Source organism: Streptomyces sp., from assembly GCF_031181705.1.
Classification (GTDB): Bacteria; Actinomycetota; Actinomycetes; order Streptomycetales; family Streptomycetaceae; genus Streptomyces.
The window spans coordinates 1-51,943 of sequence record NZ_JAPSKN010000013.1; the positions used below are offsets into that span (position 1 = coordinate 1).

General features: G+C 71.4%; 44 protein-coding genes. 24 read left to right on the plus strand and 20 right to left on the minus strand.

The genetic code is table 11. From position 1 onward, the window contains the following. Positions 1-32: 32 nt before the first annotated feature. Entirely contained in the window at positions 33-1,706 is a 1,674-nt protein-coding gene (locus RIN80_RS04830) for an MFS transporter (RefSeq protein WP_309094223.1), read from the minus strand. Positions 1,707-1,815: 109 nt separating this feature from the next. Between RIN80_RS04830 and RIN80_RS04835 the strand changes: the two genes are divergently transcribed. Next, on the plus strand, positions 1,816-2,433 hold the full coding sequence (locus RIN80_RS04835; RefSeq protein WP_309094224.1) for a TetR/AcrR family transcriptional regulator: 618 nt from the start codon (positions 1,816-1,818) through the stop codon (positions 2,431-2,433). A gap of 87 nt (positions 2,434-2,520) precedes the next feature. Here the strand turns inward: RIN80_RS04835 and RIN80_RS04840 are convergent, their stop codons facing one another. Beyond that, a complete protein-coding gene (locus tag RIN80_RS04840; protein WP_309094225.1) occupies positions 2,521-3,915 on the minus strand; it encodes a cation:dicarboxylate symporter family transporter in 1,395 nt (464 codons plus the stop codon). 209 nt (positions 3,916-4,124) lie between these two features. On the opposite strand from RIN80_RS04840, the gene RIN80_RS04845 reads away from it, so the two are divergent. The 6 genes from RIN80_RS04845 to RIN80_RS04870 all read left to right on the plus strand — a co-directional run bounded on the left by RIN80_RS04845 (position 4,125) and on the right by RIN80_RS04870 (position 10,765). Continuing rightward, positions 4,125-5,795, plus strand: a complete 1,671-nt coding sequence (locus tag RIN80_RS04845) for a sensor histidine kinase (protein WP_309094226.1) — start codon at positions 4,125-4,127, stop codon at positions 5,793-5,795. Then, positions 5,792-6,493 (plus strand): response regulator, encoded by a 702-nt coding sequence (locus tag RIN80_RS04850; RefSeq protein WP_309094227.1) that lies wholly within the window; start codon positions 5,792-5,794, stop codon positions 6,491-6,493. Before RIN80_RS04845 ends, RIN80_RS04850 begins: the two co-directional genes overlap by 4 nt. A gap of 119 nt (positions 6,494-6,612) precedes the next feature. Beyond that, a complete protein-coding gene (locus RIN80_RS04855) occupies positions 6,613-7,980 on the plus strand; it encodes an extracellular solute-binding protein (RefSeq protein WP_309094228.1) in 1,368 nt (455 codons plus the stop codon). Positions 7,981-7,996: 16 nt separating this feature from the next. Next, positions 7,997-8,920, plus strand: a complete 924-nt coding sequence (locus RIN80_RS04860; RefSeq protein WP_309094229.1) for a sugar ABC transporter permease — start codon at positions 7,997-7,999, stop codon at positions 8,918-8,920. Positions 8,921-8,925: 5 nt separating this feature from the next. Further along, positions 8,926-9,762 carry a carbohydrate ABC transporter permease gene (locus RIN80_RS04865; RefSeq protein ID WP_309094230.1) on the plus strand — a complete coding sequence of 279 codons (837 nt, stop codon included), beginning with the start codon at positions 8,926-8,928 and terminating at the stop codon, positions 9,760-9,762. Positions 9,763-9,850: 88 nt separating this feature from the next. Further along, the gene (locus RIN80_RS04870; protein WP_309094278.1) at positions 9,851-10,765 is read left to right on the plus strand and encodes a zinc-binding dehydrogenase; all 915 of its coding nucleotides are present in this window, start codon (positions 9,851-9,853) and stop codon (positions 10,763-10,765) included. A 49-nt stretch (positions 10,766-10,814) separates the two neighbouring features. Here the strand turns inward: RIN80_RS04870 and RIN80_RS04875 are convergent, their stop codons facing one another. Both RIN80_RS04875 and RIN80_RS04880 read right to left on the minus strand, forming a co-directional pair. Then, the gene (locus RIN80_RS04875; protein WP_309094231.1) at positions 10,815-12,152 is read right to left on the minus strand and encodes an enolase C-terminal domain-like protein; all 1,338 of its coding nucleotides are present in this window, start codon (positions 12,150-12,152) and stop codon (positions 10,815-10,817) included. A gap of 31 nt (positions 12,153-12,183) precedes the next feature. Beyond that, entirely contained in the window at positions 12,184-13,521 is a 1,338-nt protein-coding gene (locus RIN80_RS04880; RefSeq protein WP_309094232.1) for a gluconate:H+ symporter, read from the minus strand. Positions 13,522-14,024: 503 nt separating this feature from the next. Here RIN80_RS04880 and RIN80_RS04885 point away from each other — a divergent pair. Further along, complete coding sequence (locus RIN80_RS04885) at positions 14,025-14,753, plus strand: helix-turn-helix transcriptional regulator (RefSeq protein WP_309094233.1); 729 nt, start codon at positions 14,025-14,027, stop codon at positions 14,751-14,753. Here RIN80_RS04885 and RIN80_RS04890 read toward each other — a convergent pair. After that, entirely contained in the window at positions 14,750-15,775 is a 1,026-nt protein-coding gene (locus RIN80_RS04890) for an ATP-dependent 6-phosphofructokinase (protein ID WP_309094234.1), read from the minus strand. The genes RIN80_RS04885 and RIN80_RS04890 overlap by 4 nt on opposite strands. Positions 15,776-15,990: 215 nt before the next feature. Between RIN80_RS04890 and pta the strand changes: the two genes are divergently transcribed. The 3 genes from pta to pyk all read left to right on the plus strand — a co-directional run bounded on the left by pta (position 15,991) and on the right by pyk (position 20,791). Then, positions 15,991-18,081 (plus strand): phosphate acetyltransferase, encoded by a 2,091-nt coding sequence (gene pta / locus RIN80_RS04895; RefSeq protein WP_309094235.1) that lies wholly within the window; start codon positions 15,991-15,993, stop codon positions 18,079-18,081. Beyond that, positions 18,078-19,292: an acetate kinase gene (locus RIN80_RS04900; RefSeq protein WP_309094236.1), complete on the plus strand. Its 1,215-nt coding sequence runs from the start codon at positions 18,078-18,080 to the stop codon at positions 19,290-19,292. The genes pta and RIN80_RS04900 overlap by 4 nt, the downstream gene beginning before the upstream one ends. Positions 19,293-19,366: 74 nt before the next feature. After that, on the plus strand, positions 19,367-20,791 hold the full coding sequence (gene pyk, locus RIN80_RS04905; protein WP_309094237.1) for a pyruvate kinase: 1,425 nt from the start codon (positions 19,367-19,369) through the stop codon (positions 20,789-20,791). Between the two features lie 108 nt (positions 20,792-20,899). Here pyk and RIN80_RS04910 read toward each other — a convergent pair whose 3' ends face one another. From RIN80_RS04910 to RIN80_RS04925, 4 genes are all read right to left on the minus strand, one after another. Next, positions 20,900-22,264, minus strand: a complete 1,365-nt coding sequence (locus RIN80_RS04910) for a hypothetical protein (protein ID WP_309094238.1) — start codon at positions 22,262-22,264, stop codon at positions 20,900-20,902. Then, positions 22,254-22,817, minus strand: a complete 564-nt coding sequence (locus tag RIN80_RS04915) for a DUF6114 domain-containing protein (RefSeq protein WP_309094239.1) — start codon at positions 22,815-22,817, stop codon at positions 22,254-22,256. The genes RIN80_RS04910 and RIN80_RS04915 overlap by 11 nt, the downstream gene beginning before the upstream one ends. A 118-nt stretch (positions 22,818-22,935) precedes the next feature. Beyond that, positions 22,936-23,568 carry a DUF6230 family protein gene (locus RIN80_RS04920; RefSeq protein ID WP_094055872.1) on the minus strand — a complete coding sequence of 211 codons (633 nt, stop codon included), beginning with the start codon at positions 23,566-23,568 and terminating at the stop codon, positions 22,936-22,938. Positions 23,569-24,189: 621 nt separating this feature from the next. Next, entirely contained in the window at positions 24,190-25,161 is a 972-nt protein-coding gene (locus RIN80_RS04925; protein WP_309094240.1) for a tetratricopeptide repeat protein, read from the minus strand. A gap of 236 nt (positions 25,162-25,397) precedes the next feature. On the opposite strand from RIN80_RS04925, the gene RIN80_RS04930 reads away from it, so the two are divergent. Continuing rightward, on the plus strand, positions 25,398-26,027 hold the full coding sequence (locus RIN80_RS04930; protein ID WP_309094241.1) for a TetR/AcrR family transcriptional regulator: 630 nt from the start codon (positions 25,398-25,400) through the stop codon (positions 26,025-26,027). Here RIN80_RS04930 and RIN80_RS04935 read toward each other — a convergent pair. From RIN80_RS04935 to RIN80_RS04945, 3 genes are all read right to left on the minus strand, one after another. After that, on the minus strand, positions 26,003-27,703 hold the full coding sequence (locus RIN80_RS04935; protein ID WP_309094242.1) for a methylmalonyl-CoA mutase family protein: 1,701 nt from the start codon (positions 27,701-27,703) through the stop codon (positions 26,003-26,005). The genes RIN80_RS04930 and RIN80_RS04935 overlap by 25 nt on opposite strands. Before the next feature lie 75 nt (positions 27,704-27,778). Further along, entirely contained in the window at positions 27,779-28,117 is a 339-nt protein-coding gene (locus RIN80_RS04940) for a DUF3817 domain-containing protein (protein WP_309094243.1), read from the minus strand. A 43-nt stretch (positions 28,118-28,160) separates the two neighbouring features. Next, positions 28,161-28,670 (minus strand): MarR family transcriptional regulator, encoded by a 510-nt coding sequence (locus RIN80_RS04945; RefSeq protein ID WP_309094244.1) that lies wholly within the window; start codon positions 28,668-28,670, stop codon positions 28,161-28,163. A gap of 166 nt (positions 28,671-28,836) precedes the next feature. On the opposite strand from RIN80_RS04945, the gene RIN80_RS04950 reads away from it, so the two are divergent. Then, the gene (locus RIN80_RS04950) at positions 28,837-29,826 is read left to right on the plus strand and encodes a glycoside hydrolase family 6 protein (RefSeq protein ID WP_309094245.1); all 990 of its coding nucleotides are present in this window, start codon (positions 28,837-28,839) and stop codon (positions 29,824-29,826) included. Positions 29,827-29,839: 13 nt separating this feature from the next. Here the strand turns inward: RIN80_RS04950 and RIN80_RS04955 are convergent, their stop codons facing one another. From RIN80_RS04955 to RIN80_RS04970, 4 genes are all read right to left on the minus strand, one after another. Next, entirely contained in the window at positions 29,840-31,795 is a 1,956-nt protein-coding gene (locus tag RIN80_RS04955; RefSeq protein WP_309094246.1) for a kelch motif-containing protein, read from the minus strand. Between the two features lie 3 nt (positions 31,796-31,798). Further along, positions 31,799-33,634 carry a cellulose synthase catalytic subunit gene (locus RIN80_RS04960; RefSeq protein WP_309094247.1) on the minus strand — a complete coding sequence of 612 codons (1,836 nt, stop codon included), beginning with the start codon at positions 33,632-33,634 and terminating at the stop codon, positions 31,799-31,801. A gap of 443 nt (positions 33,635-34,077) precedes the next feature. Beyond that, the gene (locus tag RIN80_RS04965) at positions 34,078-34,371 is read right to left on the minus strand and encodes an MTH1187 family thiamine-binding protein (protein ID WP_030854324.1); all 294 of its coding nucleotides are present in this window, start codon (positions 34,369-34,371) and stop codon (positions 34,078-34,080) included. Further along, complete coding sequence (locus tag RIN80_RS04970) at positions 34,368-34,712, minus strand: DUF3817 domain-containing protein (RefSeq protein WP_309094248.1); 345 nt, start codon at positions 34,710-34,712, stop codon at positions 34,368-34,370. Before RIN80_RS04970 ends, RIN80_RS04965 begins: the two co-directional genes overlap by 4 nt. 168 nt (positions 34,713-34,880) lie before the next feature. Here RIN80_RS04970 and RIN80_RS04975 point away from each other — a divergent pair, with 168 nt between their 5' ends. From RIN80_RS04975 to RIN80_RS04990, 4 genes are all read left to right on the plus strand, one after another. Further along, positions 34,881-35,513 (plus strand): AIM24 family protein, encoded by a 633-nt coding sequence (locus RIN80_RS04975; RefSeq protein ID WP_309094279.1) that lies wholly within the window; start codon positions 34,881-34,883, stop codon positions 35,511-35,513. 1 nt (position 35,514) lies between these two features. Continuing rightward, positions 35,515-36,165, plus strand: a complete 651-nt coding sequence (locus RIN80_RS04980; RefSeq protein WP_309094249.1) for an AIM24 family protein — start codon at positions 35,515-35,517, stop codon at positions 36,163-36,165. Next, on the plus strand, positions 36,162-36,962 hold the full coding sequence (locus RIN80_RS04985) for an AIM24 family protein (RefSeq protein WP_309094250.1): 801 nt from the start codon (positions 36,162-36,164) through the stop codon (positions 36,960-36,962). Before RIN80_RS04980 ends, RIN80_RS04985 begins: the two co-directional genes overlap by 4 nt. 116 nt (positions 36,963-37,078) lie before the next feature. Further along, on the plus strand, positions 37,079-37,555 hold the full coding sequence (locus tag RIN80_RS04990; RefSeq protein ID WP_309094251.1) for a MarR family transcriptional regulator: 477 nt from the start codon (positions 37,079-37,081) through the stop codon (positions 37,553-37,555). A 10-nt stretch (positions 37,556-37,565) separates the two neighbouring features. Here RIN80_RS04990 and RIN80_RS04995 read toward each other — a convergent pair whose 3' ends face one another. Further along, positions 37,566-38,975, minus strand: a complete 1,410-nt coding sequence (locus RIN80_RS04995) for an ATP-binding protein (protein WP_309094252.1) — start codon at positions 38,973-38,975, stop codon at positions 37,566-37,568. Continuing rightward, positions 38,972-39,640, minus strand: coding sequence for a response regulator transcription factor (locus tag RIN80_RS05000; RefSeq protein WP_309094253.1), 669 nt, complete (start codon positions 39,638-39,640; stop codon positions 38,972-38,974). The genes RIN80_RS04995 and RIN80_RS05000 overlap by 4 nt, the downstream gene beginning before the upstream one ends. Positions 39,641-39,756: 116 nt before the next feature. Between RIN80_RS05000 and RIN80_RS05005 the strand changes: the two genes are divergently transcribed. After that, positions 39,757-40,395 carry a PepSY domain-containing protein gene (locus RIN80_RS05005; RefSeq protein WP_309094254.1) on the plus strand — a complete coding sequence of 213 codons (639 nt, stop codon included), beginning with the start codon at positions 39,757-39,759 and terminating at the stop codon, positions 40,393-40,395. 340 nt (positions 40,396-40,735) lie between these two features. On the opposite strand, the gene meaB is transcribed toward RIN80_RS05005, so the two are convergent. Next, positions 40,736-41,692 (minus strand): methylmalonyl Co-A mutase-associated GTPase MeaB, encoded by a 957-nt coding sequence (gene meaB / locus RIN80_RS05010; protein WP_309094280.1) that lies wholly within the window; start codon positions 41,690-41,692, stop codon positions 40,736-40,738. Positions 41,693-41,732: 40 nt separating this feature from the next. Then, a complete protein-coding gene (locus RIN80_RS05015; protein WP_309094255.1) occupies positions 41,733-42,932 on the minus strand; it encodes an acetyl-CoA C-acetyltransferase in 1,200 nt (399 codons plus the stop codon). 148 nt (positions 42,933-43,080) lie between these two features. Between RIN80_RS05015 and mce the strand changes: the two genes are divergently transcribed. The 6 genes from mce to RIN80_RS05045 all read left to right on the plus strand — a co-directional run. Then, complete coding sequence (gene mce, locus RIN80_RS05020; protein ID WP_309094256.1) at positions 43,081-43,521, plus strand: methylmalonyl-CoA epimerase; 441 nt, start codon at positions 43,081-43,083, stop codon at positions 43,519-43,521. A gap of 232 nt (positions 43,522-43,753) precedes the next feature. After that, positions 43,754-47,701, plus strand: coding sequence for a polarized growth protein Scy (scy, locus tag RIN80_RS05025; protein ID WP_309094257.1), 3,948 nt, complete (start codon positions 43,754-43,756; stop codon positions 47,699-47,701). Positions 47,702-47,885: 184 nt separating this feature from the next. Continuing rightward, a complete protein-coding gene (locus RIN80_RS05030; protein ID WP_309094258.1) occupies positions 47,886-48,821 on the plus strand; it encodes a cellulose-binding protein in 936 nt (311 codons plus the stop codon). Between the two features lie 86 nt (positions 48,822-48,907). After that, positions 48,908-49,873 (plus strand): ABC transporter ATP-binding protein, encoded by a 966-nt coding sequence (locus RIN80_RS05035; RefSeq protein ID WP_309094259.1) that lies wholly within the window; start codon positions 48,908-48,910, stop codon positions 49,871-49,873. 2 nt (positions 49,874-49,875) lie between these two features. Further along, entirely contained in the window at positions 49,876-50,646 is a 771-nt protein-coding gene (locus RIN80_RS05040; RefSeq protein ID WP_309094260.1) for an ABC transporter permease, read from the plus strand. A gap of 121 nt (positions 50,647-50,767) precedes the next feature. Further along, positions 50,768-51,943: ABC transporter ATP-binding protein (locus tag RIN80_RS05045; protein ID WP_309094261.1), on the plus strand; the 1,176-nt coding region annotated here is incomplete at its 3' end.

Here is a 51,943-nt window from a genome sequence, read left to right on the forward strand (position 1 = left end):
GACAGCGGGCGCGGCCGCCAGGCCGGTCCCGGCTAGCGCGTGACGTTCGCCGGCTGCGGCTTACCGGACTCGGCGGGCTCGGGGGCCGGCTTCCGCCTCCCGGGCAGCAGCAGCGCCACCGCGACCGTGCCGATGCCCAGGACCACGGCTCCGACCAGACTGGTGTGTGCCACCGCGTCGGCGAAGGAGGAGCCCACCGCGTCGGCCATCTGCCGTGCTCCACCGGCCAGTTGCTCGGCCTGGGCCTTGAGCTGCCCGGCCTGCCGCGGGTCGCCGGTGTGCGCGGCCTGCTCGGCGAGCTGCCGCGCCTTGTCACCCATGCCCCGCGCCACGGCGTATCCGGCGCCGACGGAGTCCTGGGCGGTCTCCAGGGAGGGCGCGGGCAGCCGGCTGCCGGCCGTGGCGTCGGAGAGGTGGCCGGAGTACGACGTGGCCAGCAGCGAGCCGAGGATGGCGATGCCGAGCGAGCCGCCCAGCTCCAGCGACGTGTCGTTGACCGCCCCGCCGACGCCGAGTTCCGACTCGGGAAACGCCCCCATGATCGCGTCCGTGCAGGGCGAGAGCGCGAGACCGATCGCGAGGCCGAGGACGACCAGGGGCGCGACGAAGTCGCCGTACGCCGAACCGGAGTCGACCCGGGTGAGCAGGGCCAGCGCCGCCGTGCCGCCGACCATCCCGGCCGTGACGGTCCACTTCATGCCGACCCGGGGGGTGAGGTACCCGGTCAGGGCCGCGCCGACGAACACCGCGCCGGCCAGCGGCAGCATCCGCACGCCCGTGTCCAGGGCGTCGTAGCCGAGGACGAACTGCAGGTGCTGCGTCAGGTAGTAGAAGGCCCCGAAGACGGCCAGGAAGAACAGCGCGACGGCGAGGTTGGAGCCCGCGAAGCGCCGGTCGGTGAAGCGGCGCACATCGAGCAGCGGGCGCGGATGGCGCAGTTCCCACACCACGAAGGCGACGAGCCCGGCACCCGCCACGGCCGCGGCCGTGATCGCCTTGGCGCCCCAGCCGAAGTGCGGCCCCTCGATGATCATGTAGACCAGCGCGGCGATCCACACCACGGACAGCAGCCCGCCGCCGTAGTCGATGCGCCCGCGGTCGGCGGCCTTGGACGGCGGGACAAGGACGAACGCGCCGATGAGGGCCAGCGCGGCGACGGGGACGTTGATCAGGAACGTCGACGACCAGCCGTGGTCCTCCAGCAGCGCCCCGGCGACCAGCGGCCCGGCCGCGATGGCGAGTCCGGCCGTGGCGGTCCACAGGGTGATGGCCCGGGCCCGCTCGGCCCGCGGGAAGGTCGCGGCGAGCAGGGACAGCGTGGCGGGCATGATCATGGCGGCGCCCGCGCCCATCACGGCCCGGGCCGCGATGACGGCCGTGGCGCTGTCGGCGAGGTAGCCGGAGACGGCCCCGCCGCCGAACACGAGGAGCCCGAGCACGAGCGCGCCCCGGCGGCTGTACTTGTCGCCGATCGCGCCGAGCAGCAGCATCAGCGCCGCGTACGGGACGGTGTAGCCGTCGATGACCCACTGCAGGTCGGCGCTGGACAGGCCGAGGTCCTCGGTCATGGCGGGCGCGGCCACGGTGAGGGCGGTGTTCGCCATCACGATGATCAGCAGGCTCAGGCAGAGCACGAGCAGCGCCCACCAGCGGCGCGGGTAGGGGCGGTCCATCCTCTCGGCCGGTTCGGTCATGACGAGTCGCATGGCAGGGGGGTGCCTTCCTGACTGATTTGCACATGGGTGTGCATTTACACAACGCTGTGCAATCTACGCCGTTGCACAGCACTGTGCAACTTGCTGTCGGAGGGGCACAATGACGTCCATGACCACGGGCACCACCAGCCGCGCCGACGCCAACCGCCGTCGCATCCTCGATGTCGCCCTCGCCGAGCTGTTGCGGGACCCCGACGCGTCCATGGACCAGATCGCCCGCGCGGCGGGTGTCGTCCGGCGCACGGTCTACGGGCACTTCCCGAACCGCGAGGCGCTCATCAGCACCCTCGTCGACGAGGCCGTGGAGGCCCTCGCGGCCGCGCACGCGGCGGGCCGCGAGGGCGTGGGGGAACCGGCCGAGGCCGTGGCCCGCTCGGTGCTGGCCGTGTGGGAGATCGCCGACCGGTACCGGCTGCTGATCGCGCTCGCCCAGCGCACGGTGACCATGCAGGGCATCAGGGAGCGGCTCGCCCCCGTCCGCCAGACCGCCACCGGCATGCTGCGGCGCGGCCTCGACCAGGGCGTCTTCAGCTCACCCCTGCCGGCCGCGGCCCTGGCGTACGTGCACGAGCAGATGCTGGTGGCGCTGATGGAGGCGGTGAACGACGGGCTCGTGGCAGCAGAAGAGGCGGGCCGCTGCGCCGCGGTCACCATCCTGACCGCGGCGGGCGTGCCCGCCTCGACCGCCACCGAGCTGGTGGCGGAGCTGAACGACTGATCCTTCTTCCGGGGCTGCGACGGTCCGGGCGGCTGAGCGACGGGGGGACACCCAGCCGCCCGGAGTCCTGGGGAGGCGGCGCGGCCGTCAGGCCTTGGCCAGCTCCTTCTCGCCGCCCGGCTCGGGCACCTCGACGTGGTCGTCGCCGGCCGGGCCGCCGTGGCCGTCGTCCAGCAGCGTCTTCTCGTCGAAGGGCAGGTGACCGGCGAGTACCTGGTCGACCCGCTCCCGGTCGATCTCCTTGGTCCAGGTGCCGATCAGCACGGTGGCCACGGCGTTGCCGGCGAAGTTGGTCAGGGCGCGGGCCTCGCTCATGAAGCGGTCGATGCCGACGATGAGGCCGATGCCGTCCACCAGGGCCGGCTTGTGCGACTGCAGACCGCCGGCCAGGGTCGCGAGACCGGCGCCGGTGACACCGGCGGCGCCCTTGGAGGCGACGAGCAGGAAGAGCAGCAGCGGGATCTGCTCGGCGAGGGACATCGGGGTGCCCATGGCGTCGGCGATGAACAGCGAGGCCATGGTCATGTAGATCATGGTGCCGTCGAGGTTGAAGGAGTAGCCGGTCGGGACGGTGATGCCGACCACCGGCTTGCTGACGCCCAGGTGCTCCATCTTCGCGATGAGTCGCGGCAGGGCGGACTCGGAGGAGGAGGTGGACAGGATCAGCAAAAACTCCCGGCCGAGGTACTTGAACAGCGTGAGGATGTTCAGGCCGGAGATCACCCGCAGCAGGACGCCGAGCACGAGGAAGACGAAGAGGAAGCAGGTCACGTAGAAGCCGAGCATCAGCACGGCGAGGCTCTTGAGCGCGTCCAGGCCGGCGGAGCCGGTGACGGCGGCGATGGCGCCGAAGGCACCGATCGGGGCGGCCCACATCACCATGGCGAGGATGCGGAAGACGAGCCGCTGGATGTGCTCGATGCCGCGCAGGATGGGCTGCCCTGCCGAGCCCATGCCCTGCAGCGCGAAGCCGGCGAGCAGCGCGATCAGCAGGGTCTGCAGCACCGACTCGTTGGTGAAGGCGGAGACGATCGTGGTCGGGATGATGCCGAGCAGGAACTCGGTGGTGTCCTTGGCCTCGGCGTCGACCTGCGCGTGCCCGGCGTCCTTGACCGCGTCGGTGACCGCCAGGCCCGTGCCCGGCTCCAGGATGTTGCCGACGACCAGGCCGATGCTCAGGGCGACCAGCGACATCACCATGAAGTAGCCGAGGGCGATACCGCCGACGGCACCGACCTTGGCGGCCTTGCGCACCGAGCCGATGCCCAGCACGATCGTGCAGAAGATGATCGGCGAGATCATCATCTTGATCAGGTTCACGAAGCCCGTGCCGATCGGCTTCAGCTCGACCGCGAAGTCCGGTGCGGCCAGACCCACCGCGATACCGGCGGCGACGGCGATGATCACCGCGATGTAGAGATAGTGCGTGCGGTCCCGCTTGGCCTTGGGTGCGGCAGGTGCCGTATCGGCTGCGCTGGTCACGGCGGCCCTCCTTGACGACGTCGTCGGCATCACCGGCGTGCGGCTCACGTCCGGGAAAAACTCCGGGAAACTCCGGGGAACTGCGAGAAACAGGGAGCGGGGCTCCCGGAGCTGCGTTATGGGGAATGCCGTGACTATGTCGTCCCCTGTGAGCGCGGTCACCCTTCCGTTCATTTAGTTCACAATCGGCCACGGTGCAGACTGACGGGATGCGCCTCACCGTCCCCCGTCCCCGCAGCCTGGCGGGCCAGCTCTTCGCCATGCAGGCCGTGCTGATAGCGGTCGTCGTGGCCGGATACGCGCTGTTCACCTACGTCAGTGACCGCAGCCAGGCCGAGGAGGCCGCGGCGCGCCAGGCCAGGGCGGTGGCGCGGTCGGTCGCCGACTCCCCGTCCGTGCTGGCGGCGACCCGCGCCCCCGACCCGACGGCCGAGCTGCAGCCGTACGCGCTTCGGGTGATGCGGGACACCGAGGTCGACTTCATCACGATCATGGATCCGCGGGGCATCCGCTGGACGCACCCCGACCCGAGACAGATCGGCCAGACCTTCCAGGGCCACACCGACAAGGCGCTGCGCGGCCAGACCTTCACCGAGACCTACACCGGCACGCTCGGCCCGTCGGTCCGGGCGGTCACCCCGATCCAGGACGGCCCAAGGGTGGTCGGCCTGGTCAGCGCGGGCATCCGGGTGGAGGAGATCACCCAGCGCGTCCAGGAGCAGCTGACGGCCCTGCTCGGCGTGGCGGCCGGAGCGCTGGCGCTGGGCGCGGTCGGCACGTACGTCATCAACGCCCGGCTGCGCCGCCACACCCACGGGATGAACGCGGCCGAGCTGAGCCGGATGCACGACTACCACCAGGCCGCCCTGCACGCGGTGCGCGAAGGGCTGCTGATGCTGGACGGGCAGTACCGTGTGGCGTTGATCAACGACGGTGGGCGGGAGCTGCTCGGCGTGGCCGGGGACGTGGTGGGCAGGTCGGTGGCGCAGCTGGGGTTGCCCGCCCCGCTGACGGGCGCGCTGCTGGCCTCGGAGCCGCGGGTGGACGAGGTGCACCTCACCGCCTCCCGGGTCCTGGTGATCAACACCTCGCCGGTGTCGGGCGGCGAGCGGCGCGGTACCGTCGTGACCCTGCGCGATGTCACCGAACTCCAGTCGCTCATGGGCGAGTTGGACTCCGAGCGGGGCTTCACCCAGGCGCTGCGCTCACAGGCCCACGAGGCGGCGAACCGGCTGCACACGGTCGTCTCGCTGATCGAGCTGGGCCGGGCCGAGGAGGCGGTGGAGTTCGCCACGGCCGAGCTGGAGCTGGCCCAGGCGCTCACCGACCAGGTCGTGGCGGCGGTGAGCGAGCCGGTGCTGGCGGCGCTGCTGCTGGGCAAGACCGCCCAGGCGAACGAACGGGGCGTGGAGCTGGTGGTGTCGGAGGACAGCAGCCTCGACGACGGACTGCTGCCGGAGTCCTTGCCGGCGCGGGACCTGGTGACGATCCTGGGCAACCTCATCGACAACGCCGTGGACGCGGCGCAGGGCAGCGTACGGGCCCGGGTGACGGTGGCCGCGTACACCGAGGCAGCGGGCGGCTGCCCGGAGCTGGTGATGCGGGTGTCGGACACGGGGCCGGGCGTGGATCCCGAGCACGCCGAGGCCGTCTTCCAGCGGGGCTTCACGACGAAACCGGCGGGCCCGGGCGGCCGGGGGCTGGGTCTGGCGCTGGTCCGGCAGGCGGCGCACCGGCACGGCGGGACCCTGTCGGTGACGGGTGCCGCCGGCGGCGGGGCACAGTTCGAGGTACGGCTGCCGCTGCGGGAGCCGGGGGCGGTGACCGAGGGCACGGGAGCCGGGACCTCGGTGTCCACGGGCGCTGGAGGCGACGCATGACGAGCGGACCGACGAACGGCCCGAAGGCCATCCGTGTCCTGGTCGTGGAGGACGACCCGGTGGCCGCCGACGCGCACGTCCTCTACGTCGGCCGGGTGCCCGGCTTCGTGGCCGTGGGCAAGGCGCACTCGGGCGCGGAGGCCCGCCGGGTCCTGGAGCGTACCCCCGTCGACCTGCTCCTGCTCGACCTGCACCTGCCCGATGTGCACGGGCTGCAGCTGGCCCGCTCCCTGCGCGCGGCCGGCCACCACGCCGACGTGATAGCGGTGACGTCGGCCCGCGACCTGGCCGTCGTGCGTGAGGGCGTCTCGCTCGGCGTGGTGCAGTACGTACTGAAGCCGTTCACCTTCGCCACCCTGCGCGACCGGCTGGTGCGGTACGCGGAGTTCCACGCGGCGGTCGGGGAGGCCAGCGGCCAGGACGAGGTGGACCGGGCGCTCGCCGCCCTGCGCGCGCCGGGCCCGGCCGCACTGCCCAAGGGTCTGAGCGCGCCGACCCTGGAGCGCGTGACGCTCGCCCTGCGCGACAGCGCGGAGGGCCTCACGGCCGCGGGCGTGGCCGAGACGGTGGGCATCTCCCGCATCACGGCCCGCCGTTACCTGGAGCACCTCGTCGACGCGGGCCGCGCGGCCCGCCGCCCCCAGTACGGCACGGTCGGGCGGCCGGAGTTGCAGTACCGCTGGGTCACCGGCCAGTGACGGTCCATCAGCCGGCGATCGAACCTCCGCACACGCATTGACCTGACTAGACCATTCCTCTTAGGTTCACGACGCAGCCACCCGGCCACAACGAAGTGCGCCCGTAGGAGGTCGTGCCCGTGCGCCCCACCGCCGCCCTCGCTCCCCTCGCCGCCCTGGTCCTCGCCGCCACGACCCTCACCGCGTGCGGTGGGGGCTCCGGCAGCGACCCGGACACCGTGAAGGTCTCCTTCAAGCAGTCCACGGACAACTCCGTGAAGGTGATGGACACCTATCTCGCGGACATCAAGAAGCAGTTCGAGAAGGCCCACCCGGGCAAGAAGGTCGAGCTGGTCCCGATCAAGGCCCCGGACTCGGAGTACTACACCAAGCTCCAGCAGATGCTCCGCTCCCCCAAGACGGCCCCCGACCTGGTCTACGAGGACACGTTCCTCATCAACTCGGACATCACCAGCGGATACCTGAAGCCCCTCGACGCCTACCTCTCCAAGTGGCCGGACTGGAACCGGTTCATCGACACGGCGAAGGCGGCGGCCAAGGGCGAGGACGGCAAGACGTACGGCGTCCCCGACGGCACCGACACCCGCGGCCTCTGGTTCGACAAGGACATCTTCGCCAGGGCCGGCCTGCCCGCCGACTGGCAGCCGAAGACCTGGAACGACGTCCTCACCGCCGCACGCACCATCAAGAAGAAGGTCCCCGGCGTCATCCCGTTCAACGTCTACACGGGCAAGCCGGTCGGCGAGGCCGCCACCATGCAGACCTTCGAGATGCTCCTGTACGGCACCAACGACGGCCGCACGGACCCCCTCTACGACAAGTCCGGCAAGAAGTGGATCGCCGGCGGCCAGGGCTTCAAGGACGCGCTCGCCTTCGTCGAGACGGTCTACGCGGAGAAGCTCGGCCCGGACGTCTCCGACGCGCTCGACCCCAACGTCATGACCCGCGTGCGCGGCGAGTGGCTGCCGCAGGGCAAGCTCGGCATCGCCCTCGACGGCTCCTGGCTCCCGCAGGACTGGCTGCCCGGCAGCGGCCACGAGTGGCCCGAGTGGTCGAGGGAACTGGGCCTGGCCGCCATGCCGACCCAGCACGGCCAGGCGCCCGGCAAGGTGAGCATGTCCGGCGGCTGGACCTGGTCCATTCCCGCCAAGGCCGGCAACCCGGACCTGGCGTTCGAGTTCGTCAAGACGATGCAGACCAAGGCCAACGCGCAGAAGTGGTACATCGCCAACTCCGGCATCGCCGTCCGCGAGGACGTCGCCGAGGACCCGGCCTACGTCGACGCGCAGCCCGGCATCGAGTTCTTCACCGACCTGGTGGCCTCGACGCACTACCGCCCCGCCTACCCGGCCTACCCGAAGGTCTCCACGGCCATCCAGGAGGCGATGGAGAGCGTCACCACGGGTGACGCGTCGGTCGACGAGGCCACGAGCGCCTACACGGACGCCCTGAAGGACGCCACGGACAACCAGGTGGTCGAGCGGTGAGCGAGAGCCGGACCGCATGACTGCCACCGCACCCCGCCCGCCGCTCGCCAAGGCAGCACCCGGGGCCACCCGCCCGGCACGCGGCCCCCGCCTGCCGGTGCGGGCCCTGCCCCTGACCCCCGCGATCGTCCTCCTGCTCCTCTTCCTGGCCGGCCCGATCGCGTACTGCGTCTGGATCGCCTTCACCGACCTCCAGCTCACCGGCCAGGCCGAGGAGTCGTTCGTCGGCTTCGCCAACTTCACCCGGGCCTTCGGGGACGAGGCGTTCCTCAACGCCGTCTGGCTGACGCTGGTGTTCACGGTCCTGTCGTCGCTGATCGGGCAGAACACCCTCGGCCTGGCGCTCGCCGCGCTGATGCGGCGCGCGTCGAAACCGGTGCGCACCCTGACCGGCGGCATCGTGGTCACGGCGTGGGTCCTGCCGGAGGTCGTGGCGGGCTTCCTCCTCTACGCCTTCTTCCGCCGCGAGGGAACTTTGAACGCCGTCCTGGACTGGCTGCACCTGCCCGCCCAGAACTGGCTGTACACCCTGCCCATCCTGGCGGTGTCCTTCGCCAACGTCTGGCGGGGCACGGCCTTCTCGATGCTGGTCTACTCGGCCGCGCTGAACGAGATCCCGCAGGAGATCACCGAGGCGGCCGAGGTCGACGGGGCGGGCGGCTGGCGCCGCATGTGGCACATCACGCTCCCCATGATCCGCCGCTCCATCGGCACGAACCTGATGCTCAACACCCTGCAGACCCTCTCGGTCTTCGGTCTGATCTGGGTGATGACCCGGGGCGGCCCGGGCGGCAGGAGCCAGACGCTGCCGCTGTTCATGTACGAACAGGCCTTCCAGAACAGCCTGATCGGCTACGGCACGGCGGTCGCCCTGCTCCTCCTCCTGGTCGGCTCCCTGTTCTCCCTCGTCTACCTGCGCCTGCTGCGGACGGAGGTCTGACCCGCATGGCCACGCTCGCCTCCCGCCGCACGACCCGCCGCCTCGCCGCGGACGCCGGCCTGCTGGTCGTCGCCGCCGCGTTCGTCCTGCCCCTGGCCTGGGTGGTCCTCTCGGCCCTCGACCCCCACGCGAACCTCCGGGTGAAGGCGCCCGACGGCCTGACCCTGGCCAACTTCGACGCCGTCCTGACCCCCGAGATCACCTTCACCCCCCTGCTCAACAGCCTGATCCTGTGCGGCGGCGCGACGCTGCTGGCGGTGGTCTGCGCGGTCCTGGCCGCCTATCCCCTGTCCCGCTTCCGCTCCCGCTTCAACCGGCCGTTCCTGCTGACGATCCTCTTCGCCACCAGCCTGCCCATCACGGCGATCATGGTCCCGGTCTACGCGCTCTTCGTGCGGGTCGACCTGATCGACACCATGCGGGGCACGATCCTCTTCTTCGCCGCGTCCCAACTGCCGTTCGCCATCTGGCTGATGAAGAACTTCATGGACGGCGTCCCGAAGGAGCTGGAGGAGGCGGCCTGGACGGACGGCGCCTCCTCCTTGCAGTCCCTCGTCCGCATCGTGCTGCCCCTGATGGGCCCGGGCGTGGCCGTGGTGACGGTCTTCTCCTTCGTCATGATGTGGGGCAACTTCTTCGTCCCCTTCATGCTCCTGCTCACCCCCGACCAGATGCCGGCGTCGGTCAGCATCAACGACTTCTTCGGCAACCGGGGCATGGTGGCGTACGGCCAGCTGGCCGCGTTCTCCCTCGTCTACTCCACGCCGGTGATCCTCCTGTACGTCCTGATCGCGAGACGCCTGGGAGGGGGCTTCGCGCTGGGCGGGGCGGTGAAGGGCTGAACAGGACCGGGAAGCAACCGGGAGCGCCGGCTGTTGCTCCTCATGGTCGCGGTGATCACCGCGTTCCACACGAGGGGGAGACATGTCCGTGCGTGCTCTGGTGGTCGATCCGGCCGCGTCCGAAACGGTCCGTCTGGGCGAGGTCGCCGAGCCGGTGCCCGGGCCGGGTCAGGTCCTGGTGGAGGTGTCGCACGCCTCGCTGAACCACGGTGACCTCAACGACGCCCGCTCCGGGCGGGTGCCGGTGGGAGCGGTGCTCGGGTCGGACGCCGCCGGCGTGGTCGTCCGGGCCGCGGCCGACGGGACCGGGCCGGCGGTGGGCACGCGGGTGGTGGCCCTCACCTCGGGGGCGTTCGCCGAGCGCGTCGCGATCGACGTGGGTGCCCTCGCCGAGGTGCCCGGGGGTCTGGACCCGGCCAGGGCGGTGGCCCTGCCGGTCGCCGGGGTGGCGGCTCTGCGCTCGCTGCGGGCCGCCGGACTCGGGCCCGGCAAGCGGGTGCTGGTCACCGGGGCGTCCGGTGGAGTCGGCCGGTTCGCCGTCCAGCTGGCCGCCCGTGCCGGTGCCCGTGTGATCGCGTCCGTCGGCTCGGCCGCCCGCGCGGAGGGCCTGGCCGAGTCCGGCGCCGACGAGGTGCTGGTCGGGCTGGAAGGGCTGCGGGAGCCGGTGGACATCGTCATCGACAGCGTCGGCGGTCCTCAACTGGTCGCCGCCTGGAGCCTGCTCGCGCCCGGCGGCAGTGTCCAGAGCGTCGGCTGGACCTCGGGGGAACCGGCGGTCTTCCCGCCGTACGCGACCGTCGGCCCGGCCAAGTCCCTGTCCTCCTTCGTCATCGACTCGGACGCGGGCGCGGACCTGGCCGTCCTCACCGCGCTGGCCGCCGAGGGGGCCCTGACCGTCGAGACCGGCTGGCAGGGCCCGTGGGACCGGTTCGACGAGGCGGCCGAGGCGCTGCGGGCGCGCCGGATCCGCGGGAAGGCCGTGCTGGAGGTGACGTCCCGCTGAGCGGCGGGGCGGGGGACGGCCCGGCCCTCCCCCGCCCCGGGCCGACCGGCTAGCGCACCAGACACGGCCGCTTCGCGTCGAACGACCACCCCGGCACGAGATACCGCATCGCCACCGCGTCGTCCCGCGCCCCCAGCGCCTTCTTCCGGTACAGCTCGTGTGCGGCCAGCAGCCGGTCCATGTCGAGCGCGACGCCCAGCCCCGGCGCGTCCGGCACCGCGATCTCCCCGTCGACGATCCGCGGCGGGTCCACCGTCAGCCGCTCCAGCCCCTCCTGCCAGATCCAGTGCGTGTCCAGCGCGTTGTACTCCCCCGGCGCCGCCGCCCCGCAGTGCGTCACCATCGCCAGCGAGATGTCGAAGTGGTTGTTGGAGTGACACCCCCACGTCAGCCCCGTCGCCTGGCACAGCTGCGCCACCCGCACCGAGCCCTGCATCGTCCAGAAGTGCGGATCGGCCAGCGGGATGGACACCGACTGCAGGGCGAGCGCGTGCGCCAGCTGCCGCCAGTCCGTCGCGATCATGTTGGTCGCCGTCGGCAGCCCGGTCGCGCGGCGGAACTCCGCGAGGATCTCCCGCCCCGAGTAGCCCTCTTCCGCCCCGCACGGGTCCTCGGCGTACGCCAGCGTCCCGACCAGCGGCCGGCACAGCTCGACCGCCTCCCGCAGCGACCAGGCCCCGTTGGGATCGAGCGTGATCCGGGCGTCCGGGAACCGCCGCTTCAGCGCCCGCACCGCCGCGACCTCCTCGGCCCCCTCCAGCACACCGCCCTTGAGCTTGAAGTCCCGGAACCCGTACCGCGCGTACGCCGCCTCGGCCTGCCGCACGATCGCCTCCGGCGACAGCGCCTCCTCGTGCCGCACCCGGTACCACTCGACCGGGGAGCCGGGCTCGCGCACGTACTCCAGGTCGGTCCGGTCGGCATCGCCCACGTAGAACAGATAGCCCAGCACCCGCACGGACTCCCGCTGCTGCCCGTCCCCCAGCAGCGCCGCGACCGGCACGCCGAGGTGCTGCCCGAGCAGGTCCAGCAGGGCCGACTCGACCGCCGTGACGGTGTGGACGGTGGTCCGCTGGTCGAAGGTCTGCGCACCGCGCCCGCCCGCGTCCCGGCCGGCGAACCGCTCCCCGATCTCCCGCAGCACGCGCTTGTAGTCCCCGACCTTCGCCCCGACGACCAGCGGCTCGGCGTCCCGCAGGGTCTGGGTGATCTGCTCCCCGCCGGGCACCTCCCCGAGTCCGGTCCGCCCCTCGGAGTCGGTGAGGACGACGACGTTGCGGGTGAAGTACGGCCCGTGCGCACCGGAGAGGTTCAGCTCCATGCTGTCCCGTCCGGCGACGGGGTAGACGGCGAACGCCGTGACGGTCGGCTGCTGCCCGATGCTCATCAGGTGCCCTTTCTGCGGCGACGGAAATGATTCACAGACCGAGGACGTCGAGGACCGACTCGGCCACCAGCACCCCGCCGAGCCCGAGCACGGCCAGCACCGTCGTGTAGGACGTGCGCACCTTGATCGCCTCGATGACGGAGAGGTTGAAGTACTCCTTGAACAACCAGAAACCCGGGTCGTTCACGTGGGAGAAGGCGATGGAGCCGCAGGCCACGGCCAGCACCATCACCTCCGGGTGGACCCCGCCGCCCGCGAGCAGGGGCAGCGCCACCCCGGACGCGGTCACGACGGCGACCGTGGCCGAGCCGAGCGCGATGCGCAGGATGACCGCGACGAGCCAGGCGAGGACGATCGGCGAGACGGACCAGCCGTCGGTGACGTCCTTGATGTAGTCGGAGATCCCGCCCTCGACCAGGACGTTCTTGAAGGCCCCGCCCGCGCCGATCACCAGCAGGATCATCGCCATGGCCTGGGCCGCCGACGTGCAGGACGCTCCGACTTCGCTCAGGCTGCGCCCGATCCGCGGCCCGAACGCCCAGACCGCCAGGCACAGCGTCAGCAACAGCGCGATCGGCGCCGAACCGGCGAAGGCGACGGTGTGCAGCAGCGGGCTCTCGCCGGAGGTGGCCATGTCGGTCACGGCGGCGGCCACGATCAGCACCACGGGGAACAGCGCCACGCACAGCGACCAGCCGAGCCCGGGCATCTCCTCCTCGGCGAACTCCCGCTCGCTGACCAGGCCCTTGGGGATCGACGGCGTCAGCCGCGCGACGAACGGCAGACGGGGCCAGGTCAGGGCGATGAGCGCCCCGGCGGGGACCGCGACGAACAGGCCGTAGAACAGGGTGAGTCCGACGGAGGCGTGGAAGGTCGCGGCGACTGCGGTGGGCCCGGGGTGCGGCGGCAGGAAGCTGTGCATGGTGGACAGGGCGATGGACATGGGCAGCCCGACCCACAGCAGCTTGGCCCCGGTGACCCGGACCAGCGTGAACGCGATCGGCACGATGATGATGAACGCGACCTCGTAGAACATGGTGACGCCGATCAGCATGGCCGTGACGACCATGGCCACCTGGACCCAGCGCGGCCCGAAGGCGTCCAGGAGTGTGCCGGCTATCCGCTGCGCGGCACCGGAGTCCCCCATCACGCGGCCGACCATGGCACCGAGCCCGATCGTCAGCATGGTGTCGCCGATCTGGTCCCCGATGCCCTCGGAGAGGACGTCCGGGACGGTCGCCACGGGGATGCCCTGCACGAGCGCGACCCCGACCGCCACCAGGAGCAGCGCCGCGAAGCCGTTCAGCTTCAGCCTGGTCATGAGGAGCAAAAGGATCAGGACGCTGATCCCGACGACGAGCAGAGGCAAGGCAGTTCCCCTTTGAACCGACGACCCATCTCTGTATGCAGACGGCGTCTACGTATGCAGATGGAGGCTAAGTGGGTGAACGGCATGGGTCAATGGTTCGACGATCACGAATCACCTGAGGGGGTACACCCGCCGCGGACCGCGCGAATCGCGCCGCGCCTCCTCCCGCGCGCCCACCCCGCCGGGGAGGTGACGGGGACGCACACGGTTTCGACGCCCGCCCGTGCGCACGGCTTCCGGGACGGCCCCGGCCACGCCCACGACACCGGGGCCCGGGCCGACCAGGGACGCGAATATGCCCGCTGAGCTTGCCGTTCGCCGGAGGCGCGGTCGCTGCGCGAGCCGGTCGCCGCAGCGGACCCGGTCCGCGCCCGTACAACCGTCCATCGGACGGGCCGTCCTCGGTCCCGGCGAACCCGCCGGTAGCCGTAGCTTCCTACAATGCGTGATCCTGGCCGAACCGACCGTAGTCGCCGCAGTCCGGCGCCCTTAGCTTGAGGCCCGTGCGCCGACCTTCACCCCGCCCGAGCGAGCCCTCCCCCACGACTCCGCCCTTCAACGCCCCCGCCGCGCGCCGGCTGCGCGCGGCCCTCGGCATGGCCCCCGAGCACGTCGCCCACGGCATGCGCGTCTCGTACGGGCACCCGCACGTCTCCCCGGACCACGTCATCGCCTGGGAGCGCGGGATCACGGCCCCGTCCGACTCCGAACTCACCGCCCTCGCGGGCGTGCTGTGGTGCTCGCCCGCCGAGCTCATCGGCCGGCCGCGCACCCTGCGCGAACACCGCATCGCCCGCTGCCTCGCCCCCGAGGACGTGGCCCGGGCGGTCGGGCACGACGTCCACGCGTATCTGCGCATGGAGGAGACCGACAGCTGGCGCGGCACCGAGCGCCAGTCCGCCGCGCTGGCCGAGCTGCTCGGCCTCGGCCTGCCCGACTTCGTCACCGTCACCGGCCGCGACGCCCGCCTCGGCGGCCTGCTGCGCAGCGCGGTCACCACCCGCTGGCAGGCCTACGGACGCCCGGTGGCCCGGCTCGTCCCCCTGGACCGGCGGTTCCTGGAGGCGGCCCTGCGGAGCCTGCACGAGGACTACCAGGGGCACATGGCGGCCACCCTGAGCTGGGGCGGCGGCAGCGGTGACGCGGGCGGCGCCGGCCAGGACTTCCTCGACCGGATCGTCGAGCACTTCTGGGCGAAGCTGCGGGACGACGACGGCCGCAAGGGTGGTTAGAAGACCGACTCGGCCTCGTCCATGCGGTCCTTGGGCACGGTCTTCAGCTCGGTCACGGCCTCGGCGAGCGGCACCATCACGATGTCCGTCCCGCGCAGCGCGGTCATGTGGCCGAACCGGCCCTGGTGCGCGGCCTCCACCGCGTGCCAGCCGAACCGCGTGGCCAGCACCCGGTCGTAGGCGGTCGGCACACCACCGCGCTGGATGTGGCCGAGGATGACCGGCTTGGCCTCCTTGCCCAGACGCCGCTCCAGCTCGTGCGCGAGGGCCGCGCCGATGCCCTGGAAGCGCTCGTGGCCGAACTTGTCTATGGCGCCCTTGCCGTAGTCCATGGTGCCCTCGGCGGGGTGGGCGCCCTCGGCGACGCAGACCACCGCGAACTTCTTGCCGCGGGCGAAGCGCTCCTCGACCATCTTCACCAGGTCGGCCGGGTCGAACGGGCGCTCCGGCAGGCAGATGCCGTGCGCGCCGGCGGCCATGCCGGACTCCAGCGCGATCCAGCCCGCGTGCCGGCCCATGACCTCCACGACCATCACGCGCTGGTGGGACTCGGCGGTGGTCTTCAGGCGGTCCATCGCCTCGGTGGCGACGCCGACCGCGGTGTCGAAGCCGAAGGTGCGGTCCGTGGAGGAGATGTCGTTGTCGATCGTCTTCGGCACGCCCACCACGGGCAGCCCCGCGTCGGACAGCATGCGGGCCGCCGTCAGCGTGCCCTCGCCGCCGATCGGGATGAGCGCGTCGATGCCGAACTCGTGGATCATGTCGGAGGCGTTCTCGCAGGCCTCGCGCAGCCGGTCGCGCTCCAGGCGGGACGAACCGAGGATCGTGCCGCCTCGGGCGAGGATGCCGCTGACCGCGTTCAGGTCGAGGGTGCGGTAGCGCCCGTCCAGCAGCCCCGCGTAGCCGTCTTCGAACCCGATGACCTCGTCGCCGTAGTTGTCGACCGCCCGGTGCACGACCGACCGGATCACGGCGTTCAGGCCGGGGCAGTCGCCGCCTGCGGTGAGAACTCCGATACGCATCGTGCTGTGTCTCCTGCTCGCTGTTGACACCGGTGAGCCACTGCCGATTGTTTCACGCTCCGCAGCCCGCTGTGGCACCCCGCTCTGACGGGCGCCTTATCTAGCGAAAGAGGTATTGTCAAGAGGGTTCTGCTCACCTCGGTGGGCGATTTTTGTGCCCCCGGCTGGACAGTCGTCCTGATGTGTACCCCCTCGCGATGAAACGGAGAGCCCGCGTGACCCGCAGCGTGTACGTGACCGGCATCGACCGCGGTGACGGCCGCCAGGTCGTCGAACTGGGGGTCATGGAACTCCTCACCCGCCAGGTCGACCGCGTGGGCGTCTTCCGCCCCCTGGTCCACGACGGGCCGGACCGGCTCTTCGAGCTGCTGCGCGCCCGCTACCGGCTCGCCCAGGACCCCGCGACCGTGTACGGGATGGACTACCACGAGGCGTCCGCCCTCCAGGCCGAGGCCGGCACCGACGAGCTGGTCTCCACGCTCGTCGACCGCTTCCACCGGGTCGCCCGCGACTTCGACGTCGTCCTGGTCCTCGGCACCGACTACGCCGGCACCCAGCTCCCGGACGAGCTGTCGCTGAACGCCCGGCTGGCGAACGAGTTCGGCGCGTCCGTGCTGCCGGTCGTCGGCGGCCGCAAGCAGTCCGTGGAGGCCGTGCTCGCCGAGACGCGCAACGCCTACCGCGCCTACGACACCCTCGGCTGCGACGTCCTGGCGATGGTCGCCAACCGGGTCGCGCGCGAGGACCGCGACGAGATCGCCCGCCAGCTGGACTCCCGGCTCCCGGTGCCCTGTTACGTGCTGCCCGACGAGCCGGCCCTGTCCGCCCCGACCGTCTCGCAGATCAGCCACGCCCTGGGCGCCGAGGTGGTGCTCGGCGACGACTCCGGGCTCGCCCGGGACGTGCTCGGCTTCGTCTTCGGGGGCGCGATGCTGCCGAACTTCCTCGGTGCCCTGACCCCGGGCTGCCTCGTCGTCACCCCGGGCGACCGGGCGGACCTGGTGGTGGGCGCGCTCGCCGCGCACAGCGCCGGCACCCCGCCGATAGCGGGGATCCTGCTCACCCTGAACGAGGTGCCCGGCCAGGACATCCTCACCCTCGCCGACCGTCTCGCGCCCGGCACCCCGGTGCTGTCGGTGACCGGCAACAGCTTCCCCACCGCCGAGCAGCTGTTCTCCCTGGAGGGCAAGCTCAACGCGGCCACCCCGCGCAAGGCGGAGCGGGCCCTCGGCCTGTTCGAGCGCTTCGCCGACACCGCCGACCTCGCGCGCCGCGTCTCCGCGCCCAGCAGCGACCGCGTCACGCCGATGATGTTCGAGCACAAGCTGCTGGAGCAGGCCCGATCCGACCTGCGCCGGGTCGTGCTGCCCGAGGGCACCGAGGAGCGCGTGCTGCACGCCGCCGAGGTGCTGCTGCGCCGGGGCGTGTGCGAGCTGACCCTGCTCGGTCCGGTCGACCAGATCCGCAAGAAGGCCGCCGACCTCGGCGTGGACCTGGGCGAGACGCAGCTGATCGACCCCGCCACCTCCGACCTGCGGGACGGCTTCGCCGAGAAGTACGCGGCCCTGCGCGCCCACCGGGGCGTCACGGTGGAGCTGGCCTACGACGTCGTCTCGGACGTGAACTACTTCGGCACGCTGATGGTCCAGGAGGGCCTCGCCGACGGCATGGTGTCGGGCTCGGTGCACTCCACGGCCGCGACCATCCGCCCGGCCTTCGAGATCATCAAGACCAGGCCGGACGCGGACATCGTCTCGTCGGTGTTCTTCATGTGCCTGGCCGACAAGGTCCTCGTCTACGGCGACTGCGCGGTCAACCCGGACCCGAACGCCGAGCAGCTGGCCGACATCGCCGTCCAGTCGGCGACCACGGCCGCGCAGTTCGGGGTGGAGCCGCGGATCGCGATGCTGTCGTACTCGACCGGCACCTCCGGCTCGGGCGCCGACGTCGACAAGGTGCGCGAGGCCACCGAGCTGGTCCGCTCGCGCCGGCCCGACCTGAAGATCGAGGGCCCGATCCAGTACGACGCCGCCGTGGAGCCGTCGGTCGCGGCGACCAAGCTGCCCGGCTCCGAGGTCGCCGGCCAGGCGAGCGTGCTGATCTTCCCCGACCTGAACACCGGCAACAACACCTACAAGGCCGTGCAGCGCTCGGCCGGCGCGATCGCCGTCGGGCCGGTGCTGCAGGGCCTGCGCAAGCCGGTCAACGACCTGTCCCGGGGCGCCCTGGTCCAGGACATCGTCAACACCGTCGCCATCACGGCGATCCAGGCCCAGACCCCGAGCGAGAAGGCAGCAGCCCAGTGAGTCCGACCCGTGTCCTCGTCCTCAACTCCGGTTCCTCGTCGGTCAAGTACCAGCTGCTGGACATGCGGGACAGCAGCCGGCTCGCGGTGGGCCTGGTCGAGCGGATCGGCGAGCGGACCTCCCGGCTGAAGCACACCCCGGCCGGCGGCGAGAGCCGGGAGCGCGGCGGGGCGATCGCCGATCACGACGCCGCCCTGAAGGCCGTGGCCGAGGAGCTCGCCAAGGACGGCCTCGGCCTGGACTCCCCGGAGCTGGCCGCGATCGGCCACCGCGTGGTGCACGGCGGCAAGTCCTTCACCGAGCCGACCGTGATCGACGACCGGGTGCTCGCCGAGATCGAGCGGCTCATCCCGGTGGCCCCGCTGCACAACCCGGCCAACCTCACCGGCATCCGCACGGCGCAGGCGCTGCGGCCCGACCTGCCGCAGGTCGCCGTCTTCGACACCGCCTTCCACACGACGATGCCGGAGTCGGCCGCGCGCTACGCGATCGACGTCGAGACGGCCGACGCGCACCGCATCCGCCGCTACGGCTTCCACGGCACCTCCCACGCCTACGTCTCCCGGGCCACGGCGAAGCTGCTGGGCAAGGACCCGTCCGAGGTGAACGTGATCGTGCTGCACCTGGGCAACGGGGCGTCGGCCTCGGCCGTGCGGGGCGGTCGCTGCGTGGACACCTCCATGGGCCTGACGCCTTTGGAGGGGCTCGTGATGGGTACGCGCTCCGGAGACATGGACCCGGCCGTCATCTTCCATTTGATGCGTGTTGGGGGAATGTCCGCCGACGAGATCGACACTCTTCTCAACAAGAAGAGCGGTCTGATCGGTCTGTGCGGCGACAACGACATGAGGGAGATCCGCCGCCGCGTCGACGCGGGTGACGAGCGGGCGGAGCTGGCGTTCGACATCTACATTCACCGGCTGAAGAAGTACATCGGCGCCTATTACGCCGTACTCGGGCGGGTGGACGCGATCGCCTTCACCGCGGGTGTGGGCGAGAACGCGGCACCGGTGCGCGAGGCCGCCCTGGCGGGCCTGGAGGAGCTGGGCATCGCGGTGGACGGCGAGCGCAACGCCGCGCGCGGCGACGAGGCCCGGCTGATCTCGCCCGAGGGCGCCCGGGTGGCGGTGGCGGTGGTCCCCACCGACGAGGAATTGGAGATCGCGACACAGACCTACGCGCTGGTAAATGGTTCGGGGAATCACACCTGAGCGGCATCCCGCCCTTTTGTATTTTCCGCCAGACGGAATATTCCGCTGGGAAACAAACCGATAGGATCGCCCCCATGCGCCGTTCGAAAATCGTCTGTACTCTCGGCCCCGCGGTCGACTCCCACGATCAGCTTGTCGCGTTGATCGAAGCCGGCATGAACGTGGCCCGCTTCAACTTCAGCCACGGCACCCACGCCGAGCACCAGGGCCGGTACGACCGGGTCCGGGCCGCCGCCAAGGAGACCGGCCGGGCCATCGGTGTCCTCGCCGACCTCCAGGGCCCGAAGATCCGGCTGGAGACCTTCGCCGAGGGCCCCGTGGAGCTGGTGCGCGGTGACGAGTTCACCATCACCACCGAGGACGTCCCCGGCGACAAGACGATCTGCGGGACGACCTACAAGGGTCTGCCCGGCGACGTCAACAAGGGCGACCAGGTGCTCATCAACGACGGCAACGTCGAGCTGAAGGTCACCGAGGTCGAGGGCCCCCGGGTGAAGACGATCGTCATCGAGGGCGGCGTCATCTCCGACCACAAGGGCATCAACCTGCCCGGCGCGGCCGTCAACGTGCCCGCCCTGTCGGAGAAGGACATCGAGGACCTCCGCTTCGCCCTCCGGATGGGCTGCGACCTGGTCGCGCTGTCCTTCGTCCGCGACGCCAAGGACGTCCAGGACGTGCACCGCGTCATGGACGAGGAGGGCCGGCGCGTCCCGGTCATCGCCAAGGTGGAGAAGCCGCAGGCGGTGCAGAACATGGAGGACGTCGTGATGGCGTTCGACGGCGTGATGGTCGCCCGCGGTGACCTCGCCGTCGAGTACCCGCTCGAGAAGGTCCCCATGGTGCAGAAGCGCCTGATCGAGCTGTGCCGGCGCAACGCCAAGCCGGTGATCGTGGCGACCCAGATGATGGAGTCGATGATCACCAACTCCCGTCCGACCCGCGCCGAGGCCTCCGACGTGGCCAACGCGATCCTGGACGGGGCCGACGCGGTCATGCTGTCCGCCGAGTCGAGCGTGGGCGCGTACCCGATCGAGACCGTCAAGACGATGTCGAAGATCGTCACCGCGGCCGAGCAGGAGCTGATGTCCAAGGGCCTGCAGCCGCTCGTCCCGGGCAAGAAGCCGCGCACGCAGGGCGGTTCGGTGGCCCGTGCCGCCTGCGAGATCGCCGACTTCCTCGGCGGCCGCGGCCTGGTGGCCTTCACCCAGTCCGGCGACACCGCCCGCCGGCTGTCCCGCTACCGCGCGCAGCAGCCGATCATCGCCTTCACCACCGACGAGGGCACCCGCAACCAGATGGCGCTGAGCTGGGGCGTGGAGCCGTACGTGGTGCCGTTCGTGAACAGCACCGACGAGATGGTCGACCTGGTGGACCAGGAGCTGATCAAGCTCAACCGCTTCAACGCGGGTGACATCGTGGTGATCACGGCCGGTTCGCCCCCCGGTGTCCCCGGCACCACCAACATGGTGCGGGTCCACCACCTGGGCTCCGAGAGCTGATCCGCCCCAGGTTTTCGCGGGGCCGTGTACGACACCGAGGGGCGCCCCCCTGGATCCAGGGGGGCGCCCCTCGGTGTGTGCGGCTCCCGAACGGGCTCTGTGCGGCGCTCAGTCGATGTAGTTGTGCAGCCCCGGCACGTGCAGGGTCCCGCCGAACTGGCCCGCCTGCGTGACCTTCACGTTGGTGAAGTAGATCAGCGGGATGTTCAGCGGCGGCGGGTGCTCCGGGTCGAACGTGATCGGGATCAGCCCGAGCAGGTTGCCCGAGATGCTCTCGGTGTACATCACGGTGTCGCCGTCGCGGATCGTGGACGTCGAGCCCTTGGCCGCCTGCACGTGGTAGGTCTTGCCGGACTGCTTGTCCCTGACCGTCTGGTGGAGGTCACCGATGTCGGTGCCGCCGGAGATGACGTACTTCAGGACCTTCTTGACCGAGCCGCCCGCGGTGCGCACCTCGACGACGCCCTTGTAGTCGGCGCCCTTGAGCGTCAGCGAGCTGGCGTTGAGGTACCAGGGGTCGTCGGGCAGCGGCACCGTGTTGTCGACGCCGCCCTCGGCGTCGGTGGCGGCCGGGCAGTCGTCGGGGTCCGTGGTGGCGCTCGCGCTGGGGGCCGGGCTGGGCGAGGCGGTGGCCTCGGCCGCCTTCTCCTCGCCCGCCTTCCCGACGGCCTCGGTGGTGCCCTCGGCCGGCTCGGCGGGCTCCTCGGTCTTGGCCGCGGTGTCCTTGACGGTGTCCTCGGCGGCGCCGGTGGCCTTCTCGGTCGTGTCCCGGGCGGTACCACCCGTGTCCTCGGCCGGCTCCTCGGCGGTCTCGGACGCCGTGGCGGACGGGGTCGGGGTCGGGCTCGCGCTCGCCTCCGCCTTGTCGCCGCCCAGGATGCCGCCGATCGCGTCGCCGATGCCCTCCAGCAGGCCGCCGCCCTTCCCGGACGGCGAGGGGGACGGCGTGGCCGTCGCGTCGCCGCCGCCCGTGGCCGGCTCGCTGGTGGCCGGGGCGGGCGCGGGCTCGTCCTTGTCGTCGGAACCTGAATCCGGCGAAGAGGAACCGCCCTCGCTGTCGTCCGTGCCGCCCGTGCCCGTGGAGGGCGACGGCTTCGGGGCCGTGCCGCTCTGGTCGTCCTTGTCGTCACTCGCGCCGTCACTGGCCGAGGGGGACGGCGTGGGCGAGGCCGAGGCGTCGCCCTCGGGGCTCTTCCCCTCGTCCTCCAGGGCCGCCACGCAGTCCTTGTACTCGTCCACCGTCAGGCTCTTGGCCGTCGGCGTCGCCGGGTTGTTGCCGTCGGCGATGGCGAGCGTCGACGTGAAGCCCATCCCCATGAGCACCGCCGTCGGCATCGCCGCCATGGCTATCGCCTTGCCGGCCGGCCTGTTGAACCTGGTGAACAGCGGCTTCTTGGGTGCCGCGTGGCGCGGCCCGGTTCTCACACGGGACGCCTCCGCATCAGCCCCGTGGCTCACCTCGTCAGCCGGCACTGTGCCTCCCGTTCGCCCCGTTGGCCGGGTTCGTTCCTGACAGATCGTTCGGCGCGTCCAGCCCGTCCACGGGCCTGATCACCGTGGTGTCGTGGTCCGTCGCCTCGGGAGCCCCGCCCGTGCCTTCGGCGGCGTGGGTGGCGAGCTGCCCGGCGGGCGGTGCGCCCGGCGCCCAGGCGACGGCCATCGCGCCGCCCACGATGGCGAGCAGGAAGCCGATGAGGAAGCCGCCGAGGTTGGACACCGGGATGGACACCAGCGCCAGCAGGATGGCCGCGACTCCCGCGAAGACGCGGACGTGCTTCTGGAACCAGAGGCTGACGCCCAGTACGACGAGCAGCACGCCGATGATCAGGGACCCGGCGCCCGCGGTGGTCGCCATCGCCAGCGTCAGGTGACCGATCTGGAGGTTGGCGTACGGGAAGTAGGCGATGGGCAGTCCGCTGAGCAGGACGAACAGCCCGGCCCAGAACGGCCGCGTACCCCGCCAGGCGCGGAACTGCTGCCTCCGCAGAGTGAACTGGCCGCCTGCGGCAGGAGTCTCGGCGCTCATGGAAAAACAGCTCCCTGGTACGGCGTTGCTGTGGTGGTGATGTGGGCCGCGCGTGAAGACACGGCCGGAAGGTGGACGGGCGGGGGCGCCACCGGCTCCCCCGCCCGTCATCGAGTGCTTAGTAGCACTCCTTGACACCCGTCGACAGCGACATCTTCAGGCCGCTGAGCTTGAAGGTTCCGGCGGTGGTCGCCCACGCCGTCTGCTTCACGTCGGTCAGGGTCGCCCGGTCCGCCTGCTGGGCGAAGCCGTACGGGTTCGCCGTCTCGCCCTTCCTCATGGCCGGACCCTTGGTGGCGTCCTTGGCGGCCACACCGATGTCGATGTTCTCGAACGTCGCGTCCGCGCTGAGGTCGGCGACGTCGATGTAGAGGTTCTGCGCCTCGACCGGCTTGGCACCCTGACCCGCACGCAGGATCAGGCTGACGTTCCCGAGCACCGGAATGTTCGGGGTGACGACCGACTGGCAGAGGTTCTTGATCGTCGCCGACTTGAACGACGAGACCGCGACCGGGTGAACCGACTTCTTGCCGTCGAGCGTGTACCCCTCGTCGAGGGCGCCGTACTGCGAGAAGCCCTCACCGACGAGCTGGTCGGTCGTGACCTTGAACGACTGACCGGAGACGCTGAACGACGCGGCGAGAGCGCCCTGCGCGAGGGCGACACCTATCGCAGCCGTGGCGGCGACGCTGGGCACCATGACCACAGCGAACCGCTTCCATCTGGTCCCGCCACGCACCTGGGACTCCATATTTCCTCCTTCTCGGACGTACATCTCCTGTCCTGGCTCGCCCCGAGTCGCGGCTCAGCCGGGCAGGGATGGGAGAAGTGCTACGTCCTCGGGAAGGAGAGCGCCTGCACTCGGCGGCGCAACTGCGCCCGAATCACCGGCGATCACCCCCGAGCGACAACCACTGGTCGCGCCTGACACGCATCACGCACAACCCTGCTGGACAGGCTTCGCCGGACGGGCGAAGACCCCCCTGTCCAAGAGCCGGCGCCACTGCCGCCGGCTCTGCTCGGTGGGGACCCAGGACGTCCCGCGACCCAACCGGCTGCCGGGGTACGGGATTGGACCGAGCGTGGCCGATCGTGGTGCATTCTCGCCGCCCGCACAAGGGGGTTCGTTACTCGCTAGTAACGGCGGGATAACCGAACAACGACCCCTCGGTCTCGGTCGGCGACACAGGGTGGCCCGGAGGGGCGGTACAAAGCTGTTGATCGCTGGACAGAATCCGACAGATCAACGCCTGCGACTTACTCGCAGTAACAGCGGCCGCGATTGCCAAGTTTTGGCAAAGCGCGGCCGCGGTGACCCGTTGAGGGCGAACTCTTCACGCGGGCATCACCGGCCCGCGCGTTTAACGACTGGTCAGAACAGGGCGCGCGCCAGGGCCCGGCGCGCCGCGATCACCCGCGGATCCTCGGGTCCGACCACCTCGAACAGCTCCAGCAGCCGCATCCGGACCGTGTCCCGGTCGTCACCCACCGTGCGCTGCACGGTCTCGATCAGCCGGCCGAAGGCGTCCTCGACATGGCCGCCCACCAGGTCCAGGTCGGCCGCGGCGATCTGCGCCTGCACGTCGGCCGGCTTCTCGGCCGCCTCCCGGCGCACCGTCTGCGGGTCGACGCCCTGCACGCGCTGGAGCAACTCGGCTTGGGCGAGGCCCAGTTTGGCCTCCTCGTTGCCCGGGTCCTCGGCCAGCACGTTCTTGTACGCCTGGACGGCACCGCCCAGGTCCCCCGAGTCCAGCGCCTGCACGGCGGCTTCGAGGAGCCCGTCGTGCGGGCCGGCCGGCCGCTCCGGGGCCGGCCGGGCGCCGGGCTGGGCGTCGGGGTCGACGGTGAGGCCGGTCAGGCCGAAGCGCTGCTCGGCGACCTGCACCAGCTGGTCCAGGGTCTGCCGGATCTGCTCCTCGCCCGCCGCGCCCTGGAAGAGCGGCAGCGCCTGCCCGGCGACGACCGCGAAGACCGCGGGGATTCCCTGGATGCCGAACTGCTGCATCAGCATCTGGTTGGCGTCGACGTCGATCTTGGCGAGCAGGATGCGGCCGTTGTACTCGACGGCCAGCCGCTCCAGGACCGGGCTCAGCTGCTTGCAGGGCTGACACCACTCGGCCCAGAAGTCGATGACGACCGGTACTTCGGCGGACCGCTGCAGGACGTCCCGCTCGAACCCCGCCTCGTCGACGTCGATGACGAGATCGGCCGGGGAGATCGCCCCCGCCCCGCCCTCACGGGCTGCTTGGGCGCGCGCCTGCTCCGCCTTCGCCTTGGCCTCCTGGGCCGCCTTCACCGCGGCGAGGTCGACGACTCCGCTCATGGACATGTTCCGTGGCTGCATGCGTCTATCCTCCCCCGTACTGCGCGCGCGTGTGAAAAACGGTGTGAAAGCAAGGCCGGTCGGGTGCCGTTCGGCGCCGGGTCCCCACCCCGCGCCGGGTGCGCGAGGCCCGTGTACGTCCCTCACAGGCTTTCGCTACGAGTCGTAGCGTAACGCCATGCCGCACCCCCGGGACACCGCGCCCCGGTGATCTCCCTCACGGCGCCGCACGGGAACCGCCGGTTTATGGTCGGGACATGCACAGCCGCAGCCCAGCCAGCCGCACCGGGCGCCCGCGCAGCGCCGCGGCGGACGCCGCGATCCTGGCCGCCACGCGGGAGGCGCTCGTGGACCTGGGCTGGTCCAAGCTCACGCTGGGAGACGTCGCGACCCGCGCCGGGGTCGCGAAGACGACGCTCTACCGCCGCTGGGCGGGCAAGAACGAACTGGTCGTCGACGCGGTCGCCGAACTCTTCGACGCACTGGAACTGCCCGACCGCGGCTCCCTGGCGGCGGACATCGAGGGCGTGGTCTCGCAGTTCGCCACCATCCTGACCCTGCCCGAGGCGAAGAGCGGCCTGATGGCGGTGGTGGCGGAGGCCACCCGCGACGAGGCCCTGCGCGAACGCGTCCGCGCCTCGGTCGTCGACCGGCAGAAGCGCCTGGTCCTCCAGGGCCGCGCCCGGGCCCAGGCGAGAGGCGAACTCCCGCCGGAACCGGACCCCGGCGCGGCCGCCCGGACGGTGGACCTGATCTTCGACATGGTGGCGGGTGCGGTGGTCCACCGCACCCTGGTGAGCGGGGAGCCGGTGGACGAGGAGTGGGTCCACGGCTTCACGAGGGTGCTGCTGAACGGCCTCGCTCAGAAGCCGGCCGGCTCCGTGTAGACCCCCCACTCGTCCCGCAGCACCCCGCAGATCTCGCCGAGCGTGGCCTCGGCGCGCACCGCGTCGAGCATCGGCTCGATCATGTTGGAGCCGTCGCGGGCGGCGGCGAGCATCGCGTCCAGCGCGGCCCGCACCGCCGCGTCGTCGCGGGCCGACTTCCGCTCGGCAAGGACGCGCACCTGCTCGCGCTCCACCTCGTGGCTGACCCGCAGGATCTCCAGGTCGCCGGTCACCGAGCCGGTGTGGACGTTCACACCGACGACCTTCTTGTCGCCCTTCTCCAGGGCCTGCTGGTACCGGAACGCCGACTCGGCGATCTCCCCGGTGAACCAGCCGTCCTCGATGCCGCGCAGGATGCCGGAGGTGATCGGGCCGATGGGGTGCCGCCCGTCGGGGTGCGCCCGCAGGCCCCGCTCCCTGATCTGCTCGAAGATCTTCTCCGCGTCGGCCTCGATGCGGTCGGTCAGCTGCTCGACGTACCAGGAACCGCCCAGCGGGTCGGCGACGTTGGCGACGCCGGTCTCCTCCATCAGCACCTGCTGCGTGCGCAGCGCGATCTCGGCGGCCTGCTCGCTCGGCAGGGCGAGGGTCTCGTCGAGGGCGTTGGTGTGCAGTGAGTTCGTCCCGCCGAGCACGGCGGCCAGGGCCTCCACGGCCGTCCGTACGACGTTGTTGTACGGCTGCTGCGCGGTGAGGGAGACGCCGGCGGTCTGCGTGTGGAAGCGCAGCCACTGGGCCTTCTCGGACTTCGCGCCGTAGACGTCCCGCATCCAGCGGGCCCAGATCCGGCGGGCCGCGCGGAACTTGGCGATCTCCTCGAAGAAGTCGACGTGCGCGTCGAAGAAGAAGGACAGGCCGGGGGCGAAGACGTCGACGTCCAGGCCGCGCGAGAGGCCCAGCTCCACGTACCCGAAGCCGTCCGCCAGGGTGTAGGCCAGTTCCTGCGCGGCCGTCGCCCCGGCCTCGCGGATGTGGTAGCCGGAGACCGACAGCGGCTTGTACGCGGGGATGCCGGCCGCGCAGTGCTCCATCAGGTCGCCGATGAGCCGCAGGTGCGGCTCGGGCTGGAACAGCCACTCCTTCTGGGCGATGTACTCCTTGAAGATGTCCGTCTGGAGCGTGCCGTTCAGCACGGACGGGTCGACGCCCTGCCGCTCGGCGGCGACCAGGTACATGCAGAAGACCGGGACGGCCGGGCCGCTGATGGTCATGGACGTCGTGACGTCGCCGAGCGGGATGTCCTTGAACAGGACCTCCATGTCGGCGGCCGAGTCGATGGCCACGCCGCAGTGCCCGACCTCGCCCAGCGAGCGCGGGTCGTCGGAGTCGCGGCCCATCAGGGTCGGCATGTCGAAGGCGACCGAGAGCCCGCCGCCGCCGTTGCGGAGGATCATCTTGTAGCGCTCGTTGGTCTGCTCGGCGTTGCCGAACCCGGCGAACTGCCGGATCGTCCACGTCCGCCCTCGGTAGCCGGTGGCGTACAGGCCGCGGGTGAAGGGGTACTCCCCCGGCCAGCCGATCCGTTCGAAGCCCTCGTAGGTGTCCCCGGGCCGGGGCCCGTACACGGGCTCCACGGCATCGCCGGAGAGCGTCGTGAAGTCGGCCTCGCGCTTGCGCGCGGCGTCGTAGCGGGCCTGCCAGCGACGGCGGCCTTCTTCTATGGCGTGAGCGTCCATACCCTCGAATTTACTAGGACGTCCTAGTAAATGTCGATGGCAGACCGCCGTACGTTGCTCCGTACGGCGGTGCGGTTACGCCTTGACGGGCGCGGGCGCGTCCTCCGCGACCCGTCCCCGCAGCTCGTGGCTGATCCTGCGCTCCACGAAGAAGGCGGCCGTGGGGATGGTGCCGGCGAGCAGCACCCACAGCTGCTTGGCGACCGGCCACTTCGCCTTGGAGCCCAGGTCGAAGGCGAAGACCAGGTACACGACGTAGAGCCAGCCGTGCGCGATGCTGACGACGCGCGTGAAGTCGGCCGCGCCGTCCAGGTCGAGCACATACTTGCCGATCATGCCCAGGGTCAGCAGGACCAGCAGCACGCCGGTGACGTAGGCCATCACGCGGTAGCGGGTCAGCACGCTCTTTTTCATGCCGTCGAGCGTAACCACCCGTTCCGGGGGATCTCGCCCCGGGTCACTGCTCCTCGAAGTCCCCCGCGGCGACCCGCAGCGGACGCAGCATCGCGAAGATCTCCGCGCACTCCTCGGCGTCGTACACCCCGAGCCCGAAGTCCATCGCCATCAGGTCGCGGGTGGCCGACTCGACGACCTCGCGGCCCTTGTCGGTGATGCTGGCGAGGGTGCCCCGGCCGTCGTTCGGGTTGGGCCGCTTGGCGACCAGACCGGACCTCACGAGGCGGTCCACGGTGTTCGTCACGGAGGTGGGGTGCACCATGAGCCGCTCGCCGATCTTGGACATCGGCAGCTCACCCGACTTGGAGAAGGTGAGCAGCACCAGCGCCTCGTAGCGCGCGAACGTCAGCCCGTACGGCTTGACCACCGCGTCGACCTCGGCCAGGAGGATCTGCTGGGCGCGCATGATCGAGGTGATCGCGGCCATGGACGGCACGTTTCCCCAGCGCTGCTTCCAGCGTTCGTCGGCGCGCGCGATCGGGTCGAAGGAGAGACTGAGCGGCTTCGGCACGGTCCAGACCTTACCGGCCGGTCACATGGTGGTCAGCTCCGTCTCGCCCTTCGGTCGGGCCGCCTGCAGGTGCGGTCGGGTCATGTCCTTTCCGCTGGGATTCCTGCCGGTGTGTCACGATTGCCTTCGGTTCGTCACCCACCGTCACCACCCTCCAGGGAGCGGCATGACTCGGCTGATCCACGCCCTCGCGGCCCTCGCGGTGCTCGGTCTCGCCGCGGGCTGCACGTCCGCGCACCGCGACGAAGCCGCCACCGACGTCGACACCACGCAGGCCGGCTACGCGGCCTCCCCGTTCTGGGTGGACCCCGACAGCCCCGCCGCCCGCCAGGCACGGCTCTGGCAGCAGCAGGGCCGGGAGGGGGACGCCGCGCTGATCAAGCGGATCGCCGACCAGCCGGTCGCGCTGTGGCCGGCCGGTGAGATCGACCCGGCCCCGATGGTCCGGGCGGCCGCCTCCGCCGCGAGCCGGGAGGGCAAGACGGCGGTCTTCGTCGCCTACAACATCCCGCACCGGGACTGCGGCCAGCACTCGGCGGGCGGGGCGGCGGACGCGAACGCCTACCGGGCCTGGATCGGGAAGTTCGCGGACGCCCTCGGCGAGGCCGACGCCCTGGTCGTCCTGGAACCGGACGCGGTCGCGCACGTCGTGGACGGATGCACTCCCGGCGAGTACCACGCCGAGCGCGAGCAGCTGCTGGGCGAGGCCATCACCCGGCTGAAGCAGCAGCCGAACACCAAGGTCTACCTGGACGCGGGCAACGCGGACTGGATCCGGGAGACGCAGAAGCTGGTCGAGCCGCTGAAGCGGGCCGGGATCGCCAAGGCCGACGGCTTCGCCCTCAACGTCTCCAACTTCCAGACCAACGAGGTCACCACCGACTACGGCGGCCGGCTCGCCGAGGCCCTCGGCGGCAAGCACTTCGTCGTCGACACCAGCCGCAACGGCAACGGCCCCCTGCCCGGCGCCTGGTGCAACCCGCCGGGCCGGGCGCTCGGCACCCCGCCCACCACCGCCACCGGCCGGCCCGTCGTCGACGCCTACCTGTGGATCAAGCGGCCCGGCGAGTCGGACGGGACCTGCGAGGGCGGGCCGGCCGCCGGGCGCTGGTGGCCGGAGTACGCCCTGGAGCTGGCGCGCAACACCAAGGGCTGACCGGGCCGCCCGCTCACTCCACGTGGACCCACTTGGCCTTGGAGGGCGTGCCCTCGGCGTCCGTCACGAACAGCATGTACCAGCCGGGCGGCACGAGGGCGGGGTCGCGCGGCACGTCGAACGTCACCGTGCCGCCCTTCCTGGTGACCTCCAGCTCGATGGAGCGCTGTTCGACGTCCGTGGTGTGCGTGACCGCGCTGGGCCGCATCAGCCGGGCCGCGGCCACGCGCTCCGGGTGGTCCGTGCGGAACGTGATGCGGTGGTCCTCGTCCAGTGTCCGCGGCCCGTCCTTCAGCACGGGGCGCTTCAGGGCGTTCTTGTGCAGCGCGGGCGGGGTGAAGACCTCCATGCGCTGCTCGAAGTGGCCCAGCTTGGTGTTCTGCTGGTCGTCGAAGAGGGGGTCGGAGCCGAAGGTGGCGATCCGCCCGTCGGGCAGCAGCAGCGCCTCGGAGTGGTAGTTGCGGCCCACCTTGGGCGCGGCGGCCTCCCGGAAGGCGTTGGCCTTCGGGTCGTAGAACTGCGCCCGGAGGATGTTGCTGGCGCTGCGGCCTCGGTAGTCCTTGGACCCGTTGGACGTGAACACGGTGTCGTCCGGCATGATCACGCTGTTCAGGTAGCGGGTGCCCTGCGGCAGGTCGGGGCCGGTCTCGAAGGCCGGGTTGTCCTTCTTCAGATCGACCACGGCCGTGCGCGGCGTGGACTTCCTGGACTCTCCGACGCCGCCCCCGCCGAGGATCATCACCTTCTGGTCCTGTGCGGGGGGCAGCAGGACGGAGGCCGAGGTCTCGGTCTGGTCGATGTCCTTCAGGCCCGGAACCTTCCGGAACGTGTTGGTCTCCAGGTCCCACAGGCCCGGCTCGCGCCCCTGGTCGGCGGGCCCGTACCCGGCGTTGGAGGCCGAGTAGAACAGCTTGCCGCCCTTGGTGAGGAACAGGGCGGGGTACGTCGGGAAGTAGCGCTTGGGGCCGGGTGACCACTTCTTGGTCTCCGGGTCGTAGATCTCGTTGTCGCCCGGGTCGATCATGCCGACGTCGTCGAGGCCGGACACCGCGAGGACCCGGCCGTCGTCCAGGCCGACGAGCGTCGGGTACCAGCGGGCCTTGTCCATCGGGTCGACCGGCACGTACTTCTCGGCCTTCGGGTCGAACTCGTAGGCGGCGCGGATGCCCTGGAAGTCCTGCTTGTCGAGGGTGATCTTCTCCGACAGGCCGTAGACGTTGTCGGCGGCCCGGCCCTTGAGGCCGACGACCGAGTACTGCGCCTGCTTCCGGGCGACCGACCGCTTGCCCTTCTTGACGGCCTCCACGAAGACGCGGGCCTCGCTGGCGGTGACCTTGGTCTTCCAGGGCTGCATCACCCCGCGGCTGTTGTACGTGACCTTGAAGGTGCGCTTGGCCTTGGGGACGGTGACGTCGAACCGGGTGACGTACTCGACGCCCGAGGGGGAGCGGAAGCGGGTGCCCTTCTTCAGGTGCACCGCCTTGTCGGGGCTCTCGTTCTTCACGCGCATGCCGCCGCCGGCCCGGGTCACCTCGCCGTCCAGCAGTTCGTAGCGCGCGGTGCCGCCGGCCACCAGCAGGCGTCCGTCGGGCAGTTGGGCGTGACCGGCGCAGAAGAAGTCCTCCGGGGTGGGGACCTTCTTGAAGGTGTTCTTCTCCGGGTCCCACAGGACCGTGTCGAACTCGCCCTTGTCGAACTTGCGCTGCTCGTTGCCCGACCCGGCGACGATCAGCACCTTGCCGGTGTGCAGCAGGGCGGCGTGGATGGCGTTGGTGCGGTACTCCTCGGGGATGTCGACCTGGTCCCAGGAGCCGTACTTCGCCTTGTAGCCGGGCTGGGCGATCTTGTACTCGTGGTACTGCGTGGAGGCGAAGTCCAGCGCGGCCGGGGCGTTCAGGCCCGCCAGGACCGCGATGCCGCCGATGCCCAGGACGGTCTTCTTGGTCTTCTGTGAGGGCTGGTACGCCATGGGCTAGTTGCCTCCTGTCGTGGTGCCGGTCGCGGGGGCCGCCGCCGGGGACACGGTGGCGAGCGCCGGGGCGGGCTCCTTGGATTCGGGCACGCGCGCGTGCGTGGGGGTGACGGCGGGCGCCTGCGCGGACTGCGGGGCCCGCTGGGGCCGCGGCCGGCGCTCCCGGTACTCCTTGAGGAGGGTCACGGCCCACACCCCGGCCGGGGCCAGGGAGATGGCCATGGCGAGGACGGCCCAGGTGCGCATCGCGGCGTGGGTGTGGTCCAGGACGATCGAGACGGCCAGGGACGTGGCCAGCAGGGCGGCCCAGAAGAGGTGGATGCGGAAGGTGGCCGGCCGGTCGGGGCTGGCGTCGCCGCCCTTGGGCGTGACGACGAAGCGGCTGGGGCGGCGCAGCAGGGCCTCGCCGAGGGACTTGAGGTAGATCGGCGCGGACAGGGCCGACATCGCCATGCCGGCCAGGCCGCCGGAGCCCTCGGGTTCGTGCGGGGAGACGTTGTGCCGGCGGTTCCACAGGTACAGGCCGACCTGGAGGGCGGCGGCGTCGCTGTACAGCATCATCCACACCGAGGCGGAGACCTGGGTGCCGGAGGCGCCGAACCAGAGGAACAGGACGCAGCTGAGGATGCCGAGCAGCCAGTTGACGGCCGTCATCGGGTAGTAGACGAGCATCAGCGTGTAGGACAGCAGGCGGCCCGGGGGCATGCTGAAGGGCGCCTTCCAGTACTGCTTCAGGAGCGTCTCGTAGGTGCCGCGCGACCAGCGCATCTGCTGGGTGAAGAAGTCGGTCCAGGAGGCGGGGCCCTCACCGACGGCGAGCACGTCCGGGGTGTAGACGGAGCGCCAGTGGTGGCCGGTGGCCGGGTTGCGGTGGCGGTGGATCTCGAAGCCGGTGGCCATGTCCTCGGTGATGGAGTCGTACAGGCCGCCGATCTGCTTGAGGGTGGAGATCCGTACGACGTTGTTGGTGCCGACGAACATGGGGGCGCGGTAGCGGTTGCCGGCGCGCTGGATCAGGGCGTGGAAGAGGAACTGCTGGGACTCGGCGGCCTTGGTGACGGGGTTGTGGTAGTTGCCGTACACCTGCGGGCCGACGACGAAGGCGACGTCCGGGTCGCGGAAGTAGCCCATCATCCGTTCCAGGAAGTCCGGGAGCGGGACGTGGTCGGTGTCGACGGACGCGAAGAAGTCGTAGGCGTCGCCGTGCATGGCGATCCAGGCGTTGTAGTTCCCGTGCTTGGTGCGGGCCTTGTGGACCCCTTCGGAGCGGTTCCACTCGGGGACGCCGAGCCGGGTGAAGTGCCGCACGCCGAGCTCCGCGCACAGGGCCTTGGCGTCGTCGTCGTCGCCCTCGTCGAGGAGCCAGACGTCGAGGGGGCCGGTGTGGTGGATGCGGACGGCGCCCTCCAGGGTCGCGCGGACCATGGAGAGGGGTTCCTTGCCCGGGACGTAGGTGGTGAGGAAGGCGACGCGGGTGCCGGGTTCGGGGACCACGGGCACGGGGTCGCGGGCGACCATCGTGGCGTGGGCGACCGAGGCGACGTTGACGAGCATGAACAGTTCGATGAGGCCGATCGAGAGCAGCATGGTGATGTCGAGCCCGACGAGCCAGCGTTCGCCGCCCTCGCGTTCCACCCAGTGGGTGGGCCAGACGAGGTAGACCAGCAGGGCGCCGGTCAGCAGCGGGGCGAGGCACATCAGGAGGACGGCTCGTATTCGGCGGGGCTCGCGGGCGAGGAGCGAGGCGTACTGCACCCGGTACGCCTCACCGGACGGCTCCGTGAGCGGTCCGGCGAGTCGGCTGTGGGAGTCGTAGTCGTAGCCCTCCGGCCGCACAGCGCCCTCCAGATGGTTGAGACCTGATCGAAGCGCAATACCCCGATACCCATACGAAAGTGGACCTTTGGTGCGGTGTCGAACTGGGGGCGTCCAGGCGGGTGGGGCGCTGGCGGCCGGACGGTGGTGGGGGCTTCGCCTTCGCGGTGTGGGTGGCTTCGCCTTCGCGGTGTGGGTGGCTTCGCCTTCGCGGTGTGGGTGGGTCGGGGCCGCGCCGGGGGGAGCGGACGCGTCGTGCTTCCGCCCTGGCTGCGGGCAGCCGTGCCGCCGGGGGCGATGGGGGTCCTTCTGCTCGAGCGAAGCCGAGAGCTCGGGGGAGGGTGGGCACAGCCGCACCCCGCCGCGCCGGATCGCGTGACCCCCCGGGCACTGACGCCGGGTACGCGAAAACCCCGGTTCTCGGAAGAACCGGGGTTTCGTCTGCGTCGAAAGATCCGGCGGGGCTACTCCGCGAGATGCCGCTCCACCGTCTCCACCTTGGACGTGAGGCCGTCCGTCACGCCCGGGCGGATGTCCGCCTTCAGGACGAGGGAGACCCTCGGCGCGCGGCGCTCCACCGCGGCGACCGCGCGGCGGACGACGTCCATCACCTCGTCCCACTCCCCCTCCACGGACGTGAACATCGCGTCCGTCCGGTTCGGCAGCCCGGACTCCCGCACCACCCGCACGGCGTCGGCGACGTACTCCCCCACGTCCTCACCGACCCCCAGCGGCGTCACGGAGAAGGCGACGATCACGCGTTCACCACGCCTTCGTTGCGCGCCCGGGACGCGATGACCGCGTCCTCGGCCTCACGCCGCAGCCTGCGCTCCGCGAAGAACCCGCCGGCCGGCAGCACCGAGAGCACGAAGTACAGCGCGGCCGTCTGCAGCGGCCACTTCGCCCGGTTCCACGCGTCCGCCCAGAAGATCACGTACAGCACGAACAGCGCCCCGTGCACCGCTCCCATCACCGGCACGGCGTTGAAGTCGGTGGTCCGCTTCAGCACCGAGCAGACCAGCAGGAGCAGGAACGAGATCGCCTCGGGGGCCGAGACCAGGCGGAGGCGGCGGAGGGAGGTGGCGGTCTTGAGGTCCACGGGTCACCTTCGGTGGGAGAGAACGGTTTGTGAACGCACGCACAAGCGTCCCGCCCATTGTGGCAAACCGCCGGGGACCCCGGTCCGTAGGGGTGCGCTCAGGGTCGTTCTCCACCCAGGGGACCTGTCGGTGGGGCCCGGCCTGCGGCTACCTTCCCGTATGTGGCGATGTTCCGACTTCAGGGCAGCAAGGTGCTCGCCGTCGACATGACCGGAGACGCCGTCAAGGCGAAGAACGGCTCGATGGTCGCGTACGACGGCGAGATGGCCTTCAGGAAGCTCAGCGGCGGCGGCGAGGGCATACGCGGGATGGTGACCCGGCGGCTCACCGGCGAGCAGATGACGTTGATGGAGGTGAAGGGGCGGGGGACCTGCTGGTTCGCCGACCGCGCCTCCGAGATCAACCTGGTCGGCCTCCAGGGCGACAAGCTCTACGTCGAGTCGAGCAACCTGCTCGCGACCGACGGCGGGCTGCGCACGGGGACCGAGTTCACGGGCCTGCGCGGGGCCTCGCAGGGCAACGGGCTGTTCACGACGACCGTCGAGGGCCACGGCCAGGCGGCGATCATGTCGGACGGCCCGGCCGTGGTGCTGCGCGTCAGCCCGCAGTACCCGCTGACCGTGGACCCGGGGGCGTACGTGGCGCACCAGGGGAACCTGCGGCAGTCCTTCCAGTCCGGCGTGACGTTCCGCACGCTGCTCGGGGAGGGCGGCGGCGAGGCCTTCCAGATGCGGTTCGAGGGGGACGGCCTGGTGTACGTGCAGCCGAGCGAGCGGAACACGATCGCGGGAGACGTGTGACATGGCCTTCCGGGAGATCAACGCGAAGATGATCGAGGCGACGGTCGCGCCGGGACAGCGGCTGTTCAGTCAGCGCGGCGCGATGCTCGCCTACCGGGGCGAGGTGTCCTTCACGCCCAACACGGCGGGCGGCCAGGGCGGGATCATGTCGATGATCGGCCGCCGGGTCGCCGACGAGGACACGCCCCTGATGACGGTCGAGGGCAGCGGCACCGTGCTGTTCGGGCACGGCGGGCATCACATCCAGGTGATCCGGCTCACCGGCGACACCCTCTACGTCGAGGCGGACCGGCTGCTGGCCTTCGAGGGCACACTCCGGCAGGGGACGATGTTCCTGGGCTCGCAGGGCGGCGTCATGGGCATGGTGCGCGGGCAGGTCAGCGGCCAGGGACTGTTCACGACGACGCTGCAGGGGCACGGGGCCGTCGCGGTCATGGCGCACGGCGGCGTCGTCGAGATCCCGATCACCCCGCAGCGCCCGGTGCACGTGGACCCGCAGGCCTACGTCGCCCACCACGGCGAGGTCCGCAACAAGCTGTCCGCGGCCCTGGGCTGGCGGGACATGGTGGGACGCGGCTCGGGCGAGGCGTTCCAGCTGGAGCTCAGCGGCAGCGGTGCGGTGTACGTCCAGGCGTCGGAGGAGAAGCTGTGAGCACCTACGGAACCCCGGGCGCCGGCCCCGCGGTCTTCGACCCGGCGACCCTGCCGCCCGACGACAACGTCAACCCCTACACCTTCTGCGTGGAGCTCAAGGGGAGCCAGTGGTTCCTGCAAAAGGGGAAGATGATCGCCTACTACGGCTCGATCGACTTCAACGGCGTCGGGCACGGCCGTTTGGACCGTCTCGTCCGTACGTCGTTCCATTCGCCACTGCACGCGAGCGACTGGGTCGTCGCGGAGGGCTCGGGCAAGATGCTCCTCGCCGACCGGGCCTTCGATGTCAATTCGTACGACCTCGAAGACGGCAACCTGACCATTCGCTCGGGCAACTTGCTCGCTTTTCAGCCAACTCTGTCACTGAAGCAATCAATCGTGCCGGGTTTTCTGACCCTCATCGGAACCGGAAAGTTCGTGGCGGCGTCGAACGGACCGGTGGTCTTCATGGAGCCCCCGATCCGGGTCGACCCCCAGGCCCTGGTCGGCTGGGCCGACTGCCCCTCGCCCTGCCACCACTACGACCACGGGTACATGACCGGTGTCATGGGCGGTCTACGTGCGCTGACGGGCCTGGGCGGGGCCTCCGGCGAGGAGCACCAGTTCGAGTTCGTCGGTGCGGGCACGGTCCTGCTCCAGTCGTCCGAGACCCTGATGGCCGAGCAGGCCACGGGGGTCGTTCCCCAGCAGGCGGGCGTGCCCGGAGGCGGTCCTTCCGGGCACCAGCCGGGCCAGTCCGGGGTACCGCGTCTTCCCGGACAGCTGGGGGACCTCCAGCGTCGCTTCGGGCTGTGAGCGGTAGTCTGCGGAGTGTGACATCGAACGCCTGCGCACTGTTGTTCGCCAGGTGTGCGCCGTCACACGCCACCCCTCACTAGTTCGCCTTTCAACCTTTTAGGTAGACTTCATTCATGGAGACCGAGACGGCCACCCGCTGGCTGACCGATGCGGAGCAGTGCGCTTGGCGCACCCACCTGGAGGTCAACAGGCTGTTGGCGTACCAGCTCGAAAAGGACCTGCAGCCGTTCGGCCTGACAATGAACGACTACGAGATCCTGGTGAATCTCTCCGAGTCCGAGGACCTGCGGATGCGGATGAGCGACCTCGCCTCCGCCACCCTCCAGTCCAAGAGCCGCCTCTCGCACCAGATCACGCGCATGGAGAACGCGAACCTGGTCCGGCGCGAGAACTGCGAGTCGGACCGCCGGGGACTCTACGCGGTCCTCACCGACCACGGCATGGCGACGATGCAGAAGGTCGCGCCGCACCACGTGGCGTCCGTGCGCAGGCACTTCATCGACCTGCTGTCCCCCGAGGCCCTGACGGAGCTCGACAAGGCCCTCAAGCCCATCGCGGAGCACCTGCGCGGGCAGCGCGGACGCCCGTGACCGCACTCCGCTAGACGAGCGGCAGGCGGAGTTCGAACAGGGCTCCGCCTGCGGGCCCCTGCCCGGCCGTGAGCGTGCCGCCGTGCCGTACGGCGACGTCCCGGGCGATGGCGAGCCCCAGACCGGCGCCGCCGTCGTCGCGGCTGCGGGCGGTGTCCAGCCGGACGAACCGTTCGAAGATCCGCTCCCGGTCCGCCTCCGGCACCCCGTCCCCGTCGTCGGCCACCCCGACCACGGCCCGGCCGCCCTCCCGCCGCACGCTCACCGTGACGGCCGACCGGGCGTGCCGCTGGGCGTTGTCGAGCAGATTGGCCAGCACCCGGCCGAGTTGCCCCCGCGAGCCGACCACCTCGACCGGCTCCGCCGCCACGGTCACCCCGGCCCGCCCCTCGGCCTCCTCCCGGGCGAGCCCGGCGAGGTCGACCCGCGTGTCGTTCGGCCGCTCCCCCGCGTCCAGCCGGGCGAGCAGCAGCAGGTCGGCGGCGAGCCGCTGCAGCCGCACGGTGTCCTCCACGGCCCCGTCGAGGTCCAGCAGCTCGGGATGGGCGGCGGCCACCTCCAACTGCGTGCGCAGCGAGGCGATAGGGCTGCGCAGCTCGTGGGAGGCGTCGGCGACGAACCGCCGCTGCCGCTCCACGGACGTCTCCAGTGCCGCCAGCGTCTCGTTGGTGGTGCTGGCGAGCCGCGCGATCTCGTCGTGCGTGTCCGGCTCCGGGACGCGCCGGGCGAGGTCCTCGGACCGGGTGATCGCGGCCATCTCGCGCCGGATGCCCTCCACCGGCCGCAGGGCCCGCCGGGTGACCAGCCAGGTCACGCCCGCGACGACGCCGAGCAGCAGCGGGAACCCGATCAGCATCACGGTCAGCGCGGTGCGCACGGCCCCGTGCTCGGCGGCCAGCGGGGCGCCGGCGTAGACCGTGAGGGTGCCGCGGTCGTGGGTCTCCACCTCCACGGCCGCGTACCGGTAGTCCTCCGTGTCCCCGTCGACGGTCGCGGACCCGTTGCGGAAGACACTCTCCCCGGAGATCTCCCCGGGTTCGAGGGCCTCGCCCGCGGTCTCGGAGTCGTCCTCGTCCTCCCCGGCCGGCCGCGCGGCGGGCTGCGCCCTGACCCGGTCGCTGTCCGTGCCGCTGATCCGCTCCAGGTCCTCGCTGACCGCGACCAGCCGCCCGTCCTCGTCGAGGACCTGCACCGGCCCGATGTCCCCGTCCAGCCCCGACAGCTTGTCGTACGGCGTCCCGGCGGCGAGCTCCGAGGCGACGGCCCGCGCGGAGCGCTCCGCCTGGGTGCCGGCCTCGCCCATCAGGTTGGACCGCAGGGACAGCAGCACGGCGGCGCCGGCCGCGACCAGGGCCACCGCGACGACGAGCGTGGCACCGAGCGTGGCCCGCGCCCGGACGGACCCGAACAGCCGCCTCACGGCGAGGTCTCCAGCCGGTACCCGGCGCCGCGCACGGTCCGGATCAGCCCCGGCCGCAGCTTGCGCCGCAGGGTGCTGACGTACACCTCGACGATGTTCGGATCGCCGTCGTAGGCGAAGTCCCAGACGTGCTCCAGGATCTCGGACTTGGACACCACCTCGCCGGCCCGCAGCACGAGCTGCTCCAGCACGGAGAACTCCTTGGCCGTCAGGGTGATCTCCTCCTCCCCGAGGAACACCCGGCGCGCCGCGGTGTCCACCCTCAGGTCCCCGTGCACACGCACCGGCGAGGCCCCGGCCCCCTGCCCGCGCCGCCGCAACAGGGCCTTCACCCGGGCGACGAGCACGACGTACGAGAACGGCTTGGTCAGGTAGTCGTCCGCGCCCGTGTCGAGGCCCTCGGCCTCGTCGTACTCACCGTCCTTGGCGGTCAGCATCAGGATCGGCACCTCGTGCCCGGCCGCGCGCAGGGCGGCGCAGACCCGGTAGCCGTTGAGCCCGGGCAGCATGATGTCCAGGATGACCAGGTCGTACGTCCCCTCCGAGGCCTGGTGCAGCCCCTCCCGCCCGTCGTGGACGACGTCCACCGCGTATCCCTCGGCCGTCAGGCCCCTGGCCAGCGACAGAGCCAGCCGCTTCTCGTCCTCCACGATCAACAGGCGCATGGGTAAAGAGTCGCAAAGGGAACCTGAAGATCCCTTCAGGGGCCTTCAGCTTCCACTCAGCCTCCGTCCGCCAGAGTCGAAGACATCGAAAACCAAACGACTCGGGAGGAATCCGCATGAAGCGCAACATCGTGATCGCCGCTGTGACCGCCGCCGCTCTGATCGGAGGCGGTACGGCCACGGCCCTCGCGACCACGGGAGACGACGAGGGCTCGGCGCGGCAGGCGGCCGACACCCGGCTGACGGGCGACGACGCCCGGGACGAGCAGGACGACCAGGACGACGACGCCCGGGTCTCCTCGTCCCACGTCACCGCGCCCGAGGCGATCGCCTCCGCGCTGAAGCACACCTCGGGTACGGCCGTCTCCGCCGAGCTGGACGACGAGGACGACGGCGGCAAGGCGGTCTGGACGGTCGACGTCCTGTCCGGCGACACCTGGCGCAGCGTGAGCGTCGACCCGTCGAACGGGAAGGTGCTCGGCTCGCACGCCGACGACGAGGACGACACGGCGCGGGTGCGGGCGGCGCTGAAGGGGTCCTCGGTGACGGCCGAGGAGGCCGCGAAGGCCGCGGCCGGCAAGGGCGTGGTGACCTCGGTCGGCCTCGACGAGGACGGCAAGGACAAGTCCTGGGAGGCCGAGACCCGCACGTCCGGCGGCGCCGAGCAGGACTGGACGATCGACCTGAAGTCGGGCACGGTCACGGCGGACCGCGCCGACGCACAGGACGACGACGCGGACGACGACCAGGACTGACCATTCCTGCCCCGTTGCTTTCGCCCCGGCGTCTGTGCTGACGCCGGGGCGTCGCGCAACCCGGCGCAGCGGGGTGCCGCTGCGCCCACCCGCAGCCCGGTGGGCCCAGCGCCTGCAGCAGCGGCAGGCGAGACGCGCCCGCCGGCACACGCAAGGGACCGTGTCGGGGGGTGTCCGCCCGCAGCGGTTGGCGCGTCAACGAGGAGTGAGTCGGCACGCACGTCGATCGCGCCGTTCCGAGGACGGACACCCCCCGGCGCGGCCCCGCCCCACCACCGGCGAGCGGCGAAGACGCGCACCCCACCCGGCAGTCACAGGCCGCCGCAGGCACCGCCCGCCCTCAGCCCTCCGTCAGCCCCGCCACCAGCTCGTCCGCCGCCCGATAGGGATCCAGCTCCCCCGCCACGATCCGCTCCGCCAGCGCCCCCAGGCGCCGGTCCCCGCGCAGGTCCCCGATCCGCTCCCGCAGTGCCGTCACCGCGATCGTCTCGACCTCGCGCGAGGCCCGGGACGTCCGCCGCTCCGCGAGGACGCCCCGCTCCTCCATCCAGGCCCGGTGCTTCTCCAGTGCCTCGACGACCTCGTCCACGCCCTCGCCCCGCGCGGCGACCGTCTTCACGATCGGGGGACGCCAGTCACCCGGCCCCCGCGCCTCCCCCAGCCCCAGCATGTGGTTCAGCTCGCGGGCCGTCGCGTCGGCCCCGTCCCGGTCCGCCTTGTTGACGACGTACACGTCCCCGATCTCCAGGATCCCGGCCTTGGCCGCCTGGATCCCGTCCCCCATCCCCGGCGCCAGCAGCACCACGGACGTGTCCGCCTGCGAGGCGATCTCCACCTCCGACTGCCCGACCCCCACCGTCTCGACGAGGATCACGTCGCAGCCGGCCGCGTCCAGCACCCGGATCGCCTGGGGAGCGGCCCAGGCCAGCCCGCCCAGATGCCCCCGCGTCGCCATCGAACGGATGTACACGCCCGGGTCGGACGCGTGCTCCGACATCCGCACCCGGTCCCCGAGCAGCGCGCCGCCGGAGAACGGCGACGACGGGTCGACGGCGAGCACGCCGACCCGCTTGCCCTGCTTGCGGTAGGCGGAGACCAGCGCCGAGGTCGACGTCGACTTGCCGACCCCGGGCGACCCGGTCAGCCCCACCACGTACGCCCCGCCGGTCAGCGGCGCCAGCGCCGCCATGACCTCACGCAGCTGCGGGGACGCCCCCTCCACCAGCGAGATCAGCCGGGCGACGGCCCGTGGCCGCCCCTCCCTGGCCTGGGCCACCAGCGTGGAGACGTCCTGCATCACAGCTCCGTTCATGACAGGGCGATCAGTGGACCGCCGTTCAGGCCTTCGGTACCCGGACGATCAGCGCGTCACCCTGACCACCGCCACCGCACAGCGCGGCCGCGCCGACGCCACCGCCCCGCCGCTTCAGCTCCAGCGCCAGATGCAGCACCAGACGCGCACCGGACATCCCGATCGGGTGACCCAGGGCGATGGCACCGCCGTTGACATTCACCTTTTCGGTGGACACCCCGAGGTCCTTCATGGACTGCACGGCCACCGCCGCGAACGCCTCGTTGATCTCGATGAGGTCGAGGTCCGAAACCTCCAGCCCCTCCTTCTTCAGGGCGTGCCGGATCGCGTTGGACGGCTGCGACTGCAGCGAGTTGTCCGGCCCGGCCACGTTCCCGTGCGCCCCGATCTCGGCGATCCACTCCAGGCCGAGCTCCTGCGCCTTGGCCTTGCTCATCACGACGACGGCGGCGGCACCGTCGGAGATCTGCGAGGCGGAACCGGCCGTGATCGTGCCGTCCTTGGAGAAGGCCGGACGCAGCTTCCCGAGCGACTCCGCGGTGGTGTCGCCGCGAATGCCCTCGTCCTTGCTGAACAGCACCGGGTCGCCCTTGCGCTGCGGGATCTCGACGGGCGTGATCTCGGCCTCGAACAGGCCGTTCTTCTGCGCGGCGGCGGCCCGCTGGTGCGACAGCGCGGCGATCTCGTCCTGCTCGGCCCGGCCGATGCCCAGGCGCGTGTTGTGCTTCTCCGTCGACTCGCCCATGGCGATGCCCTCGAAGGAGTCGGTCAGACCGTCGTGCGCCATGGCGTCGAGCATCTGGACCGCGCCGTACTTGAAGCCCTCGCGGGACTTGGGCAGCAGGTGCGGGGCGTTGGTCATGGACTCCTGGCCGCCGGCGACGATCACGTCGAACTCACCGGCGCGGATGAGCTGGTCGGCGAGCGCGATCGCGTCGAGGCCGGACAGGCAGACCTTGTTGATGGTCAGCGCCGGGACGTTCATCGGGATGCCGGCCTTGACCGCGGCCTGGCGCGCCGGGATCTGCCCGGCCCCGGCCTGGAGCACCTGGCCCATGATCACGTACTGCACCTGGTCGCCGCCGATCCCCGCACGGTCGAGGGCGGCCTTGATCGCGAAGCCGCCGAGGTCGGCTCCGGAGAAGGACTTCAGGGAGCCCAGCAGCCGTCCCATGGGCGTACGCGCGCCCGAGACGATGACCGAGCTGGTCGTTGCAGAAGACATGAGCTGCGATCCCCTTACCGGCTGCACAGCCGAGGAGTGAACGAGGGTTTACTTCGAATGTACTGAGTGGCACTCCGTGCCGTCATCGGGCTGTCGGTGTGATCGCGCGCACGTTGCGTAACCACCTCGGGGGCGCTGCACTGAACTCATGCTGACGCGAATCGACCACATCGGAATCGCCTGTTTCGACCTCGACAAGACCGTCGAGTTCTACCGTGCCACCTACGGCTTCGAGGTGTTCCACTCCGAGGTCAACGAGGAGCAGGGCGTGCGCGAGGCCATGCTCAAGATCAACGACACGTCCGACGGCGGCGCCTCCTACCTGCAGCTTCTGGAGCCGACCCGCGAGGACTCCACGGTCGCGAAGTGGCTGGCGAAGAACGGCGAGGGCGTCCACCACATCGCCTTCGGCACGGCGGACGTGGACGCGGAGTCCGCCGACATCCGCGACAAGGGCGTACGCGTGCTGTACGAAGAGCCCCGACGCGGTTCCATGGGGTCACGGATCACCTTCCTGCACCCCAAGGACTGTCATGGCGTACTGACAGAACTGGTCACTTCGGCGCCTGTTGAGTCACCTGAGCACTGACCCTCGTACATAGGGGCCGGTAGGGTTGGGTGCGGTCGCCGCTCAGCCAGGGTGACCGCGGTCCCGCCGTGCGACGGCAGGACCACCGGGGTCCGGGTTTCGGGGGACGAGCGCCGGGGCAGCAGCCTCTGCTCCGCCGATGATCTGACACCATTCCCCGGGGGCCCCGTTCGGCGGATGGACGGAGCTCGTTCGGAAAGAGTTGCGACCAGGGGACGGATGGGACCGCGCAGTGCGGGGCTACGAGAGCCAGGAGCGAGAGCCGGCGGCTGACGTCGACCACCTCTCTCGGTTCGAAGCCGAGATGAAGCGGCTGAAGACCGAACGGGAAAAGGCGATCCAGCACGCCGAGGACCTCGGCTACCAGGTCGAGGTGCTGCGCGCCAAGCTGCACGAGGCGCGGCGCACCATCATGTCCCGGCCCTCCTTCGAGGGGGGCGACATCGGCTGGCAGGCCGAGCAGTTGCTGCGCAACGCGCAGATGCAGGCCGACCAGATCCGCGCGGACGCCGACCGCGAGCTGAGCGAGGCCCGGGCCCAGACCCAGCGGATCCTCCAGGAGCACGCCGAGCAGGCGGCCCGCCTCCAGGCGGAGCTGCACCAGGAGGCGGTGACCCGCCGCCAGCAGCTGGACCAGGAGCTGGCCGAGCGCCGCCAGACGGTCGAGTCGCACGTCAACGAGAACGTGGCGTGGGCCGAGCAGCTGCGCGCCCGCACCGAGCAGCAGGCCCGCCGGCTGCTGGAGGAGTCCCGCGCCGAGGCCGAGCAGGCCCTGGCCACCGCCCGCGCGGAGGCCGAGCGGCTGGCGACCGAGGCCCGGCAGCGGCTGACGAACGCGGCCGAGGAGGCCCGGGCCGAGGCCGAGCAGATCCTGCGGCGCGCCCGCACGGACGCCGAGCGGCTCCTGAACGCCGCCTCCACGCAGGCCCAGGAGGCCACCGACCACGCCGAGCAGCTGCGTACGTCCACCGTCTCGGAGTCCGAGGCGGCGCGCCGCCGCGCCCAGGAGCTCAGCAAGGCCGCCGAGCAGCGGATGGCCGAGGCCGAGGAGGCGCTGCGCAAGGCGCAGGCCGAGTCGGAGAAGCTGGTCGCGGAGGCCAAGGAGGCCGCCGCCAAGGCCCTGGCGAGCGCCGAGGCCGCGAACGAGACGCGCACGCGCACGGCCAAGGAGCAGGTCGCCCGGCTGGTCGAGGAGGCCACGAAGGAGGCCGAGAACACCAAGACCGAGGCCGAGCAGATCGTCGCGGACGCCCGCGCCGAGGCCGAGAAGATCGTCGCGGAGGCCTCCGAGAGGGCCCGCACGCTCACCGCCGAGGAGACCGCGACCCAGCTGTCCAAGGCCGCCCGCACGGCCGAGGAGGTCCTCAACAAGGCGTCGGAGGACGCCAAGAAGACCACCAGGGCCGCCGCCGAGGAGGCCGAGCGGATCCGCAGGGAGGCCGAGGCCGAGGCGGACCGGCTGCGCGCCGAGGCGCACGACATCGCCGAGCAGCTCAAGGGCGCGGCGAAGGACGACACCAAGGAGTACCGCGCCAAGACGGTCGAACTGCAGGAGGAGGCCCGCCGGCTGCGCGGCGAGGCCGAGCAGCTGCGGGCGGACGCCGTCGAGGAGGGCGAGAAGATCCGCGCCGAGGCCCGCAAGGAGGCCGTGGCGCAGATCGAGGAGGCGGCCAGGTCCGCCGAGGAGCTGCTCGCCAAGGCCAAGGCGGACGCGGACGAGCTGCGCACGACGGCCCAGACGGACAGCGAGAAGGTCCGCACGGAGGCCATCGAGCGGGCGACGACCCTGCGCCGGCAGGCCGAGGAGACCCTCCAGCGCACCCGGCAGGAGGCCGAGCGGCACCGCGAGGAGGTCGTCGAGCAGGCCGAGGCCCTCAAGGCGGACGCCGAGCGCGCGGCGCGGGAGCTGCACGAGGAGACCGAGCGGGCCATGGAGGCCCGGCGGGCCGAGGCCGCCGAGGAGCTGAGGCGTCTCCAGGCGGAGGCGGAGGACCGGCTGACGGCGGCCGAGCAGGCGCTGTCGGACGCCCGTGAGGAGGCCGCGCGGATCCGCCGCGAGGCCGCCGAGGAGAACGAGCGGCTGCGCGCCGAGGCCGCCGAGCGGATCCGTTCGCTCCAGCAGCAGGCCGAGGCCGAGGCCGAGCGGCTGCGCGACGAGGCCGCGTCGGACGCGTCCGCGGCGCGCGCCGAGGGCGAGGCCGTCGCCGTCCGGCTGCGCACCGAGGCCGCGACCGAGGCCGAGCGGCTGAAGTCGGAGGCGCAGGAGAGCGCCGACCGGATGCGCGCGGAGGCGCAGGCGGCCGCCGAGCGGCTGGCCACGGAGGCGTCCGAGACGCTGGCCGCCGCCCAGGAGGAGGCCAACCGGCGCCGCCGCGAGGCCGAGGAACTCCTCGGCAGCGCCCGGCAGGAGGCCGACCAGGAGCGCGAGCGGGCCCGCGAGCAGAGCGAGGAGCTGCTGGCCTCGGCGCGCAAGCGTGTGGAGGAGGCGCAGACCGAGGCCGTCCGGCTGGTCGAGGAGGCCGACCGGCGTGCCACGGAGACGGTGTCGGCGGCCGAGCAGCACGCGCAGCAGGTCCGGGACTCCGTCGCCGGGCTGCACGAGCAGGCGCAGGAGGAGATCGCCGGACTGCGTTCCGCCGCCGAGCACGCGGCGGACCGTACGCGGCGGGAGGCGCAGGAGGAGGCGGACCGGGTCCGCTCCGACGCCTACGCCGAGCGGGAGCGGGCGAGCGAGGACGCCGGCCGGCTGCGCCGCGAGGCCCACGAGGAGTCCGAGGCCGCCAAGGCGCTCGCCGAGCGGACGATGTCCGAGGCGATCGCGGAGGCGGAGCGCATCCGTACGGAGGTCGCCGAGCACGCCCAGCGGGTGCGCACGGAGGCGTCGGACACGATCGCCGAGGCCGAGCAGAGCGCCTCGCGCACCCGGGCCGACGCCCGCGAGGACGCCAACCGCATCCGGTCGGACGCGGCGGCGCAGGCGGACGCCCTCATCACCGAGGCGCGCAGCGAGGCGGAGCGGCTCACCACCGAGACGGTCCAGGAGACCGACCGGCTGCGCATGGAGACGGTCACCGAGGCGGAGCGGGTCCGCACCGAGGCCCTCTCCGAGGCCGAGCGCGTCCGGTCCGAGGCGGCGGCGGAGGCCGAACGGCTGCGGGCGGAGTCGGTCGCCACGGCCGACCAGCTGGTCGGGGAGGCCACCGGCGAGGCGGAGCGGCTGCGGGCCGAGGCCGCCGAGACGGTCGGTTCGGCGCAGCAGCACGCGGAGCGGGTCCGCTCCGAGGCCGAGCGCGTCAAGGCCGACGCTCAGGCGGAGGCGGAGCGGCTCGTCGCCACCGCGCGCGAGGAGGCGGACCGCACCCTGGACGAGGCCCGCAAGGACGCGAACAAGCGGCGTTCCGAGGCGGCCGAGCAGGTCGACAAGCTCATCACGGAGACCACGGCCGAGGCGGACAAGCTGCTCACCGAGGCGCAGCAGCAGGCGCACAAGACCACCGCGGAGGCCGAGGCGCAGGCCGACACGATGGTGGGCGCGGCTCGCACCGAGGCCGACCGGATCGTGTCCGAGGCGACGGTCGAGGGCAACTCGCTGGTGGAGAAGGCCCGCACGGACGCGGACGAGCTGCTGGTCGGCGCGCGCCGGGACGCCACGCAGATCCGAGAGCGCGCCGAGGAGCTGCGCGACCGCATCACCTCGGAGATCGAGGAGCTGCACGAGCGGGCCCGCCGGGAGTCGGCCGAGGCGATTAAGACGGCGGGCGACCGCTGCGACGCGCTCGTCAAGGCGGCCGAGGAGCAGCTGGCGAAGGCGCAGGCGAAGGCCAAGGAGATCGTCTCCGAGGCCAACTCCGAGGCGGGCAAGGTCCGGATCGCCGCGGTGAAGAAGGCCGAGGGGCTCCTCAAGGAGGCCGAGCAGAAGAAGAACACGCTCGTCCGGGAGGCCGAGGAGCTGAAGGCCGAGGCGATCCGCGAGGCCAAGCGCACGGTCGAGGAGGGCAAGCGCGAGCTGGAGGTCCTGGTCCGGCGCCGCGAGGACATCAACGCCGAGATCTCCCGTGTCCAGGACGTGCTGGAGGCGTTGGAGTCCTTCGAGGCCCCGCCCGCCGCCAAGGACAGCGGAGTCAAGGCCGGAGCGACGGTCGGCGCACCCCGAACGGGTGGCAAGAGCTCGGAAAGCTAGCGAAGTGGGGCGAATCCGGTGTGTGCTGAGGAGCTTTGACCAAGACTTTGGCAAGCAGTCCGACGGTCAGCCACTCAAAAGGGGTGTCATTTTCCAGATCAAACGCGCATCCGCTCGATGACACACCGTTTCGGCCCCTAGGATTCCACCTATCACCTCACCGGTCTCATTCGACAGGAACCCCATGAGCGACACTTCCCCCTACGGCTTCGAGCTTGTGCGGCGTGGGTACGACCGCGCTCAGGTGGACGAACGTATCTCCAAGCTCGTCTCCGACCGTGACAGCGCTCTCGCCCGCATCACCGCTCTGGAAAAGCGCATCGAAGAGCTCCACCTCGAGACGCAGAACGCCCAGGCCCAGATCACCGACGCCGAGCCGTCGTACGCGGGTCTCGGCGCACGCGTGGAGAAGATCCTCCGCCTCGCGGAGGAAGAGGCCAAGGACCTGCGCGAGGAGGCCCGGCGCGCGGCGGAGCAGCACCGCGAGCTCGCCGAGTCGGCGGCCCAGCAGGTGCGCAACGACGCCGAGTCGTACTCCGCGGAGCGCAAGGCGAAGGCCGAGGACGAGGGCCTGCGGATCGTCGAGAAGGCCAAGAGTGACGCCGCCCAGCTGCGGGCCGAGGCGCAGAAGGACGCGCAGTCCAAGCGCGAGGAGGCGGACGCCCTCTTCGAGGAGACCCGCGCCAAGGCCGCGCAGGCCGCCGCCGACTTCGAGACGAACCTCGCCAAGCGCCGCGAGCAGTCCGAGCGCGACCTGGCCTCCCGTCAGGCCAAGGCCGAGAAGCGCCTCGCCGAGATCGAGCACCGCGCCGAGCAGCTGCGCCTGGAGGCCGAGAAGCTGCGCACGGACGCCGAGCGCCGCGCCCGCCAGACGGTGGAGACGGCCCAGCGCCAGGCCGAGGACATCGTGGCCGACGCCAACGCCAAGGCCGACCGCATCCGTTCGGAATCCGAGCGCGAGCTGGCCGCCCTCACCAACCGCCGCGACAGCATCAACGCGCAGCTGACGAACGTCCGCGAGATGCTCGCGACGCTCACCGGCGCCGCGGTGGCCGCCGCCGGCACGCCGACCGAGGACGAGCCGATCTCCCGTGGGGTGCCGGCCCAGCAGTCCCGGTAACAGCCCGGCATACGGAGTCTGAATCTCCGCAAAGCCCTCTGCCGCTCGGGTGGCAGAGGGCTTTGTCCCGTTCTAGCGTGGCGGGCATGATTGAGCTGGAGGGGCTGACCAAGCGGTACGGCGAGAAGGTGGCGGTCAACAACCTGTCGTTCACGGTGAGACCGGGCATCGTCACCGGCTTCCTCGGGCCGAACGGCGCGGGCAAGTCCACGACCATGCGGATGATCCTGGGCCTCGACCACCCGACCGCCGGGCACGTCCGGATCGACGGCAAGCACTACCAGCAGCTCAAGGACCCGCTGACGTACATCGGCGCCCTGCTGGAGGCCAAGGCCTGGCACGGCGGGCGCAGCGCGTACAACCACCTGCTGTGCCTCGCGCAGAGCAACGGCATCCCGCGCCGCCGGGTGGGCGAGGTGCTGGAGACGGTCGGGCTGACGGCGGTCGCGAAGAAGAAGACCAAGGGCTTCTCCATGGGCATGGGGCAGCGGCTCGGCATCGCGGCCGCGCTCCTCGGCGACCCGCGGATCCTGATGTTCGACGAGCCGGTCAACGGGCTTGACCCCGAGGGCATCCACTGGATCCGCACCCTGATGAAGTCGCTGGCCGAGCAGGGCCGGACGGTGTTCGTCTCCTCCCACCTGATGAGTGAGATGGCGCTGACGGCCGAGCACCTGGTCGTCATCGGGCAGGGGCGGCTGCTGGCGGACACCTCCATGGCCGACTTCATCGCGCGCAACTCGCGCTCGTACGTCCGGGTGCGCAGCCCGCAGCGGGAGCGGCTGCTCGATGTGCTGCACCAGGCGGGGGTCGTCGCCGTCGAGAGCGGCGAGGGTGTGCTGGAGGTGGACGGTGACAAGGCCGAGCACGTCGGGGAGCTGGCGGCGCAGCACGGGATCACGCTCCACGAGCTGAGCCCGCAACAGGCCTCGCTGGAGGAGGCGTTCATGCGGCTGACGGCGGAGTCGGTGGAGTACCACGCCCACAGCGGGACTGGCGCCGAGCCGCCACCGCAGCAGCAGCAGTGGGGCGACGGCTGGAAGAGGGGCTGAGCATGGCGGTGACCCAGGTCGTACGGTCGGAGTGGACCAAGATCCGGTCGGTGGCGTCGACGGTGTGGACCCTGTCGCTGGTGGTGGTCGTGACGGTCGCGCTCGGCATGCTGATCTCGGCCCTGTCGAAGAGCGAGTTCGACTCGATGAACGCGCAGGACCGGGCGGAGTTCGACCCGACCTTCATCAGTTTCGCGGGGATGAGCCTCGGCCAGCTCGCGATGATCGTGTTCGGGGTGCTGGTCGTCTCGAACGAGTACAGCACGGGCATGATCCGCACCTCGCTGGCCGCCGTGCCGCAGCGCGGCTCCTTCCTGTTCAGCAAGATCGCGGTCGCCACCGCGCTCGCTCTGCTGGTCGGGCTGGTCACCAGCTTCGCCGCCTTCTTCCTGGGGCAGGCGATGCTCGGCGAGCACCGGGCGGAGATCGGCGACCCGGGGGTGCTGCGGGCGGTGCTCGGCGGCGGCCTCTACATGACGCTGATCGCGATGTTCTCCATGGGCGTCGCCGCGATGCTGCGCTCGCCGATGCTGTCGCTGGGCATCCTGATGCCGTTCTTCTTCCTCATCTCCAACATCCTGGGGAACGTCGACGCGACGAAGAAGGTCGGCCGGTTCCTGCCCGACCAGGCCGGCAGCAGGATCATGCAGGTGGTCCCGCCCCTCGACGACGACACGCCGTACGGGCCGTGGGGCGGCCTCGGGATCATGGGGCTGTGGGTGCTCGCGGCACTGATCGGCGGCTACGTGCTGCTGAAGAAACGCGACGCCTAGCGGGACAGGCCGGGCCCGCCTTTTACCTGCTCTTGGGTGGAACCGTCAGCGCCTCGATATCCTCCTAACCCTTACGGGGGCGTGTGCCCCGCTGTCCTGAACCTTGCGATGGGTGCGGAGCATGATCGAAGCAGTCGGCCTGACGAAGCGCTACGGCGACAAGACCGCTGTGTACAACCTTTCCTTCCAGGTGCGGCCGGGCGCCGTCACGGGCTTCCTCGGGCCGAACGGTTCGGGCAAGTCGACGACGATGCGGATGATCCTCGGGCTGGACAACCCGACGGCCGGGCAGGTGACGATCGGCGGTTACCCCTACCGCAGGCTGCCCAACGCCGCCCGTCAGGTCGGTGCCCTGCTGGACGCCAAGGCCGTGCACGGCGGCCGCTCCGCCCGCAACCACCTGCTGTCCCTGGCCCAGCTGTCGGGCATCCCGGCCCGGCGGGTGGACGAGGTGCTCGGGGTCGTCGGTCTGCAGGACGTGGCCAAGAGGCGGTCCAAGGGCTTCTCGCTCGGCATGGGGCAGCGGCTCGGCATCGCCGCGGCGCTGCTCGGGGACCCGCAGGTGCTGCTGTTCGACGAGCCGGTCAACGGCCTCGACCCCGAGGGCATCCTCTGGGTGCGGAACCTGATGAAGGCGCTCGCCGCGGAGGGCCGGACGGTGTTCGTCTCCTCCCACCTGATGAGCGAGATGGCCCTGACCGCCGACCACCTCATCGTCATCGGGCGCGGTCAGCTGCTCGCCGACATGAGCGTCACGGACTTCATCTCGGCGAACTCCGCCGACTTCGCGCGGGTGCGCACGCCGGACTCGGAGCCGCACCAGCGGGAGAAGCTGTCCTCGGCGCTCACCGAGGCGGGCGGGCACGTGCTGCCCGAGCAGGACGGCGCGCTGCGCGTGACGGGACTGCCGCTCCCGCGCATCAGCGACATCGCGCACCACAGCGACGTCCGGCTGTGGGAGCTGTCGCCGCACCAGGCCTCGCTGGAGGAGGCGTACATGCGGATGACGCAGGGCGCGGTCGACTACCGCTCGACCATCGACCAGAAGGAAGGCCTGCAGCAGCCGCTGCCGCCCGGTGTGCAGCCGCCGATGCCGGTACCGGGCCAGGGCCAGCCGGGCTGGTACGCCCCGCCGCCGCCCCAGCAGGGCGGGCAGCCGTTCCCGATGCCGCCGCAGGGCGCCCCGGGACAGGCCCCGGCGGGACCGTACGGCGCCGCCCAGGGCCCCTCCGGGCCGGGCAGCCCCAACCCGTACGCTCAGCCCGCGCCCCAGGCGCCTCCGGCGCCCCAGGGTGCC

Excerpts from the sequence above, each read along its gene's own strand:
- RIN80_RS05040 (WP_309094260.1), top strand. The coding sequence starts at position 49,876 with ATGGCGGTGACCCAGGTCGTACGGTCGGAGTGGACCAAGATCCGGTCG.
- RIN80_RS05030 (WP_309094258.1), top strand. The coding sequence starts at position 47,886 with ATGAGCGACACTTCCCCCTACGGCTTCGAGCTTGTGCGGCGTGGGTAC.
- RIN80_RS04975 (WP_309094279.1), top strand. The coding sequence starts at position 34,881 with ATGTTCCGACTTCAGGGCAGCAAGGTGCTCGCCGTCGACATGACCGGA.
- RIN80_RS04875 (WP_309094231.1), bottom strand. The coding sequence starts at position 12,152 with ATGAGCATCGGGCAGCAGCCGACCGTCACGGCGTTCGCCGTCTACCCC.
- RIN80_RS04980 (WP_309094249.1), top strand. The coding sequence starts at position 35,515 with ATGGCCTTCCGGGAGATCAACGCGAAGATGATCGAGGCGACGGTCGCG.
- RIN80_RS04835 (WP_309094224.1), top strand. The coding sequence starts at position 1,816 with ATGACGTCCATGACCACGGGCACCACCAGCCGCGCCGACGCCAACCGC.
- mce (WP_309094256.1), top strand. The coding sequence starts at position 43,081 with ATGCTGACGCGAATCGACCACATCGGAATCGCCTGTTTCGACCTCGAC.
- RIN80_RS04935 (WP_309094242.1), bottom strand. The coding sequence starts at position 27,703 with ATGGACGCTCACGCCATAGAAGAAGGCCGCCGTCGCTGGCAGGCCCGC.
- RIN80_RS05015 (WP_309094255.1), bottom strand. The coding sequence starts at position 42,932 with ATGTCTTCTGCAACGACCAGCTCGGTCATCGTCTCGGGCGCGCGTACG.
- RIN80_RS05035 (WP_309094259.1), top strand. The coding sequence starts at position 48,908 with ATGATTGAGCTGGAGGGGCTGACCAAGCGGTACGGCGAGAAGGTGGCG.
- RIN80_RS04845 (WP_309094226.1), top strand. The coding sequence starts at position 4,125 with ATGCGCCTCACCGTCCCCCGTCCCCGCAGCCTGGCGGGCCAGCTCTTC.
- RIN80_RS05005 (WP_309094254.1), top strand. The coding sequence starts at position 39,757 with ATGAAGCGCAACATCGTGATCGCCGCTGTGACCGCCGCCGCTCTGATC.
- RIN80_RS04920 (WP_094055872.1), bottom strand. The coding sequence starts at position 23,568 with ATGGAGTCCCAGGTGCGTGGCGGGACCAGATGGAAGCGGTTCGCTGTG.
- RIN80_RS04990 (WP_309094251.1), top strand. The coding sequence starts at position 37,079 with ATGGAGACCGAGACGGCCACCCGCTGGCTGACCGATGCGGAGCAGTGC.
- RIN80_RS04860 (WP_309094229.1), top strand. The coding sequence starts at position 7,997 with ATGACTGCCACCGCACCCCGCCCGCCGCTCGCCAAGGCAGCACCCGGG.
- RIN80_RS04940 (WP_309094243.1), bottom strand. The coding sequence starts at position 28,117 with ATGAAAAAGAGCGTGCTGACCCGCTACCGCGTGATGGCCTACGTCACC.
- pyk (WP_309094237.1), top strand. The coding sequence starts at position 19,367 with ATGCGCCGTTCGAAAATCGTCTGTACTCTCGGCCCCGCGGTCGACTCC.
- RIN80_RS04950 (WP_309094245.1), top strand. The coding sequence starts at position 28,837 with ATGACTCGGCTGATCCACGCCCTCGCGGCCCTCGCGGTGCTCGGTCTC.
- RIN80_RS04865 (WP_309094230.1), top strand. The coding sequence starts at position 8,926 with ATGGCCACGCTCGCCTCCCGCCGCACGACCCGCCGCCTCGCCGCGGAC.
- RIN80_RS04890 (WP_309094234.1), bottom strand. The coding sequence starts at position 15,775 with ATGCGTATCGGAGTTCTCACCGCAGGCGGCGACTGCCCCGGCCTGAAC.
- RIN80_RS04925 (WP_309094240.1), bottom strand. The coding sequence starts at position 25,161 with ATGCAGCCACGGAACATGTCCATGAGCGGAGTCGTCGACCTCGCCGCG.
- RIN80_RS05000 (WP_309094253.1), bottom strand. The coding sequence starts at position 39,640 with ATGCGCCTGTTGATCGTGGAGGACGAGAAGCGGCTGGCTCTGTCGCTG.
- RIN80_RS04850 (WP_309094227.1), top strand. The coding sequence starts at position 5,792 with ATGACGAGCGGACCGACGAACGGCCCGAAGGCCATCCGTGTCCTGGTC.
- RIN80_RS04955 (WP_309094246.1), bottom strand. The coding sequence starts at position 31,795 with ATGGCGTACCAGCCCTCACAGAAGACCAAGAAGACCGTCCTGGGCATC.
- RIN80_RS04915 (WP_309094239.1), bottom strand. The coding sequence starts at position 22,817 with ATGAGCGCCGAGACTCCTGCCGCAGGCGGCCAGTTCACTCTGCGGAGG.
- RIN80_RS04930 (WP_309094241.1), top strand. The coding sequence starts at position 25,398 with ATGCACAGCCGCAGCCCAGCCAGCCGCACCGGGCGCCCGCGCAGCGCC.
- meaB (WP_309094280.1), bottom strand. The coding sequence starts at position 41,692 with ATGCAGGACGTCTCCACGCTGGTGGCCCAGGCCAGGGAGGGGCGGCCA.
- RIN80_RS04830 (WP_309094223.1), bottom strand. The coding sequence starts at position 1,706 with ATGCGACTCGTCATGACCGAACCGGCCGAGAGGATGGACCGCCCCTAC.